Here is a 55,673-nt window from a genome sequence, read left to right as displayed (position 1 = left end):
CGCGAGCGTCCAGGAGGCGTAACAGTGCCCGAGCAGGAGACTCCCAGCACCGAGACCAAGGAAGAGACCGTCGAGACGCCCCCGGAGGTCGAGGCCCCCAAGGGCGACGAGAGCTCGACCGAGGAGAAGCCGGCCAAGGAGACCGTCCCCGCGGAGGTGCTTCGCCAGAAGCTCACCGACGCGAACGCCGAGGCGGCCAACTACCGCACCAAGCTTCGCGAGACGGAGGCCAAGCTCAGCTCGGCCAAGACCGTCGAGGAGTTCGAGGCGGCGACCGCGGACCTGCGCGGGCAGATCGAGACGCTGGAGCGGCAAATCCTGGTCGGCAACGTGGCGGCCAAGTACGAGTTGCCGCCCGCACTGGCCAAGCGCCTGACGGGCGCCACCGAGGCCGAGTTGGAGGCGGACGCGAAGGAGCTTCAGAAGCTCGTCGTACCGAATGCCCCAGAAACGCTCAGTGGCGGCCTCACCCCCGACAGCGGGGAGGACTTCGATCCCGTGAAGGCCGCTCGCGAGGCGCGCAAGCGCCGCTACTGACCCACCAACGCGCCTCTCTGCATCCTCAACTGACAGGAGATCCAACCAGTGCCGTACACCGAGCACGATGTCATCAAGCCGGAGAAGATCGCCGCGACTGCGGCGGTTGCTCTGGAAGAGTCCCTGGTCGTTCCCGCCGTTTTCCAGCGCGAGGGCGTCGACCAGTTCAAGGGCGCCCGCGGCGACGCCATCAACATCAAGGTCGAAGGGGTCCTGCCCTACCGCACCTACGGGTGGCGCAACGACCGCTCCACGGAGCTCCAGTTCGACACCTACGCCGAGAAGACCGTCCAGGTCACCTTCGGCGACGATGTCTACTCCGCCGTCCAGCTCACCGACGAGCAGAACGACTTCGACCTCAACGGCTGGGCCAAGCTGATGGCCAAGCAGACCGAGGCGGTCGGTAAGGGCCTGGAGTACGAGGCGGTCGACTACCTCTTGGGGGCGCCGTACTCGATCACCCTCGGCGGCGCGGTCTCCGGCCGCAGCCTGCGCAAGACGCTGATCCGGGCGCGCGAGGTGCTGAACAAGCTCCGCGTCCCGAAGGAGGGCCGCACCCTCCTGGTCGGCTCCGGCTGGGAGAACGAGCTCCTGTCCGACGAGGATCTGAACCTGGCCTCCAACGTCGGCGACTCCGAGGCCGTGACCGCGCTCAGGGAGGCGACCCTCGGCCGCCGGTACGGCTTCAACATCGTCACCTCCGACGAACTGCCGGCCGACTTCGCCGTGGCGATGGTCTCCAGCGCGTTCATCTTCGCGACCGGCGCCCCCTCAGTGCCGCAGTCCGTTCCCTTCGGTGCCGCCGCCAGCTACAACGGCGTAGCGCTCCGGTGGATTCGCGACTACGACGCGACCCGCCTGGTCGACCGTTCCGTGGTCAACACCTACAAGGGCTTCCGCATCGTCGAGGACTTCCTCGTCGGGCGCGACGCCCAGACCCCGAGCCAGGGCTTCGTCTCGGAGCACCAGCACTTCGTCCGCGCGATCAAGCTTGACCTCGACGCGACGGCCGACGTGCTGCCCGACCCGGACGGCCCGGACGAGAAGGCCCAGGAGTTGGCCGCGATCACCGGCATCGCCGGTACCGCTGACGGCGCCGGCGTCTGATCGTCTGACCGAGCGGGCAGGGTGTGTAAGTGTAGCACTCTGTCCGCTCGCTGCGATCGAAGGAGGACTGTCTTGGCGGACTTCGCCACACTCGACGAGCTGAAGGGCCGCCTGGACTGGACGCTCGACGCCGACGAGGAGCGCATCGCCACCTCGGCCCTGGAGGACGCGTCCGATCTGGCCCGCATGCATGCCGGCCGCGACTGGCCGGAAGGCAACTCCGCCCCGCGCATGGTTCGGACGCTGGTCCTGAAGGCGTGCAAGCGTCACATGAACAACCCCTCGGGCTACACGCAGTCCCGAGCGGGCGACGAAACCCTGGGCTGGAGTGACGACCAGGGCGAGAACGCCGGCACCGTCTACTTCACCAAGGATGAGCGAGACATGCTCGCCGAACTCGGCGGCCGGAAGCGCGGCCTGTGGAGCGCAGAAGTCTCCGCCTGGAACTCGCAGCGCCGCCCTGTCACGGCCGGCCTGGTGCCGGTCGCCCATCCAACGCCCGATTCCAAGCTGTTTCCCCTCTTCGCGGATGAGGAGGAGCCCTGGTGAGCTCGATGCAGCGCAGGCGGGGCGTGGTCGCGAAGATCTGGAAGTCGAAGAAGCAGACCGACAACCGCGGCAACGAAGTCATCGTCGCCGACGCGGACGGCCCGCACGAAGTGCGCTGCGCCCTCATTCCGCAACGGTCGGCTCGGGCTGAGGTGCCCGGTCAGCAGCAGATCAACATCACCCGCATGATCGTGGACGCCGACCTCGAAGGCGTGACTTTGTGGTCGCGCGTCGAAGTGCTCGGGTCGCAGTGGGACATCGTCACGCCCGCGGCTTACCACCACGGAGAGCGCAAGACGAGGCACTGGTCGATCGACATCCGCGAGAGGCCGAGCTGATGGCGAAGGTGTACCTGAAGACCAACAAGGTCGTCGCCCAGCATGCCGACGTCCAGGGCGAGCTCGAAAACCGCGCCTTCGAGGTGGGCGTTCGAGCGGAGCAGATCCTCGTCGAGCACCGCCAGGACGGCCATGCCGAGATCGACATCGAGCACGGCGACATCGACTACTACGTGGTCCTGTCCGACGAGCGCGGCCAGAAGGCGGCCCTGTCCATCGAGTACGGGCGCGAGGCCGGCGAGTACGAGGTGCGCGACCCGGAGACCGGCGAGTTGGTCACCGTCGAGTACGGCGCCATGGAGGGCCTGTACGTCCTCGCCACCGCCTCGCACCTGCCGAAAAAGCGGAAGGGCAAGGTGGATCTCGACTGATGGCCGGCCTCCCCCCTGAGATCAGGGCTCTCGCCGAGCTCTCGCCTGTCGAAGACCTCCTCCTGGCCGTGCTCCGCGAGGGGCTGCCCGGCATCTCGGTGAAGTCGCTCATCTCGAAGAGTCAGACCTTCCCCTTCGTGCTGGTCCGCCGCGACCCGTCCTTCGGGGGCTGGCCTGGCGACACGCGATTCACCGACGCCGCGCGGGTCGCGGTCCAGTGCTTCTGTGCAGACCCCAACGGCGACGAAGACGCGGCGATCCTCTCCGAGGCCGTTCGGGTCGTGCTTCGCGATGCCTGGCTGAACCAGAAGGTCTACCCCGGCCGCGGTCACATCGCGAGAGTCGACCTGTCCTCTCCTCCTCGACGAGCGACCGACTGGGCCACAGCTACCGGCCCGGTCCAGTACGCCGACCTCCCCACGGGGGTCTGGCGCTACGAGGCGGCCTACGACATCCAGATCCGCAAGCCGCGCTCCCGCCCCTTCCCCATCCAGACCCCCTGAGCAGGTGTGCAAGTGTCGCGACCTGTTCGAGTAAGGAGACCTCTTCGTGCTGAACGACGCCGCCACTCTCGTCATCGGCAGTGGCAACTACCTCACAGCCCCCCTGGGCACGGACATCCCGGCTGACCTTCTGACCCCCCTCTCTCTCCCTGGGAGGCCGTAGGGCACACCAGCCTGGAGGACATCTTCTCGATCGCCTCCGAGGGCGGCGAGGCGACGGTCATCGGCTCGCTCCAGAACAAGAGCCTGCGCACGAAGTACAGCGCGCGGACCGAGACCATGGCCCTGGTGCTCCAGCAGTTCGACAAGGCCGGGCTGCGGCTGTACTACGGCTCGAACGCCCCCGAACTGCCGAGCGGCCTCATCGGAGTTCCGGACGACCCGATCCCGACCACCTGCGCGTTCCTCGCGGTCTTCGTGGACGGCGAGAACCACTTCGGCTTCTACGCCCCGAAGGCGGAGATCTACCGGGGGGACGATCTGTCCTTCGGGGACACCGAGACGCTGGCTGGCATGCCTCTCGGCGTGAAGCCGATGGTGTACGGCGCGAACAAGTGGACGTACGCGATCACCCCGCTGGGTGGTCCCACTGCGACCGGCGCAACCGCCGGTACGCCCGGCGTCTTCACTCCGTCCGGCTCGGCGGCCCCGTATGACCTGGCCGACCTGGCTCTGGTCACGGCCTCCCCAACCACCGCGTGGACCGCCGGTCAGCACGTCGTGCTCGGCGATGGCTCCAGCGCCTCGTGGGACGGCGACTCCTGGGCCGAAGGCGCCGCAGCCTGACCCCAAACTCCCTCGGTGTGCAAGTGAAGCGGACCTCCTTGTGCGCCGAGGGCCCCCTCCCAGGGGCTCCTCTCCTGACGGTCCGCGCCCACAAACCTGGAGGTCCGCACCCCATGGCCAGTTACTCCCTCGACGACATCCGAGCCGCCGCCGACGCCAAGTACGGCTCGACCGACATCGCCCTGAACGAGAAGACCACGGTTCACCTGCTCAACCCCCTCCGCCTTCCCAAGGAGAAGCGCGAGGAACTGACCGGCCTTCAGGACGAGCTCGACAAGGAGGGCGCGGACCAGGAGGAGCTTCTGTCCCGCGCGATTCTCCTGGTCGCCGACCACACGAAGAAGGGTGAGGAACTGCTGAAGGCTGTGAACGGCGACCTCGCCGTCCTCGCCCAGATCTTCGAGACCTACGGCAAGGGCACCCAGGCGGGGGAAGCCTCGGCCTCTCACGGCTGATTGACGAGTACGGGGAGGGCCTGTACGCCGACCTCCGCTTCCACTACGGCATCGACCTGGTGGACGTGATTGAGGGGCGTGGCCCCTCCCCGTTCTTCGTCATGGCGCTGGTGCGGAGGCTCCCCGACACATCTCTCACCGTCGCCCTTGCGTCGGGCGGACGTGAGCACTTCGGCTGGGGCGTGGATCGCCACATGAGGGCCGACATCTTCGACGCGCTCAACCAGAACACGAGGGCGACCGGCCAGTGGGGCAAGGGCAAGGCGCCCAAGTTCAAGCCGTGGCCGCGACCGGCCGCCACCAAGCAAAAGAAGCAGGCCGGCAAGAAGCCGGGGCGCATCTCCGTGGCGGACATCTACAAGAAGTTCACCACCCGGAGGTGAGTCATGCCCCAGGGTCAGGTAATCGGTCGCATCAGCGTCCGCGTGCTCCCTGACACGGATCGATTCCGAAACACGCTGGAGAAGCAACTCGACCGAATCGAGAAGTCCGTCAAGCCGGTTGCCGTCCAGGCCCGACTCGACATGACCGGCTTTCAGCGCCAGATGATCCAGCAGATCCGCGAGATCAACCGGGTCAACAGGACGAACGACGCCCGCAAGATCCGCTTCCGATCGATGCTGTCCACGGACGGAATGAACCAGGAGGTCAAGAAGGCCCTTCGGGCGCTTCAGGCCCGAGCTGACGCGGGCGATCGTGTGCAGTTCAAGGCGGAACTCACCGCGGGCGACCTCAAGCTGAAGATCAGCGATCAGTCCCTGCGCGACATGACCGACCAGTTGAAGGACTGGCGCGACGACAACTCCCCACTGAAGATCGTCATCGAGCCCGACCTCTCGGCGACCGGCTCCGTGCTCACGTCGAGACGCCTCGCGATCCTGACTCGACCGCGCACGGTCTCCATCATCCCGCAGCTCAACAATGCGGCGGTCGCGAAGGTGGCCGCGTCGCTGGCCGCCCTGTCCGGCATTCGTGTGCTGAACAAGCTGTTCACGAGGTTCAGCAACATCCTGAAGAACCTCGACAAGAACGTGCCGATCATCGGCTCGATCGCGACTGCCATCGCCGGCATCTCGGCATGGGGCATCACGGCGACGAGCAACCTCTTCGCGCTGTCGGCCTCGCTCGCGCAGATCGGCGCCGTAGCGCTCACCCTGCCCGGCATCCTGGGCGGCTTCGCGGTCGGACTCGGCGTCACCATCGCGGCGTTCAAGGACTTCAACACGGTCCTCCCGCAGGTCAAGCAGCAGCTCTCGGAGCTACAGAACCAGATCAGCTCGGACTTCTGGGCGCAGGCCAAGGCCCCGATCGCGGAGCTGGCTGACGTACTCCTCCCCCGCTTCGCGCAGGGCTTCCGGGAGACGGCCACCGCATCGGGCGAGTTCTTCGGCTCGTTCGCCTCGCAGCTCACCGCGGCGCTGAACCCCGAAATCGTCGACACGATGTTCGGGTACCTCAATGCGTCGATCGCGCAGGCGACGGCGGGTACCGAAGTCTTCGCCTCGATCATCGCCCAGCTCGGCGAAGTCGGCACCAGCTACCTGCCGAACCTGGCCGGCTGGTTCGTCGACATCTCCAAGCAGTTCGACGAGTGGCTGAAGAAGAAGGGGCAGCTCGGTCTCCAGCAGGAGATCGACGCAGGGATCACGTCGCTGAAGGATCTCGGCGGAGTCCTGTACGAGACAGGCGGCATCCTCGCCGGTCTCTCCCGCGCGGCCACCGAGGCGGGCGGCTCCACGCTCGGAATGCTCCGCGACACGCTCGCCAGCATTCATCAGACGGTCGATTCCCCCGGCTTTCAGGCCGGCATGGTCGACGTCTTCGAGGCTTCGCACCTGGCGATGAGCAATTTGGCCGCGCAGGCGGGCCCCGCGGTGAAGAACCTCTTCATCGAGCTCGGTCAGCTACTGACGACGGTCCTGCCTCAAGCGGGCACGATCATCGGTACGGCGATGGGGGCCATCGCTGACGCGCTCTCGCAGCCCGCCGTGACCGAGGGCGTCAAGGCCGTCTTCACTGGCCTGCTGCAAGCGGTACAGACCCTCGCCCCCGCGATGGCTCCGCTCGGCATGGCGCTCGGCGCGCTGATGCAGGTGATCGCGGCCATGCTCCCGGCCTTCGCCGCGCTCATCACGGCCGCGATCATTCCGCTGGCCAACGCCTTCGCCGCGCTTGCTCCGACGGTCATCCCGATCGTCGAGCTGCTGGCCGGCGAGCTCACTCACGCGTTCATGCAACTCGTGCCCGTGATACAGGCGTTGGTTCCGGTCGTCGGCCAGATGCTCGGCGCAGCGTTCAGCTTCCTCGGCGCGATCCTGCCGACGATCGCGCAGATCTTCATGCAGATCCTCGCGGCCGTCATGCCGCTGGCCCAGGTGCTCTTGAGCGCACTGGCCCCGATCCTGCCCGTCTTGGCTGCGGCTCTGGGGACCATCCTCACCGCACTTCAGCCGATCGTCGCGGTTGCGCTCCAGATCATCACGGCGGTCATCACTCCGCTTCTGCCGATGCTCTCGGAGATCATCCAGGCGGTTCTACCTCCGCTGGCTGAGGCGATCGGGCGACTACTCGAAGCACTTCAGCCCGTATTCGACGCGCTGCTCGGGCTCGTCAACTTCTTGATGCCGATCCTGGTTCCGGTCATCCAGTTCATCGTCGAGCTGCTGGCCAACTCGCTGGTTGCCGCAGTCGAAGGCGTCGCCCTCGTCTTCGAGGGCCTGGTGGAGATCGTGACCGGCGTCTGGGACATCATCGTCGGCGTCCTGAAGATCGCCTGGGGATTGATCAAGGGCATCTTCACCGGCAACTTCGACACGCTGAAGGAAGGCTGGTCGCAGTTCTGGGAAGGCATCCAGTCGCTCGTGAAGGGCGTCTGGGACGCGATCCTTGGCGCCCTCAAGACGTTCCTGAACATCGGAATCCTCGGCGCCTTCGGCAAGATGTTCACCGCCCTGAAGGCCGCCTGGCAGGCCGGATGGACGGCAGTCAAAACGTTCGGCTCCTCGACCTGGAGCAGCATCAAGGGCCTGTGGTCCTCGTTCGGCAGCTCACTGTCGAGCCTCGGGTCGTCGATGATGTCGGGCGTCAAGAGCCTGATGAGCTCCGGCTGGAGCGCCGTCAAGGGCGTGTTCACCTCCGCGTGGGACGGCTTGAAGTCGGCCGTCTCCACGGGCGTCAGCAGCACCGTCAGCGTGGCCCGCACGCTCCCCGAGAAGGTCAAGTCGGCCCTCGGCAGCCTGGGCAAACTCCTGGTCAGCGCCGGAAAGTCGGTGATCAAGGGATTCATCTCCGGCATCAAGTCGATGTTCAGCTCCGTGAAGGGCGCCCTCGGAAGCCTGACGGACAAGCTCACCGACTGGAAGGGCCCCGAGTCCCTGGACCGGGTGCTTCTGGTGGGCGCTGGCCAGCTCGTCATCGACGGGTTCATCAACGGCCTGGAGTCCCGCTACGACGCGGTCCGCAAGTCCCTCTCGGGACTGACTGACGACGTGGCCGGCACCGACTTCGACATCCCCGGAGTCGGAGAGATCGGCGCGGTGCGCGGCATCACGTCCGCGATCAACTCGGCCATGGCCAGCACCACAGGCGGCGGCTCGACGAAGGTTCTCAACTACTACGCAGCGCCCGGCCCGTCGATCGGCTCCGAAGAGGATCTGTTCGCCGCTGCCAATCGGGCGCGGTTTGGATGGTGATCTGTAGTTGCCGAAACTCCTCCTGGCGAGCGAGGCTGACACTCTCGACCTGAACGAGATCATGGACAAGGGCTTGGGTTACCAAGCCAAGGCGGGGGTGACGGGCCTGGGCCTGCCCCCCGTCTCCGTCCAGTGGCTCGAAGGCGCCGGAGACGGCGCCATCTACCGGCGAAGGCGAGTCCTCGCCAGGGATATCGACATTCCGCTGGAGATCCTGGCGAGAGACCGTCGCCATCTGCAAGAGCTGCTGTCCCGGCTGGCCCTCGCGCTGGCCGGGCAGTGCACCCTCACCCTGCTCGACGACGACGGCACGCGCTGGACAACCGACGTTCACCGCGTTGGCGGCGGCGAGTACACCTACGGCACCAACACGTTCGGCGAGCGGGAGCTTGAAACCGTCATCACCTTCCGGGCTGGCGACCCGTACTGGACCTCTTCGGAGGCCCAGACGCGAAGCGTTGGCGGAACGGCCGCGGCTTCCTGGCTGTCGGGCATCGCGTCCATGCCAGTCTCCGCCTCACAGGCGATCGGCGAGATCCAGCTCAACAACTCCGGCGATGCGGAGGCGTACCCGATCTGGGAGGTCATCGGCCCCGGCAGGAACTTCGAGGCTGTCTCTCCGACTGGTGAACGCCTGGCCTGGAGCGGCACGCTCGGCGCGAATGAACGGCTGACCATCGACACGCGCAAGGGAACGGTGGTCGACCAGGGCGGCACCAACCGCTACGACAAGTTGGAAGACGCTCCGCGCTTCTGGACCGTGAAGCCAGGTGTCTCCACTGCAACCGCACAACTCATCGAGATCAACTCTTCCTCGAAGATCGCCTGTTCGTGGAGGCCCCGGAAGTGGATGGTGGTGTGAGTGCGACTCGAAGACATCACCGTCGAGGTGCGCGACAAGGAGCTCGCTCGGGTCGGCCTGATCCGGCCCGAGGAGCTGCGGCTCGAACTGACCGACAACTTCAACAACGTTGGCGACTGGAAGGTGCAGCTCGGGATCGAGAATCCGCTCTGCAATGCTCTCCGCACGCCCGGCGCTGGCCTCATCATCACCGGCCCGAACGACGTCTTGATGTCCGGGCCGATGGTGAAGTCCGAGTTCGCAGCTACTCCGGAGGACCCTGGAGGCAGCGTCACCTTCGAGGGTGTGTCTGACGCGGTCTGTCTGGCCGACGCACTCGCCTTCCCCGACCCAAGCAATCCCAATGGCGCCAGTCAGACAAAGGCGCATGACGTCAGACGGGGTTCGGCGGAGGGCGTCATGCACTCCTTCGTCATGGCGAACATCGGTCCGACGGCCCCGGTCGCCCGACGCAAGGCGCGTCTCATCGACGGCGTCAGCCTCGGGCGCGGACCTACCGTCATCAAGTCCGCCCGCTTCCCCGTGCTGGGCAACCTCCTCGCCGAAATTGCCCTGTTGGGCGGCCTCGGTTTCCGTGTCGTACAGCGTGGGACAAGTCTGGTCTTCGAGACCTACAAGATCACCGACCGCACAGCGCTGATCCGCCTTGACGTGGCCAACGGGACGCTTGCCGGGCACCGGGTGGCCATCACTCCCCCCGGCGTCACACGCGCCATCGTGGCCGGTCAGGGCGAGTTGGTGAAGCGCCAGTTTCTCCAGGTGCAGACGCCTGAGTCCATCGCCGCGGAAGCGGACTGGGGCCGCCGCATTGAGCGGTTCGTCGACCAACGGAACACGGACAAGTGGGACGAGCTCCAGCAGGCCGGCGACGAGGCCATGGAGGACGCAGGCTTCACCGCCATCAACGTCCAGGCGGTCCCGATGGAGGACACCACGATGCGCTTCGGGCGCGAGTGGGGCCTGGGTGACAAGGTCTCCGTCGTGGTTGATGGCCAAGAGCTGAAGTCCACCGTGACCGGCGCGGTCCTGCGGGCAGACAACGACGGATTCCGAGTCGGTGCCCTGCTTGGTGACGCGACCGGTTTCAACGCGGACGCGGCCCTCGCGAAGCGTGTGACAAACACCGAGGCGCGCGTCTCACAACTGGAGCGAGCGTCTGACGTAGGCGCTGCGGCCGACAACCAAATGATGTCGATCATGGGGGTGTGGTAAGTGGCCACTGCGCCAAGGAACTTCTACCGCGGCGACCTGCCACCCACTCTCACCACCGTCTACACAGTGCCCGCAGGCGCCAAGGCCATCGTGACCAACATCGTCGCGGCCAACAACGGCCCCTCCACCGCAAGCGTCGCGGTCAAGATCGGCGGGACCTTCCTCATCGCCAACGCGGGCATCGCCACCAAGGGTGTCCTCACCTTGGAGTGCAGCCAAGTACTCGACGAGGGCGATTCCATCCAAGTTCAGGGCAACGCGGTTCCCGCCGCGACCCACATCAGCGGCGTGGAGGTGACGTAAGTGGGACTCAGCGTTTGGCCAGCACCGGAGAACGCCGGGGTCGTCGGACCGACTGGAGCTCAGGGCCCCAAGGGAGAAGCCGGGGCTACAGGCACCGCAGGTCCGCCGGGTACAACTGGAGCTACCGGAGCCGCGGGCCTGGTGCAGTCGGTCAACGGCAAGTCGGCCGCGAGCATCACCCTGACGGCCGCCGACGTGAATGCCATGCCCACCAGTGGCGGCGCCTTCACCGGAGATTTCAGCCTCAACGGCTCGGCCGGCGCCTACCGACAGTGGAGTCTCGACGTCGCGGGAGTGAAGCGCTGGACGTTCCAGAAGGACGACGTCGCCGAGTCCGGCGATGGGTCCGGCTCGAACTTCCGACTCTCGTCACGCAACGACGACGGCTCCTTCAGGTCGACACTCATTTACGGGGACCGAGGCACCGGCCAAGTCGCAATCGGCACCACCATTCCACTCGGCAACGCCCGGTCCACCACGGCCGGCGCCGTTGCCGTGAAGGACGTGTCCACCGACCCGGTTGCCGCGAGCGGCGGAGCCTACTTCTACTCGAAGTCCGGCAAGGCATTCGTGAGGCAGGGCGACGGCGCAGTCCTTCAGCTCGATTCACCCACAGCGGGTGCGAAGAACATCTGGACACCGCAGGCCCTCGGCTTCCAAGCCTGGTCCGTCGACCCCGCCTCGGTGGCCGCCCCGACCCTGGGCCGCGCCGTGACGATCGGACGCACGTACTACGCCGGGATGTACATCACCGAGCCAACCACGGTCGGCAAGGTGGTGGTTCTCGCGGCTGGATGGGCCGGGTCGACGACAATCCCGGCCGCCCGGTTCTTCGCGGGCATCTACAACGAGGCCGGTGCCCGAGTCGCCCACTCCGGCACGACCGCGCTGTCCAACATCGAAGCTGCGGGCCAGACGTCCGGCACGCCCACATCCGTGAAGAACAGCCACGCGGGCGCCGTCGCCTTCCCGCTCAGCACCGCAGTCACATTGCAGCCCGGCCGGTACTGGGCTTCGTGGCAGATGTCGGCCGGCCAAGCGACTGACCTGTACTACTTCCACGTTCAAAACGAGTCGGGCACGAATCCCTCGATCTTCAACCTGCTGCCCACGGCGTTCGTTCGCAACGCCTACATCGAGGGCCTGTCCGGCGTACCTACCTCGATCACCAAGGCCAACATGCTGGTCAACCACGATCAGATGATCATGGCCCTCGCCGCGTAAGAAAGGATCTCCGCATCGTGATCACCGGAGCAACGATCGATACCTCATTCGGCGACGAGAGCAAGGCGGCGCCGTACATCAGCATCGAATTCGTCGGCGTCCCCGAGGGCCTGGGCGGCTCGCTCACCACAGAGCAGCGCCAGGCGATCATCGACGCCATGGCCGGCGCTGCTCTCCCTCTGATTCCCGACGCCCTCGGCTACGTGCAGACCACAACCCTGGACTTCACGTCATCGCCTGTTGCGCTGCGCCCCTCCGCCTGACCAACCCCTCGCCCGAAGGTCCCTGAGCATCGCTCGGGGGCCTTCGTCGTTCCGACAGGGAGAACCCCGAGTGTCCATCAGCTCCTACCCGTTCGACGGTCAGGCCGTGTCCGAAGGTCAGTACAGCTACCTCTTCCGCGAGCTCGCCTCTCACTCCGGCATCGCCGACACCGAGGGTGGCCCCGACTTCCGCGTCTACGGCGACGGCTCCGGCATGCAGGTCAAGGTAAATCCCGGCTTCGCGATCGTGCGTGGCCACGCCGTCCAGTCGACTGCGGTCGAAACGCTGCCCGTTGCAGCCGCGAGTACTGCGGTCCGTTACGACCGCATCGTTCTCCGGCTGGACCCAACGGCCAACGCCATCACCCTCGCAGTCGCGCAGGGCACCCCTGGGGGAGGCGTGCCCGCGCTGACTCAGACCGACTCGGATGTCTACGAGCTTCCGCTGGCGACCGTCAACATCCCGGTCGGTGCCGCGACCATCGGCTCGGGAGACGTCTCGCTCTCGCGGCGCTACCTCGGTAACACCGTGGGTGGGTGGGCGACCTCCACGCGCCCGGAGGGCCCCCGCACTGGGCGGCTCGGCTTCAACAACTCCACGCAGATGTGGGAGTACTGGGACGGTACGCAGTGGAAGAATCTCGCCGCGACCGTCAACTGGAACACGATCGAGGGCAGGCCGACGTCGTTCACCCCGGCCGCACACGCGCACCCGTGGGCCGAGGTGACAAGCAAGCCGACCGCCTTCCCGCCAAGCTCGCACAACCACGAGTGGGACGACATCTCTGGCAAGCCGTCAGCGTTCGCCCCGTCGACTCACTCACACGCCTGGTCCTCGATCACGTTGAAGCCGACATCGTTTCCGCCGAGCTCACATTCACACTCCGGCTACCTCACGTCGGGCAGCACGATCGCCTACGCGAACGGCTCCAAGCGTCCGTACAACAACTCGGCCTCGGGCTCCGACTGGTACGCGGTCTGGGTCGAGAACGGCGGAGACTTCTGCCGCAACACTTCGGCCGCGAAGTTCAAGAAGAACATCCGGGACTTCGAGATCGACCCCGAGTCCGTCCTGAAGATGCGCCCGGTCATCTACGACCGGAAGGACACGGTCGACGAGGAGACCGGCGCGACCAAGGAGGGCCGCAAGGACGAGGTCGGCCTCATCGCTGACGAAGTCAACGAGCTCGGTCTGAAGTGGATGGTCAACTTCATGGACGGCGAGGTCGACGGCCTCCGCTACGACCTGCTGGGCGTCGCCCTGCTCCCGGTCGTCCAGCGCCAGACCGCGCAGATCGCCTCCCTGGAGGCCCGGCTGTCTGCCCTCGAAGCAGGGCGGGGTGCCTCCTGATGTTCGCCGCAGCAGAGCAGGCCGCGAACGTCGCCCTCATCACCGCAGGAGGGGGCGTCGCCGTGGCCCTCATCGGAGCCCTCGTCGAACTCCTCCGGCGTCAGCGCAACACGATCGAGGAAGTCCGCGAGAACGTCCAGGAGGCGCGCGACCAGGTCTCCAACACCCACACCACGAACCTGCGAGACGACCTCGACGACCTGCGCGAGGACGTGCGCGAAGTGCTGCGCGTCCTCAGCCAGCACACCGAGGAGATCGGCGGCCTGCGCGACGACCTGCGCCAGGAACGCCGCGAGCGACTGGCCGTCTCCGACCGGCTCGACGACCACATCACCGCGGTCTGAGCCGCACAACCACAGGAGGAATCACCCCTTGTCCGTGAACGTCATCTCCCGCTCGTCCTGGGGCGCGAAGCCCTGGAACGGAACCCCGTCCTACGTCGCGCTCTCGCAGCGCACCGAGTTCTTCATCCACTACGACGGCGCCACCCCGATCAACTACACCGGTGTGCAAGTGCCGCAAGCGATCGAGCGCACGCACATCAACCAGGGGTGGGCTGGCGTCGGCTACAACTTCGTCGTCGACCAGGCCGGCAACGTCTACGAGGGCCGGGGCTGGACCAAGCAGGGCGCCCACTGCCCCGGCCACAATGTCTCCGGCATCGGCGTGCAGATCGCCATCGGAGGAAGCCAGGAGCCGAGCGACAAGGCTCTTGCCGCGGCCCGCGCGCTGTACGACGAGGCGTGCAGGAAGACCGGCCGCACGCTCGCGAAGAAGGGGCACCGCGACGGCATCGCGACCGCCTGCCCCGGCGCCAAGCTGTACACCTGGGTCCTGGACGGAATGCCGGCCGATGGCTACGACACTCCGACCACGCCGCCCAGTTCGGGCGGGGGCTCTGGCTCGTCGGGCTGGAACGGCAAGTCCTTCCCCGGTGCGAGCGCCTTCAAGCTCGGCCAGTCGCACGCGGCCGTAACCGTCCTCGGACAGCGCCTCGTCGCCCACGGCTACGGCCGCTTCTACAAGGAGGGGCCCGGCCCGAGGTTCACCGAGGTGGACAAGGACGCAACTCAAGCGTTCCAGAAGGCGCAAGGCTGGACCGGTACGGACGCTGACGGCTACCCCGGCACCGAGACCTGGAAGCGGCTGATGACGGCCCCGGCGAAGGGGCCCTCGACTCCGCCCAAGAGCCAGATCGTCGCCTTGAACGGCGCGGTGAAGCCGGGCGCCACGCACGCCCAGGTGAAGGAGCTTCAGCAGCTCCTCGTCAAGGCCGGCTACGGCCCAATCCCCGGCGCCTACACCACCCTCTACGGCGCAGGGACGCAGAAGGCCGTCGCGCGCTTTCACACCAAGAACCCCCACCTGAAGGGTGCGGGCCTCTCGTACGACCCGGCGATCGGGAAGAAGGGGTTCGTCGAACTCCAGAAGGAGGCCGACCGGAAGTGAGCAAGCACCGGAGGGTGAGCGAGAAGGGCCTGGGCGTCATCGCTCGGGCCCTTCCCACGAGATACAGATCCAAGGCCGGACTCGCTGCGGCCATCCTCGGCGTGGCCCTGTCGGTCGCCTCTGTCGTGGCGACCGACTACCCCCAAGCGGCCATCGCGATCCAGGCGTTGACCTCACTCGGCTTCGTCGAGAAGCCCGACTCGGAATGACAGAACGCCCCCGCTGGCTTCGTGGCTGGCGGGGGCGCTTCTGTCGTCTCACGTCTTCTTCTTGCTGGCTTCGATCTCCGCCAGCGACGTGACCTTCGGACGCCGACGAGCGGCAGTCTTCTTGGTCGCCGCCTTCTTGGCGGGTGTCCTCTTCCTGGGGGGCGGTTTGGCCGCTGGCTCGACGCGAACCGCGACCTCACCTTCCGGCCCCGCCTCGCCGGACTCGGCAAGCACGGCTTCGATGGGTGCGGCATGTTCCGCACACAGGTCTTTGGTCACCTTTCGGCCGTCCTCCACCTCAATGGTGTACGTCTGGGCCGGTACTGCGCGGTCGATGTCACATGCAGTGAGTTTCATGCGCCTCCGCCTGTCGGTGTGCATCTTGTCTCGGTCTTTACCACCATACTCCCGCGATCTTGACCGCCAACGGGTATCGTGCAAGTGTAAGCGGCCGTGTGAAGGTGAGACCAAGGGACGGGAGGCTCATGGCGGCGCGAAAGATCCAGGACGAGACTGAGGTCATTCGCTGGTTCGAAGAAGGCAAGACCTACCAGTGGATGATCGACGAGTACAAGCGCAAGTACGGCATCAACACAGTCCCCTCGATGTGGAGCAACTTCCGGCGGCGCCGGGGGTTGGATCGACGGATCGCTCGGGATGACGACCTCATTCCATGGGAGGTCAAGGAGAAGCACCGCTGGCTGTACCCGGTGGCGATGCTTCGAGCAGAGGCCCGACACCGGCAGGGGTTCCCGGTGACCGACTCCGACCGGGCGCGGCTGAATTCATGGAAGGAGATGCTTGAGGAGGAGAGCGCGGTCGTTCACTACGACCCGGACACTGAGGAAGGCTTCTTCTACGTGCCCCGGCAAGAAGGAGATGACGACCTCATCCATCAGCCGAAGACCAAGACCACGGCACGGAAAAACGCCGACCGAGACTGAACGAGCAGGTGAAACAGAACCCCCCGCATCGTTACTGCGGGGGGTTCTGATGTTGCCCAGTGTAAGAGTCGCGTGAGTGAACGTTCAAACTTTTTGTGATCGCTGTGCAACCATCCGCTCACTTCCGGAGTCGTATTTTCCGGATCACCAAGATCATGAACCTCATGTGGATGATTTGTGTAGGCAAGGGTTGACACAGCGTTGCCATCCGTGCAGGATGATCACACGCCAGCGACACTTGCACACTGTAGGAGGTCGGTACATGCCGCATCGCTTGGGGGACGGCCCATCTTCAGCACTCGGAGGATGGCACGGAGAGTACAACTCTCCGGACGGACTGATCACACTCAGCGTCGATGAAGAGAACTACGACTTCCACATCGACGCGAGGCCCGGCTACCGCCCCAGCCTCATGAAGTCAGTCCTACTGATGGCGAGACGGAACGGTTTTGACCTGCTGGACGAAGACGAGGGAGATCCCGAAATCCTGGACGACGATACGATCCGCATCTACCTGACCCCGAGGCCGGCGTGCGCACCGCTCCTGAAGGTGGCCGCGTGAGCCTGAACCTGATGGAAATCCCGCAGCAGAAGCCGCTGCACCCGAACCTGTCGGTCCCCCGCGATGGTTGGGGCCGGCCTCTCATCGTTCCCGAGGGCGGCGGCAAGCCGAAGGGCCACACCCGCACAACGACGTTCATCGACTGCATCGAGGACAAGTCGAGCCTCGTCGACTGGAAGACCCGCAACGTCCTGGTCGGCATGACCAAGCGACCCGGCCTGGCGGACAAGGCGCGGAAGTTGGACCCGGAGGACGCCGCCGACAAGAAGAAGCTGAATGCCCTGGTCGAGCAGGCGGAAGACGCGGCCGGCGCGAACGACAAGAGCCGCAAGGGGACATACCTTCACGACCTCTCGGAGTACGTGGACCGAGGGGATCCGCTGCCCAAGACCATCTCGGCCGCGGATCTCGACGACATGGCCGCGTACATGATGGCCACCAGCGTGCTGAAGGTCGTCGCGATCGAACAGTTCGTCGTGGTGCCGGAGCTGAGCGTTGGCGGCACCTTCGACCGCCTCTCCTTCTACGAGGGGCCGGGCCCGGACGGCAAGCCGATCTCAGGCAACTTCATCACGGACACGAAGACCGGCTCAGTCGAGTACGGCAAGCTGAAGATGGCGTCACAGCTTGCCGTGTACTCGCGCGGCAAGCTGTACGACCACAAGCGCTTCCCCGTGGACGCGGACGACAAGAAGGCCGTCGCCGCGTGGAAGAAGCAGGACTTCACGGCAGAGCAGGCCGCCCAGGCGTACTCGCCGCTGCCTCCCGTGAATCAGGAGTGGGGCATCATCGTCCACTTGCCTGCCGGGACTGGGGTGTGTAACTTGTACTGGGCAGACCTGAGCATCGGGTGGGCGCTCGCCAATCTTGCGCTCACCATCCGCAAGGCCCGCAGCACAAAGGGGGCACTCAAGCCCTTTGTGAGCCACACCGCAACGAGCGGGGTTGAAACTTCAACCGATGTGTGAAAGTGTAGCAATACGTCACGAGAGAGGAGCGCGGTAGCCAGTGGAAACAACGGTCACGATCAAGTACGGCAAGAGCTACGACGACACCTGGGCGGTCTTCAAGGGGACTTCGGCCGAGATCCGGGCCAACATCCTGGAGTTTTTCGGGATGGACCCGACCACGCAGCAGGGTCTCAGCCTGAGCGGCGTCGTCATCAACGCGACGAACATCGCGCATGGCAAGGGTCTGATCGCGACGGCGCTCGGAGCCACGGTCGTCGAGGAGACGGCGCCGAACACCGAGCCGACCAAGCCGACAGGCGACCCGTGGGCGGCGGCTTCCGCTTCGAGCGGGAGTGCAAGTGTGACAACATCGAAGCAGGCCGACCCGAACGCGTACATCCTCGGGGAGATCGCGAAGAAGGCCACGGTCAAGGAGCTGAAGGAGCTCTGGGCCGCCAACCAGACCTTCTTCAGCGATCCGGCGGTCATGGCCGCATGGAAGGCGAAGGGCAAGGCCCTTCAAGGCGCGTAGCGCCATCCCCAGCAACCCAGCACCGAGTCACAGCGACTGCCCGACAGGGCAACGAGCAAAGGAGATCACAACAGTGGGACTCAACCTCATCGACATCCCGGTCCAGGGCGGCGGTTGGTTCAAGCCGGCGGACAACATCAACGCGGCGGCCATCCTCCTGGAGGTCCACTCCTTCGAACGCCAGCGCCCGACCCCGAACGGCCCGAAGGACTCCGTCCTCGCGGACGTCACCATCTTCAAGGACGCGGCTGCGCTCGCGGCCGGCACGCCCGAGGTGACCAAGGGCCAGAGGATCGAGCAGACCATCCTCGCTCGCGACCTGGAGACCATCGTCGACGGCGCGACCATCGTGAAGCTGGAGCAGATCCCGGCGAAGAAGCCCGGCGCGCATCCGGCGTGGGTCTGGCGCCCGATCGCCGACACGGCCGTCCGTACCGCCGTTGTCGAGTACGCCAACAAGCGTGAGGCCCAGGCGGAGGCGGCCGTCGCCGACGCCCCTGACTTCGACTGACCTCAGTGTGTAAGTGTAGCTCGCGAGAGAGGGGAGGTCGATGACGGGGCGCCAGCCCCGCGCGGCGAAAGCCGCTGACGAAGGAAGGAGGTCGGGCAAATTGCTCACCCCTGGTAGGTCTTTGTCTCTGCATGCCGAGTCTGGGCGCGAGCTTCCGCGAGTCGAAGCGTTCGCCGACCTGTACTCCATGGGCGTAAGGCCCAGGCATGGCGAGGTCGTCATGATCGCCGGCCGCTCAGGTACACAGAAGTCGGGCTTCGCCCTGTTCTGGGTCGCCCAAATGAATCTGTCCTCCCTGTACTTCTCCGCGGACATGAGTGCCTTCACGGCGTCCAGCCGGCTCGCCTCCATGGCGACGAAGGACACCTCGACGATGGTCGAGGCAGGCATGGCCGAGGGCGGGAAGTACCGGCAGGCGTACATCGACGCGCTGGCCGACCTGAACATCACCTTCTCGTTCGGCTCGCCGATCACCTGGCGGGCTGTCGACGAGGAGCTGGAAGCGTACGTCGAGCTGTGGGACCGGTATCCCGACGTCATCGTCTTCGACAACCTGATGGATTTCGAGAACGCCGAGTCGGACTACACCGAGCAGATGGCGGTCATGCAGGGGTGCACCGAACTGGCCCGTCACACGGGCGCCACGGTCATCATCCTGCACCACGCGAGCGACAAGGCGTGGGAGGCCAAGACGAGCCCCTGGAACCCGCCTTCGCGCGACCAGGTCAAGGGCGGCTTGTCGGAGAAGCCGGAGCTGTCGCTGTCCGTCGCGCTCGATCCGACGTCGATGGCGTACCACGTCGCCTGCATCAAGCAGCGCATGGGACCTTGCGATCCGACCGCGCAGCGCTACGCCACGATGATCTGCGAGCCCGAGTACACCCGCTTCCGCCGGGCGGAAGCCCGGCAGATCGTCCAGCAGGCGCAGGCGTCGGAGGACTGGAGCCCGACGAAGGTCGCGTTGAGCTTGGGCTCGTAGTCCCGCTCTTTCACAAACAACCAACCGGACAACGATCCGGTCCTACTGGGAGGTGGTGTGCAAGTTGAGCGACAACAGCATCGCGGCACGAAACCGGCGGAACAAGCGGAAGGGCGCCGACTGGGAGTCGGAGCTCCGCGACGGACTTCGGTCCGAGGGATTCGACGTCGAATCCCTTCGCCTGGCCGGCGCCGAGGACGAAGGCGACCTCGTCATCCGTGAAGACAAGGGCAGCTTCCTGGTGATCGAGGCGAAGAACGCCAAGTTCGAGCCGGGCGTCTTCCTCGGGGAGGCGATCGTCGAACGCGAGAACTTCGCCAAGCACCGCGACCTGGACCTGGAGACGGTCGAGTCGATCGTGGTCGTCAAGCGCCGAGGCAAGAACTGGCGCCAGGCGTTCGTACTCACGACCGTCGAGGACTACCTCGGGCTGGACCCGAAGTGAGAGACCTGAAGGACAACCTCGGGCCCAAGCTCATCGGTGAGTTCAACGCGGCGATCGACTTCGCGATCGAGGCGGCCATTGACTACGAGACCGGTCGGGACGTGACGCTCTGGAGCATCCCCCAGATCTACGCCACGGAGGAGATCCTGGGCGTGCCGCTGGAGATCGAACAGTGAGGTGGCATCGCGTCGAGGAGCACTCGGGCGGGGGCGACGACAGTAAGCCCTCGCTGATGGCGACGATGCACCACTTCGACGTGGACTTCAACGACCAGCGCAACACCGGCATGGCCAAGTGCGCGCTCCACGACGACAACACCCCGTCGATGTCGTTCCGGCTCGACGAGGGCCTGTGGAACTGCCACTCCTGCGGCAAGGGCGGCGACAGCTACACGCTGATCATCGAGTACCACCGCGAGCAGTTGGACAAGGAGATCGACTTCAGGGGCGCGAAGGACTACGCCCGTGAACGGGCGATCGAGGAGGGCGCGGCCGGCCCCCGCGAGGAGAGCTACACGAGCCGCTACGGAGGCGGCCACAGGCCCCCGAGCAAGCGGCCCGGACAACGACCGGGCGGCGGATACGTCCCGGCCTGGAAGAGAAGGTAAGGAGGAGAACAGTTTGTCCGAGCATGAGCCGCTGACGCCGCTCTCAACGTCCCAGAAAGAGATGCTGGAAGAGGCGGTGAGCACCTACCAGGCGCACATCACGCCCGAGGTGGCCCAGTACCTCATCGACCGCGGGATCGGGCGCGAGGAGGCCGTCTCCAATCGGCTCGGGATCGTCGCAGACCCGGCGCCGGGCCACGAGAAGTACCGAGGGATGCTCGCCATCCCCTACCTGAGCAAGGGCGGGTATCCGCTCACGGTCCGCTTCCGCTGCCTCGTCGAGCACAACCACCGTGACTACTTCCACGGCAAGTACAACACCGTCAAGGACGACATCCCTCGGATGTATGGGATCGATTCCGTCCACGAGGCCGGTGACGAGATCCACGTCACCGAAGGCGAGCTCGACCGCATCGTCCTGCGGAAGATCGGCCTTCACGCTGTCGCCATCCCCGGCGCCAACATGTGGTTCGGCAGGCACCGCAGGATGCTTGCCGGCTTCAACCGCGTATGGACGTGGGCCGATCCGGACGACGCGGGCGCCGAGCTCACCGGCAAGATCACCCGGCACCTCCGTACCGCCAAGGCGGTGCGACTGAAGGCCGACGTAACCGACGAGTACCTGGCGCACGGCGCCGAGTACCTGCTCGCCAAGATCAAGAAGGAGGACTGACGCAGTGACGGAGAACGAGACCACCGAGGCAACCGGGGCCGTCGAGACCGAGGCCAAGCCCAAGCGCCGTGCTCCCCGCAAGGCTGCCACCGACAAGCCGGACCCGATGGCCGCCCTGCTCGCGGAGATGCGAGAGGCGTTCAGCCACCTGGGCCCCCTGCCGAGCCAAGGCACTCCCGAGCACCGACGCAAGCACCACGACGGCCGCGCGGCGGCCTGGGGACAGCAGTACGCCCACGAGGGCACGTCTGACTCCTTCCTCCTGTCGCTCGCCTTCGAGGCGTCGGCCACGTACGAGGCGGAAGCCCGGTACGCCCTGCTTCAGCTCGCCGGGGCGGCCCTCGCCCTGGCCGGCAAGCTGGACGACAAGTGAGAGCCGAGGACGAGGGTTTCATCCCGCCTGAGGGCTGGGAGGGGGTCGAGGCCGGAGACGCCGAGCCGATCGTCGACCACTTCGGCGGGATCAAGCGGGCCGCCTCGATCGTGGGCGATCTCCGCAAGGAGTTGCAGGCCGAGGGCTTCACCAGGGAGGAGACGTTCGAGCTGGTCAAGACCTACTGGGAGTCAGAGATGGGGGCGTTCGAGTGACCCTCTCCTTCTGGCTCGCGGAGGACGACGAGTCCTTCGAGGGCGAGCGTGACGTGATCTACCCCGGCAAGCAGCCGGTCAACGGCGAGCCTCACGTCTTGGTCGTCGAGGAGGACCCGGAGGACGGCTTCGGCATCGAGCACACGCATGACTGCCTCGACCAGTGGGGCGAAGTGGTGTGCGATGTCGGCTGGAATCAGGACTGGGTAGGACTCGACGAGTTCTTCCATCGCGCCGACACCGCGAGCGGCGAGAAGATGACGGACGGCCTGATCCCCGGCCGGTACTGGGTCGAGGCATGGTCGTCGGAGTACTACAGCTACGCCTACGGCACGACTGAGTATGAGCACGCCATCGCGCTCCTCTACCCGGAGGAGGCGGAGTGACCCCGATCGAGCTGCCCGGAGAGCCGGGCCCGACCCTGGCCGACATCCACGCGGCGATGACGCCCGGCGAGCAGGCCGCCTTCGCGCCTCACCTGCTCGGCGAGACGTCGGCCGACTGGCTGTCCGCCATCCTTCGCCGCTTCGGTCACGACGTGTCCGCAACCACCATCCGCACGTACCGCCGGGCACTCCGGCAGGAAGGGGGCAACCTCAGTGAGCGAGCTGCTTGACGAGCTCCTGGCCAAGCCGGTGGGCCCCACTGTCCCGGCCCGACAGGTGGACCCCGAGAAGGACTTCACCCGCCAGATCGAGATCAAGGGCGACGAGGCCGACGTCACCGTCCGCGGCGAGTCCTTCGAGGACAACGAGAGCGCGGCCACCAGCGTGCTCCAGGGCCAGGGCCTCAACCCGTCCGAGTGGACGGTCACCGGCCTCCGCTCCTCGGAGTGGACGATGGCGAACGGCAGCACGGGCGTGAGCACCCGCTTCACTTTCGCCCGCATGTGTGCAAGTGTAGCACGTAAGCGGCCGGCTCTCGACGAGCTGCTGACCGCGATCGAGGCGCACGACCCGCGCGCTACGAACTACCCGAGCGACGGTCGCCACACCTTCATCGTCGCCCTCGGCGACATGCAGTTCGGGAAGATCGACGGCGACGGTGTTGAGGGCACGTTGGCCCGGACGATCGACTGTCTGAACAAGGCGGCCGACCTGTTCCGGATCTACCAGGACCGCTTCGACATCGGCCACATTCACATCGCGTGGCTCGGCGATCACATCGAGGGCTTCGTCTCGCAGGGCGGGGCGAACACCTGGCGCACGGGACTGACGCTGAACGAACAGATCCGGCTGACGCGTCGGGTGATGCTGCACGCGCTCCTCACCTTCGCACCGCTGGTCCGTCGTCTCACGATGGCCGCCGTCCCCGGCAACCACGGCGAGGCCGTGCGGTTCATGGGCAAGGGCCTGACTCGGTACGACGACAGCCATGACACCGAGTCTCTGATCGCCGTCAAGGACGCAGCCGACCTGCACCCCGAACGGTTCGGTCACGTCGCCTTCTACGTGCCCGACACGGACGAGCTGACGGTCGTCGTCGAGTGCTCGGGCACGGTCGTGGCCCACGCTCACGGCCACCACTGGAGGCCCGGCAAGCACTTCGAGTGGTGGAAGGGGCAGGCGTTCAGTCGTGAGTCCGCGATGCACCAGGCGGACCTCCTCCTCGCCGGCCACCTGCATCACGAGCACGTCGACAGCGACGGGCCGCGCACGTTCATCCAGCCGCCGGCCATGGAGTCGGAAAGCACTTGGTGGCGCCACGCCAAGGGCACGACCGGCGCCCCCGGACTCATCGTCGCAGTGACCAAGGACGGGCGGGTGCCCGTGAAGGAGGTGGTGAGTCAGTGAGTCTCAACCTGATCGACGCCGAGTTCAGCGACTCCACCGAGGAGAAGCCTGACTGGGGCTTCGCCCGCCAGGACGAGGTCGACGGGATCGCCCAGCGCGCGGCCCGCAAGGCGGCCGAGTCCTACTCGGGTCTGGAGTACGAGGACGCTCACCAGGACGCCCTCATCCTGCTGGCCACCAGGCCGAGCCAGGCCAAGACCGCGCTGGAAGTGGGCCCCGGCGCCCTCAACCGATGGATCGGCCAGCGCCTTCGGGACCAGCACCTCACCGAGGCCCGGCGCCACTCGAAGGTCAAGTCCTGGGAGGCCAACCAGGAACAGCTCGAAGCCGCGGGGCGCTGAGTGGCTGGCGGCTACAACCGAGCGGTCGTCGAGAAGATCCTGCCCGCCGTCTGGGACCAGGATGCGGCGTACGGCATGAAGAACGAGCTCGCCCCCGATGCGGACATGCCGAAGGGGCATGTCGACAAGAAGAAGGGCGCGACCTTCCCCGCTCACCTCGCCGATGTGCGGCACGGATGGAGAACCGCAGACCTGACACTGATCGAGCGCCAGTCTCTCCTCCTTCGGTACGGCCTTGACTGGGGGTACGACGAGATCGGCGCTTCGCGCGGTGTCCGTAAGCAGTCAGCTCAGGAGGCGACTGAGCGGGCAGTCGGCAAGCTGACGGCCTGCCTGAACGGTGAGCAGTACATCGACGGTTACGACAGCCAGGTGGAGCCAGACTGAGTGTGACCTCCGGCAGCCTCAACGACTGCGCGATGGTCAAGTAATTGGCGCCCCCTGCTGAGACTGGGTGGGGGGCGCCTGTCGTCCATCTTCGAAGTCGAAGAGGCTGATGATCGCGACCCCAATTCCGCATACGACAGCAAAGGCGCCTCCCCCGGCGGAAGTACTCTCCAGCGCCGTCGCGCCAAGAGCCGACACGACAACACCTACGACGAGGCCGACGATGACGGCGAACATGACACAGAAGGCGACCACGATCAGCTTCTTCTTGGTGGGACTCACCGGACTTGACTCCCCGGAAGTTCGGGGGTGGCCGGTGAGGAGACGACAGACTCGACCGGCCACCTGGCTTGTAGGTGGCGTCGAAAGGCTGGCGTTGGGGGCGCCGAGCCCTTCTGGTCGAGTCCTGTCGTGCAGAAATCACACGTGACCTGAACAGGAACCCGGTGTATTACGGGTGAGGCCGTGTTTCCTTCGTGCGGGCCTCTTGCTTGGGAGCCTGTGGCAGCGAGGTGGGTCACTCGTCCTCGCGGCTGGTAGAAGCTTCGACTTGGAGGTCGATGCTTCGATTGGATTGTAACACGGAGCAATCACACGCGTACGCGGTTGACGCCGCACCAAAGAGCCCCCATCCGCGCGGATGGGGGCTCAAATCCTTACAGGGACACGGCAGTTGAGAGCGACAAGCTCAGTCGGTCAGCCCAACTCGCTTGGCCATCGCCATCAAGTCCGGCCGCGTCCTCTGATGCATGACGAAGAGAACCCTGAGCACTTCTCGGCTCATGGGGTGCACCTCCGTCATCTCCGGCGCCACCTTGAAGGCCGTTTTCAGAGACTCTTCGGAGCCGGCCACATCTCCAACGGCCAGTCGTGCCCTCGCAACGTCGATGTGAAGTCGGCCGATGCGGTTGGGCTTCAATCCCGCTGGCGGCTTGCTCAGGAGGGGCGTCGCCATGTTCACCGCCCGATCTGGCTGATCCAACTCGATGTGGGCAGCGAGCTCGTACAGCGCGGTGTTTCCTGCCCCGAAGGTCAGGTTGTGCAAGAGCACATCGCCGGCCTCGGGGAGCTTGGCAGCAAGATCGCGAGCCCGAACCAGGTGGGCCTCCGTGGCGGCAGCGTCCTTGTGCCGAGAGGCGAGAACCACCCCCCGCAGGTGGAGTGAACCAAGGACGACCGCGCGGGCGGAGGCGCTGCTGTCGAGACGTTCGTACTGGACGATGGCGCGGTCCACGATGGTGAGTCCGTCATCGTAGTGCCCGGCCGACTGGTAGGTTCCGGCCTCGTTCCACGCCGCCGCGGCCTCCGCGTCCGGGTTCCACGTCTGGTGCGCCGCCCATTGCTGCCGCGAGACGATCATGTCCGCAAGGTCGGGCTCCCCGAGCCGGTGAGCAACGGCGTAGGCACATCCGTAGAGGTCGGCGACCTGGCCCCAGGCGACAGCGTCGCCACCGGCGGCGAAGGCTGTCGCCGTTGCCTGGCCAAGCAACTTCGGCAGGACGTCGAGCAGTCCGAGGTACTGAGCCTCCGCCCGAAGGTGTGCCGCGTTCTTCAGGTCGCGGGCCAGCACCTTGGGGTCTGGCACGTCTTCCTTCGGGAGCGTGTGCCGACGCACCGCCGTACGCAGCGCATCAAGGCGCTCGGCCTCCGTGCGGGGGCGGTCGCGGAAAGGCTGACCGTAGATGCGGGCCGTGGTAACACCCAGGGCTTTCGCGCAGGCTGCTGCGACAGGCGGCGTGACCGGCCTGAGGCCGGTCTCGATCTTGCTGAGGTAGGAAACGCTCAGCAACGAGGCTCGACCGAGCTGAGCCTGCGACATCTCCCGCGCCTTGCGAAGTACGGCGATGTTCTCGCCAGCGCTTGTGCTCTCCATGCACCTCACCTTCCCACGTCAAGGGGTCCGTTCCCTCAACTGCGCTCTCCGGCACTTCCGTTGTGCAAGTTCTGTGTGAACTGATCTTGGTCCTGCGCAGTTCACTTGTTACAGACGGCGATCGGGCGAGTAACCGGAGTGAACCCAGCGATCGTCTTGAACTACAACTCCAAGCAAGGAGTTCAGCGTGAGCATCGAGTCACAGGCGAAAACACAGGCCGAGACGTACGAGCCCAAGGCCACCAGCGGCGCTGGAAGTGCAGGCATCGGCGAGCCCTCCGACCCCCAGGCTTACGTGATCGACGTGGGGACAATCCGCGACACTGTGTCCGTCGCCCGAGAGATGCCCGTCTCGCGGGATGCCCGCCCTCGTATCGCTTCCATCACGGCAACGCTGGTCGGGATGCTCGAACTCCTGCTTGGCGAAGATCTCAACTTCGATCTCGACCCGGCCGTTCGGGGCATGTACCAGGCCGCGTACCGACTGCTTCGCATCAACCGCCGGCCGATGAGCGGCGACCCCACTGTCATGGCGTGGGAGTACATGCGGGATGTGGCAGACCTGACGTCCCGACTCGTAGAGACCTACGCCGGCCAGCAGGGTGAGGCTGAGATCGATGGCCAGTGAGTCCGAGGCTCCGCCGCTCCCCGTTCGCGACCCACGAAGCTCGCTGTCGAAGCTGGCCGAGTCGCGAAGGCTGTATCTCGTGCCGTCCGGCCTTCCGCCGGTCGAGCCGGAGCCCCCGGCGGAGGAGGAGGGCACGTGAACCAGAAGGCACAGCAGGTGGCCTACATGGTGAGTGTGCTCGCTCTCGGCAGTGCGTTGGTTCTTGCGATCTGGCAGGGAGGCTGACCCGAATGATGCCGAATGGCCTGACGGTCTACCCGGCGGATGGTCGCCCCGTCCCCTCCCGCCCCGACGATGGCAGGGAGTGGATTCTGGGCGCATGTTGGCTGTGGTGCCGCCGCGTTGGCCTTCCCGTGATCTGGATCGGCCCGGTTGTGTCCGGTGGAGCCCACGCTCCGCTGTTCGCCTGCTCCTGGTGCCTTGACGAACTCGACCGCATGGTCTGGCAGTACGTCACGGCCAAAGACGCCAACCTCGACTCCCGTCTCCCTGGGTAGAAGGCCCGTCCGCGCGCCCCGCGCTGTGGTCAAGCCCCAGAGGAGGCGGGTTCAGCGCCCGGCCCGGCTGATGCCATCCCCCGAAGAAGGACAGGTCCAGCCGGGCCGGGTTGCCCACCACGAGTAGAGCCTGTGGCTCAAACAGAGTCTCCCGGTCCGGAAGCCTGTCGGTGGGCTTCCGAACCGGGTGAGTAGAACCCGGTCGTCCACTCCGAAGCATTCAAGGGCAGCACCAAGGCCCTCTGTCCGGACGCCGGCCACGCCAAGCAGTTCTCATGAGACGAAGGAGTGCTCGATGACTACCAGTCAGGTCGTGGACGTAATGGACCGCACGTTCGCCGAACAGCCCGCGAAGGCGGTTCGCCCCTTCGGGCTGACCAAGGCCGTGCCGGTTCGCCCGGTTGCCGGAGTGTGGCCCTCGCTGCGTCTCTGCTCGGAGCGGCAGATCAGCGTGACCGTGGACGGTGGCGAGCCGTTCATCCACGCCCCCTCGATGGGGTCCCAGTTCGAAACGGTGGCCCAGACCACGGAGGACAGCCAGCTCGACGAGGAGAAGGCCAACGACACCGACTGACCGACCGGTTGACTGAGCGAAGGATCTGACTGATGACTGTCCTTGTTCTGACGGGCCCCAAAGACGCGACTGCGGATCTCGTGATCGCGGAACTCACCGGACGAGGTGTGTCCGTTCACCGACTCGATCCCGGAGAGTTCCCCGAGAGCCTGATCCTTGCAGCACGTATCGGCCCTCGCCGAGCCAACTGGGACGGCGGATTACGGGGCTTGCACCGGGACTTGGACTTCGGTCGCGTTCGTTCCGTCTACTACCGACGTCCGTCGGAACACCGCTTCCACCCCGACCTGTCGGGCTGCGATGCGCGGTGGGCAGCCGCCGAGGCCCGTGCCGGCCTCGGCGGCTTGCTGGCGACACTGGAATGCACCTGGTTGAACCACCCGAAGCGAAACTCCGTCGCGGGTGTCAAGCCTGTCGCCCTGGCAACGGCCGCTCGGTGCGGCCTGAGCATTCCCGAGACACTGATCACCAACCACCCAGACGAGGCGCGCGCCTTCGTCGGGAACCTGCCTGGCCGGGTGGCGGCGTACAAAGCTCTCGGCACTCAGGGCGCCAGCGGCATCGACGGTGAACCGTACGCCCTGTGGACGACCAGGGTGGGCGTCGCGGAGATCACGGACGCTGTCCGTCTCACGGCGCACCAGTTCCAGGAGTGGATACCGAAGGCGTACGAGGTTCGCCTGACCGTCGTAGCCGGTCGCATGTTCGCGGCCAAGATCCATGCCTCGTCGGAGGCCGCACTCATCGACATCCGTACGGACTACGACAGCCATACGTACGAGCTCTGCGAGGTGCCCTGTGGTATCGCTTCCGGCGTCCGCAGACTGCTGGACGCCTTCGGGCTCCATTACGCCGCCATGGACTTCCTCGTTGATCGGGGCGGGGAGTGGCACTTGATCGACCTGAATCCGAATGGCCAGTGGGCATTCGTCCCGGAACTGCGCACCCCCATCACCCAAGCACTTGCTGACCTACTGGAAGGCACCCCATGAGCACCGCCACCCCGTCCGCCTACGAGCTGCGTCGCCTGATGACGGACCAGCTCACCGCCGCAGGGTCGTTGCATTCCGAGCGCTGGATCGCCGCCTTCTCCAGCGTCCCGCGGCACCTGTTCGTGCCCAAGTTCACCGTGCGGTCCGAGGGCAGCCTGCACGCGTACGACCAGGCTGATCCGATGTGGCTCGCCGCGGCCTACCGGGACACCTCGCTGCTTACGCAGTTCGACGCGACTGGCGTCGCCACCAGCTCCTCTACGCGCCCCTCCCTCATGGCCAGGATGCTCGAAGCCCTGGACGTGGTGGATGGCGACAAGGTCTTGGAGATCGGTGTCGGTACTGGATACAACGCCGCGCTACTGGCCCACCGTCTGGGTGACGACCGCGTTGTATCGCTCGATGTCGACCCCGACCTCGTGAGCCTGGCGCGGGACAGGCTCGGCAGGTCCGACCACATGCCCACGGTGATTGTCGGAGATGGCTTGGACGGCTGTGACGAGCACGCCCCGTACGACCGCCTGCTGGCCACCTGCGGTGTCGGCCGCATCCCCGACGCATGGCGAGAGCAGGTTCGTCCAGGCGGGGTCATCGTCGCCAACGTCGGCTACGGCATCACACGCCTGACCATCGACCGCGATCACCGCGCAGAGGGCAGATTCCTCCCCGAACTGGCCGCCTTCATGGCGGCCCGGCCGGACACGAGCACTCTCAGCGCCACGCCCCAGCAGCTCACCGACCTGACCACGACATACACGGGCTCCTCGCGGGAGATCTCCCTTCCCATCGGCCTCGGAGCCGAGATCGCCCAGTTCCTACCGTCCCTCGCGCATCCCACGGTCAAGACGATCGTCCTGAAAAACGACAGCGGACGGGAGATGCGCTGTCTGTGGGAGCCACGGACGGAGTCCTGGGCACGCATCACGCCGCTCGACGTTCGGACAGCACAGCTCGACCACCAAGGCCCGCGGGACCTCTGGGCCGAGCTGGAGCCCCTTCTCACCCACTGGGTGAGCGCCGGCCGCCCCAGCGTCGACCGCTACGGCCTGAGCGTCGACACGGACGGGGCGCACACCCTCTGGCTCGACGAGCCCGCGAACGAAGTGGGATCACTCCCAGCATCCGAATGAAAAGCCGCTCAGCTCGCCGCTGAGGGCTTGCCGACCCACTCGATGGAGCTTGTGACGTGCGGGGCCTCCCTGGGCGGCGGAAGGGGCGTGCGTGGCCTTCCGGCAGGCTTCACGTTCTGTCTCTTGGTGCCGAGGTCGCGCAGGATCGCTTCCCGCTCGACCTCGGTCAACCCTTCCAGCGCTTCCATCAAACGCTCAACTGTTTCTGCGGTCATGGTGCTACTTCCCCTGGCCGGCAGGCTGCGCGACCGTCAGCGGCAGCAGCTTCTTGCCCGTCGGGCCCGTTTGTGGCCATGTATCCATCTGAGGGCACACCCCGCAGTCGAAGCACGGCGTCCAGCGGCAGTCCTCGACCTCCGTCTCGTCCAGCGCGTCCTGCCAGTCCTCCCAGAGCCAGTCCTTGTCGAGACCGGAGTCCAGGTGGTCCCAGGGCAGGACCTCCTCGTAGGTGCGTTCGCGTGTGGTGTACCAGTCGACGTCCAGGCCGAACGCCGGGAGCGTCTTCGCGGCGCTCGCCATCCAGCGGTCGTAGCTGAAGTGCTCGCGCCAGCCGTCGAATCGGCCGCCGTCCTCGTAGACCGCGCGGATGACCGCGCCCACCCGTCGGTCGCCGCGTGAGAGCAGGCCCTCGACGATGCCGGGCTTGCCGTCGTGGTAGCGGAAGCCGATCGAGCGGCCGTACTTCTTGTCCGCGCGGATCTTGTCGCGGAGCTTCAGCAGCCGCGCGTCGGTCTCCTCGACGCTGAGCTGCGGCGCCCACTGGAACGGGGTGTGCGGCTTGGGTACGAAGCCGCCGATGGAGACGGTACAGCGGATGTCGTTCTGGCCGGAGACCTTGCGGCCCTCGGCGATGACCTTGACCGCCATGTCGCCGATCTGGAGCACGTCGTCGTCGGTCTCGGTCGGCAGCCCGCACATGAAGTAGAGCTTCACCTGGCGCCAGCCGTTGCCGTACGCGGTGGAGACCGTACGGATCAGGTCCTCCTCCGAGACCATCTTGTTGATGACCTTGCGCAGCCGCTCGGAGCCGCCCTCGGGGGCGAAGGTGAGGCCGGAGCGCCGGCCGTTGCGGGTGAGTTCGTTGGCCAGGTCGACGTTGAAGGCGTCGACACGGGTGGACGGGAGGGAGAGGCCGATCTTCTCCTCCTCGTACCGGTCGGCGAGGCCCTTGGCGACGTCGGCGATCTCGCTGTGGTCGGCGGACGACAGCGACAGCAGGCCGACCTCCTCGAAGCCCGTCGCCTTCAGCCCCTTCTCGACCATCTCGCCGATGCCGGTGATGCTGCGCTCCCGGACGGGCCGGGTGATCATGCCGGCCTGGCAGAAGCGGCAGCCGCGCGTGCAGCCGCGGAAGATCTCGACGGACATCCGCTCGTGCACGGTCTCGGCCAGCGGTACGAGCGGCTGCTTCGGGTACGGCCACTCGTCCAGGTCCATGACGGTGTGCTTGGAGACCCGCCACGGGACGCCGGACCGGTTGGGCACCGTACGGGCGATACGGCCGTCCGGCAGGTACTCGACGTCGTAGAAGCCGGGGACGTACACCCCGCCGGTCTTCGCGAGCCGCAGCAGCAGCTCCTCGCGGCCGCCGGTGCGCCCCTCGGCCTTCCAGGCCCGGACGATCTCGGTGATCGTCAGCACGGCCTGCTCGCCGTCGCCGATGACGGCGCAGTCGATGAACTCGGCGATCGGCTCGGGGTTGAACGCCGCGTGGCCGCCCGCGAGCACGATCGGGTGGTCGACGGTGCGCTCCGCCGCGTTGAGCGGGATCTGGGCCAGGTCGAGCGCCGTGAGCATGTTGGTGTAGCCCAGCTCGGTGGAGAAGGAGAGCCCGAAGACGTCGAACGCCGATACGGGGCGGTGCGCGTCCACCGTGAACTGCGGGACCTGGTGCTCGCGCATCAGCGCCTCGAGGTCGGGCCAGACGCTGTACGTGCGCTCCGCGAGGACGCCCTCGCGCTCGTTCAGGACCTCGTAGAGGATCATGACGCCCTGGTTGGGCAGCCCGACCTCGTACGCGTCGGGGTACATCAGCGCCCATCGGACGTCGCACTCGTCCCAGTCCTTGACGGTGGAGTTGAGTTCACCGCCGACGTATTGGATCGGCTTCTGCACATGCGGGAGCAGAGCTTCGAGCTGCGGGAAGACCGACTCAACAGCAGACATCACGGCGACTTTCGTGGGCTGACGGGGTGACGGGGTGGCCATCCAGGCTACCCCGGCCGTCACCCGCCCCTCACCGCGCGAACGACGCCCCTTCCGGCGCCTCTCCCGACACCCCTTCCGAAGCGCCCGCCCGCGCTCAGCCGCTCAGCGCCGTACGCAGCTCCCGCCGCGCCGACTCCCGCCAGATCTGCGGGAGTTCGCGCTCCCGGTCCGCCGCCCGCGCCTCCTCCTCGCCGTACAGCAGGCCCCAGGTGAAGGCGGACTCGCCGGCCGCGTGGGCCTGGATCGCGAGGTCGCGCAGGGCGTCGCGGGCCACCACGCTGTCCTGGTGGTCGCCGAGCACGGTCTGCACGGCCTTCATCCGGGCCGAGAAGCGCTTCGCGGGCTTCCCGAGGGCGGGCCGGGCCGCCTCGGCGGCGTAGCGGACCCGCTTGGCGGCCTTGCGGGCGTCGTGCAGCGCCAGGTCGCGCTCCTCCCCCGGCGCGAGCGCGAGCGCGTGCTCGACGCGGCCCGCGAGGCGGTCGTAGTCCTTGACGATCGCCCGGGGCAGCGCCTTGGCCGGTTCCCGGCCGGCGCCGCGCAGCAGCGGCGGATCGGCGAGCAGCGCCTCCATCGAGTCCAGCAGACGCAGATAGCGGGCGCTGTCGAGGACGGCGAGGGTGCCGGCCCGCGCGTCGGTGCGGCCCGCCGCGTCCCAGATCCGCAGCCGGGCGTGTACGGGGCCGAGCAGCAGCGTCGTGTCGTGCGCGTCGACGCTCGCGGTCAGCCGCTCGGCGAGGACTTCCTGGTCCCGGTCGACGCCCAGCTCCCCGGCGAGCCACTTCAGCTCCGCGCCGATGGGCCGGGTGACCTCCCGGTCGAGCACCTTCTTGTACGTACGGAACGCGGACCGCATCCGGCGGGTGGCGACCCGCAGTTGGTGCACCGAGTCGGGCAGGTCGCGGCGTACGGCGGGGTCGTACGAGACGATCGCGTCGGCCTGTTCGCGCAGATAGGCCAGCACATGGTCCCCGGCGGTGGCCGGGGCGCGCTCCGTCGCCTTCCCTGCCGTTTCGGCGGGCGCCGTGTCGGCCAGCGCCCTGGCGAGCTTGGACGCCGACGACGCCGGGCGGATTCCGGCTTTGCGCAGGACCTCCTCCACGGCGTCGAGCAGCGCCGGGTCGCCGTCGTCGGCCAGCTCGACCTCGACCTCGGTCCATCCGGCCGTACCGCTCCCGGCGGGCAGCCGGTCGGCGCGGACGGTGTCCACGGCCACCTCGGCGAGCGGCCGGCCCGCCTCGTCGAGCAGCAGACGCAGATCGCGCGCGGTCCGCAGCCGTACGACGGGGGTCAGTTCCGCGCCGCGCACCCGCGAGCGCACGAGTGCGGCGGTCTCGTCGGGGAGGGTGTCGGAGAGCGGGCTCCGGATCTCGTCGCGGATTCCGGGGGCGACGGGGAACTTGAGGTGCCAGCCCTCGTCGGCGCCGCCCGTGCGGCGGCGGAGCGTGAGCGAGTCGGCGGTCAGGCGCAGGTCCGGTGTGTCGTAGTAGAAGGCGTCCAGCTCGGTGACGCCCGCTTCGGTGACGCCGAAGACGGCGCGGACCTTGGTCAGGTCCGGCAGGAGGGAGCGCCCGCGTGACTTCGGGCCGGTGCCGCCGTCCACCGGCCGCGTCGGGAGTTCGTACTTGCGTTCGATCTCGCGCTTTGTGTCCACCATCTTCACCAACGTAGTCGCAGGGACCGCCGAGTGGCAGCCCCCGCGACGCCGAACGGGCAGATCAGCCGACCGTTCGGGCGCGGTTCCAGCCATGGTTCGCCCGGCGGCCCGACCGGTTGCCCGACCGCCGGATCACGCCGACATCGGCTTCTGCACCCTGATCGACTGGAGCAGGCCGACCGCGATCCAGACCGCGAACATCGACGTACCTCCGTACGAGACGAACGGCAGCGGCAGCCCCGCCACCGGCATGATCCCGAGCGTCATCCCGACGTTCTCGAAGGACTGGAAGGCGAACCACGCGATGATCCCGGCCGCCACGATCGTCCCGTACAGCTCGGTCGTCTCACGGGCGATCCGGCAGGCCCGCCACAGCACCACACCGAGCAGCAGCAGGATCAGCCCGGCGCCGAGGAAGCCCAGTTCCTCGCCCGCGACCGTGAAGACGAAGTCGGTCTGCTGCTCGGGGACGAACTGGCCGGTGGTCTGCGAGCCCTTGAACAGCCCCGTGCCGGTGAGCCCGCCCGAACCGATCGCGATCCGCGCCTGGTTGGTGTTGTAGCCGACGCCCGCCGGGTCGAGTTCCGGGTTGGCGAAGGCGGCGAAGCGGTTGATCTGGTACTCGTCGAGGATCCCGAGCGCCGCGACCGCCACCGCGCCCACGACACCGGCGCCGACGAGCCCGAAGATCCACCGGTTCGACGCCCCGGAGGCCAGCAGGACGCCGAGCACGATCACCGCCATGACCATGACCGAGCCGAGGTCCGGCATCATCATGACGATCACGATCGGGACGACCGCCAGGCCCAGGGACTTGGCGACCGTCCGGTGGTCCGGATGGACCTGATCACCCGCGTCGACTCTGGCCGCGAGCATCATCGCCATCCCCAGGATGATCGTGATCTTCACGAACTCCGAGGGCTGGAGGGTGAAACCGCCGCCGATCACGATCCAGGCGTGCGCGCCGTTGATGGTGGCGCCGAGCGGGGTCAGGACCAGCAGCACGAGCACGACGGAGAGGCCGTAGAGCACCGGCACGGCGCCGCGCAGGGTGCGGTGGCCGAGCCAGATCGTGCCGATCATCAGGGCAAGACCGATACCGGTGTTCAGTATGTGGCGCAGGAAGAAGTGGTACGGATCGCCTCCGTTGAGATCCGTACGGTTGCGGGTCGCCGACCAGACCAGCAGCGACCCGACCGCCGAGAGGGCGATCGCGGAGAACATCAGCGGCCAGTCGAGCCGGCGCGCCAGCGAGTCACGGGCCGCGATCGTGGCCCAGATGCCGCGCTCGGGGCCGTATCCGGAGACGGAGAAGCCGCTTGTGCCGGCCATCGTTCAGTCCCTCCGCGCGGGTGGGCCCGCGAGCGTTCCGTTGTCGTTCGGCGCCTGCCCGGGATCCGCCGGCGCCTGCCCGGGATCGTCGGGTGCCGGTCCGGTGTCGGGCACCTGCCCCGTACCGCCCGTATCGCCGGGCGGCTGCCCGGTGTCGTTCGGCGTCTGCGGCACCTGCCCGGTGTTGTCACCGTTCGGCGCGACCTCGTTGCCGTCCAGGGGCGTCTTGTCCGGTACGTACGGCTTGACGGCCGGCGCGTCGATCGAGCCGTCGGGCTGGATCTTCGGCAGCGACGTGCGCGGCTCGGGCATCAGGGCCTTCTTGAGATTCTGCCCGCCCTTGGCGTCCAGGCCGTACATCGCCTCGTAGATCTTGCGTACGGCGGGGCCCGAGGCCCCGGAGCCCGTACCGCCCTGGGAGATCGTCATGACGATCGTGTAGTCCTCGGTGTACGAGGCGAACCACGACGTCGTCTGCTTGCCGTAGACCTCGGCCGTACCCGTCTTGGCGTGCATCGGGATCTTGTCCTGCGGCCAGCCGCCGAACCGCCAGGCGGCCGAACCGGTGGTCGCCACTCCCGCGAGGGCCTTGTCCAACTGGTCGCGCAGTTTGTTGTCGATCGGCAGCTTTCCGTTCGACTGCGGCTTGATCTCCTCGACGCTCTTGCCGTCGGGGCTGACGATCGCCTTGCCGACGCTCGGGGCGTACATCGTGCCGCCGTTGGCGATCGCCGCGTAGATCGTGGCCATCTGGATCGGGGTGACGAGCGTGTCGCCCTGGCCGATCGAGTAGTTGACCGCGTCACCGGCGCGCATCTTGTTTCCTTCGAGGCAGCCCTCGTACGCCAGTTGCTCGACGTAGGTGCCGCCCTTCTTGCCCTGCTCGCACCAGCCGGCCTTGTTGGCCTCCCAGAAGTCCTGCTTCCACTTCCGGTCCGGGATACGGCCGGTGACCTCGTTGGGGAGGTCGATGCCGGTCTCCTTGGCGAGACCGAACTCCTTGGCGGTCTTGTAGAAGTAGTCGTTGGCGTTCTTCTTGGGCTTGTTGCCGCCGTCCTTCTGCCACTCCTTGTGGGCGAGGCCGTAGAAGACGGTGTCGCAGGAGACCTCCAGGGCGCGGCCGAGGTCGATGCTGCCGTAGCCCTGGGACTCGAAGTTCTTGAAGACCTGGTTGCCGATCGAGTACGAACTGGGGCACGGGTAGCTGCCGTTGAAGTCGTATCCGGCCTTGACCGCCGCCGTCGACGAGATGACCTTGAAGATCGAGCCGGGCGCGGCCTGCGACTGGATCCCCCGGTTCAGCAGCGGGAAGTTGGACTTCTTGCTGGTGAGCTTCGAGTAGTCCTTCGCGGAGATCCCGCCGACCCAGGCGTTGGGGTCGTACGTCGGCTGGGAGGCCATCGAGACGACGCGCCCGGTCTTGGACTCCAGGACGACGACAGCGCCCGCGTCGGCCTTGTAGTTCTCGTTGGTGTTGCGGTCCATCTCCTTGCGCGCGGCCTTCATGGCCTCGTTCAGCTCGTACTCGGCGACGGCCTGCACGCGCGCGTCGATGGAGGTGATGATGTTGGAGCCCGGCTCGGCCTGGTCGCTCTTGGCCTGGCCGATCACCCGGCCGAGGTTGTCGACCTCGTAGCGGGTGACGCCCGCGTCGCCGCGCAGGTATTTGTCGTACGTGCGCTCCAGACCGGAGCGGCCGACCTGGTCGGAGCGCAGGAACGGCGAGTCGGTGTCCTGCGCCTTGGTGATCTCCTCGTCGGTGACCGGCGAGAGATAGCCCAGCACCTGGGCGGTGTTGGCCTTGCCCGGCGCGGCGTAACGGCGCACGGCGGTCGGTTCGGCGGTGATGCCGGGGAAGTCCTCGGCGCGTTCGCGGATCTGGAGCGCCTGCTGGGTGGTGGCCTCGTCGGTGACGGGGATCGGCTGGTAGGGCGAGCCGTTCCAGCAGGGCTGCGGCGTCTTGCTGTCGCAGAGTCTGACCTTGTCGCCGACTTCCTTCGGCGTCATACCGAGGACGTCGGCGAGGCGGATGAGGACGGCTTTGCCGCTGTCCTGCATCTTCATCAGTTCGGTACGGCTGGCGGAGACGACGAGCCGGGTCTCGTTGTCGGCGAGCGGCACTCCGCGCGAGTCGAGGATCGAGCCGCGGACGGCCGGCTGGACGACCTGCTGTACGTGGTTGTTCTTGGCCTCGTCGGTGTACTCCTCGCCGTTGCGGACCTGGAGGTACCACAGGCGTCCGCCGAGCGTGAGCAGGAGCGAGAAGACCAGGACCTGGATGACGACGAGCCGGATCTGGACCCTCGGTGTCCGCCCGGTCTCCGGGATGTTGCTCACAGTCGTTTGACCCCCTTGATCCGTCCGGCCCGTGCCGCGCGGGAGCGGGCCGTCTTCAGCCGCAGTCCGCCGCGCTGTTTCCCGATCTTCAGTCCGGTCCCCGCCGCGAGCCAGCCGGAGGCGACATCGCTGCCGCCGCTCGACTTGTCGGCGAGCGGATCGTTCTCCGCGCGTCTGGCCAGGGCCATGATCAGCGGGACGGTGAACGGGGCGAGCAGCAGGTCGTAGATGGCGGAGGTGACGACCAGGTTGGTGAGGCCGACATGACGGGCGGCGGTGTCACCGACGAGGGCGCCGACCCCCGCGTACAGCAGGGTCGTGGTGACGGCCGCGCCGACGACCACGACCATCGGGCCCAGCGCGGTGCGCAGTTGGCCGTTGTCGGGCTTGGCGAGTCCGGCGAGATAGCCGATCACACAGAGCACCAGCGCGTAGCGTCCCACGGCGTGGTCGGCGGGCGGGGCGAGGTCGGCGAGGAGCCCGGCGCCGAAGCCGATGAGCGCGCCGCTGGTGTGTCCGTAGACCAGGGCGAGCGCGACGACGACGAGGAGCAGCAGATCGGGTACGGCTCCGGGGAGCTGGAGCCGGGCGAGGACGGACACCTGGACGACCAGCGCGACCACGACCAGGGTGACGGAGAGCAGCGTCCGGTTGAAGCGCATGGGGATCAGCTCTACTCCTGCTCGTTGACCTGGCCGCCGTCGCCCGGGGCGAGTTGGCCGCCCGGCGACGGGGTGACCGTGACGGTGACGGTCGGTGTGGGCTTGGGCTTGGCGGGCTTCTTGGGCAGGACCATGTCGCGCGGGTCCTCGCGCGGTGCCTGGACGACGACACCGACGATGTCGAGCTTGCTGAAGCCGACGTACGGGCGGACGTAGATGTCGCGCGTGAGGTCACCGCCGGCGGGGTCGACGCGTACGACCTGGCCGACCGGCACTCCGGGGACGAACGGCCGGTCCTTGCTGGAGCCGAAGGTGACCAGCCGGTCGCCGTTCTTCACCTTGGCCTTGCCGTTGAGGAGCTGGACGTTGAGCGGCTGGTCGCCCTGGCCGGTGGCGAAGCCCAGTTCGTCGGAGTTCTCCATCCGGGTGCCGACCGTGAAGTCCGGGTCGTTGGCGAGCAGTACGGTCGCGGTGTTCGGTCCCACGGTGGTGACGCGGCCGACGAGCCCGTCCCCGTTCAGTACGGTCATGTCGCGCTTGAGGCCGTCGGCGGCGCCCGCGTCGATGGTCACGGTCCAGGAGAAGCCCTGGGCCGCTCCTATGGCGATGACCTCGGCGGCCTTTATGCCGTACTGGCCGGCGCCCGCGGTCTTCAGGAGCTTGTCCAGCTCCGCGACGCGGCTGCGGTTGCGGGCATCGCTGCCGAGCCGCTGCTTGAGCGCCGCGTTCTCCCGTTCCAGGACGGTGACGCGGTCGTGCCGCTCACCGGAGTCCCGTACGGCGCCGATGGCGTCGCCGACCGGGTCGACGGCTTTCGCGACCCCGTTCTGCACGGGCCCGAAGACCGTGGCCGCGGCCTGCCGGGCACCGTCGACCGGTGACGCCTCTCCCCCGCGGATATCCACCGTGATCAGTGCGAACGCGATGGCGATCAGCAGCACCAGGAGCAGCCGGCTCTCTCGTGTGTCCCTCACGTGCGGCGGCCGTGCCTTCCTCGTTGGAATGCCTCGTCGGAATATTTCCCGCGAATCGAGAGAATCCCCCGGAAGGGATTCGTCTCAATTGACGCGTCGGATGCGGGAGTTATTCGCCCTTTTCATGATCTGTTTCAGTGATCACGCTTCACGGGCGGCGGATCGGGCCGAGCGCCGGCGATCCGTCGTCCGCGCGATCCGTCATCTGCGCGGTGAGGCGTCCAGCACCTGCTGGAGCGCTTCGAACTCCTCGACGCACTTGCCGGAGCCGAGAGCCACCGAATCCAGCGGGTCCTCGGCGATGTGGATGGGCATACCGGTCTCACGGCGCAGTCGCTCGTCGAGGCCGCGCAGCAGGGCGCCACCGCCGGTGAGGACGATGCCGCGGTCCATGACGTCGCCGGACAGCTCCGGCGGGCACTTGTCGAGCGTGGTCTTCACCGCGTCAACGATGGCGTTGACCGGCTCCTCGATGGCCTTGCGGACCTCGGCGGCCGAGATGACGACGGTCTTCGGCAGCCCCGACACCAGGTCGCGGCCGCGGATCTCGGTGTGCTCGTCCTTGTCGAGGTCGTAGGCCGAACCGATGGTGATCTTGATCTGTTCGGCGGTGCGCTCACCGAGGAGGAGCGAGTACTCCTTCTTGATGTGCTGGATGATCGCGTTGTCCAGTTCGTCACCGGCGACCCGGATCGACTGGGCGGTGACGATCCCACCGAGCGAGATCACCGCGACCTCGGTGGTGCCGCCGCCGATGTCCACGACCATGTTGCCGGTCGCCTCGTGGACGGGCAGACCCGAGCCGATGGCGGCGGCCATGGGCTCCTCGATGATGTGCACCTGACGGGCGCCCGCCTGGGTGGACGCCTCGATGACGGCGCGTCGCTCGACTCCCGTGATGCCCGAGGGCACACAGACGACGACCCGCGGGCGGGCCAGATAGCGACGCTTGTGGATCTTGAGAATGAAGTAGCGCAACATGCGCTCGGTGATCTCGAAGTCGGCGATCACGCCGTCCTTCAAGGGCCGGACGGCAACGATGTTGCCCGGTGTCCGGCCGATCATCTTCTTCGCTTCGGCGCCGACCGCGAGGATGCCGCCCGTGTTGGTGTTGATGGCGACGACGGATGGCTCGTTGAGCACGATCCCCCGACCCCTGACGTACACCAGCGTGTTGGCGGTCCCGAGGTCGACAGCCATGTCACGGCCGATGAACGACATCTTGTTCCCCATGAGGATGCGTCTGGCCTTCCCAAATCGAGCATTGACGGCTTTTCAGGATGGCGAGGTGGATGCTGTGGCGTGGAGGCTTCCATCGTAGTGCCGCGCGTAGTGACTCGGCGCGGTAGATCCACCTCTAATAAAGGTGACGATGTGTCGCAGCCATGCGTTCCCGATCTGGCTCCGCATATGCCGGGGAAGACCGAATTCCGCCGGTCGCCGCAGGCGCGTTCAGCGCTCTCCGGCTGACGTGTGGTCAGGAAAGACCAGGGTAAGGGGTGTCTTTCAGTGCTCGGGAAAGAAAAGTTTCAGTTCCCGAATGGCGGACTCCTCGGAGTCCGAAGCGTGGATCAGGTTCTCCCGGACGATCGTGCCGAAGTCCCCCCGAATGGACCCCGGAGCCGCGGCGATCGGGTCAGTGGGGCCCGCCAGGGTCCGTACGCCCTCGATGACACGCTCGCCCTCCACCACCAGCGCGACGACCGGGCCCGACGCCATGAACTCGATCAGCGGCTCATAGAAGGGGCGGCCCTTGTGCTCGCCGTAGTGCTGCTCCAGCGTGCTCTCGTCGAGCGTGCGCAGCTCCAGCGCGGTGATGCTCCAGCCGGCCTTGCGCTCGATGCGGCCGATGATCTCTCCCACCAAAGCGCGGCGGACTGCGTCCGGCTTGAGGAGGACGAGAGTGCGCTGGGTCATGGTGTGCGGCTCCTTGCGGGCATTCGCTGCGGGCAAACGGGTGAAGTGGTGTGAGGCTACAGGGACACGCGGGCCGTTCCGTACCCGGTCCGGGTACGGGCAGCCCCCCGTCCGTGCCTACGTCTGCGGCTCCGCCGACGTTTGCGCCTGCGCCTGCTCGGCCCAGTGCGCCTTCGCCACGTCGATCTTGCGCCCGAAGTGGACCGAGGCCCACCACAGCCCGCCGAACAGCACCCCCAGGAAGAACATCACCGGCACCACGAACCCGCCCGCGATCAGCGCGATCTGGAACGCCCAGCCGAGCTGGACCCCGCCGGGCCTGGTGATCACCGCGCACAGCAGCAGGGACAGCAGCATCGCGATGCCGCAGACCGTCCACACGGCTGTCATCGACAGGTCGTCCGACTTCATCGCGACGAGCCCGGCGAAGCCGATCACGAAGAACTCGCTGATCAGCGTGGACGCGCAGAGCGTACGCATACGGTCAGTCCCTTCCCAGAAGCAGCCGGGCCTCGCCGACCGTGATCACCGAACCGGTCACCAGTACTCCGGCGCCCGCGTACTCGTCGTCCTCCTCGGCGAGCGTGATCGCCGCCTCCAGCGCGTCGTCCAGCCGCGGTTCGACCTGGACGCGGTCGTCGCCGAACAGCTCGACGGCGACCGTCGCCAGTTCGTCCGCGCTCATCGCCCGGTCGCTGGAGTTCTGCGTGACGACGATCTCCGCGAAGACCGGCTCGAAGGCTTCGAGCAGCCCGCGCACGTCCTTCCCGGCGCTCGCGCCGACCACCCCGATCAGTCTGCTGAAGCCGAACGACTCACCGATCGCCGCGGCGGCGGCCCGCGCGCCCGCCGGATTGTGCGCCGCGTCCAGGACGACCGTGGGCGAGCGCCGTACGACCTCCAGACGGCCCGGCGACACCACGGAGGCGAACGCCCCGCGCACCGTGTCCAGATCCATCGGGCGGGCGTGCTCGGCGCCGACCCCGAAGAACGCCTCGACCGCCGCCAGCGCCACCACCGCGTTGTGCGCCTGATGGGCGCCGTGCAAAGGGAGGAAGATCTGCTCGTACTCGCCGCCGAGGCCGCGCAGCGTCAGCATCTGCCCGCCGACCGCGACCTCGCGCGAGACGATGCCGAACTCCATGCCCTCGCGCGCCACCGTCGCGTCCACGTCGACGGCCTTCTTCAGCATCACCTGCGCCGCGTCCACCGGCTGCTGCGCCAACACGACCGTCGCACCCGGCTTGATGATCCCGGCCTTCTCCACGGCGATCTCGCCCGGTGTGGAGCCGAGCCGGTCGGTGTGGTCCAGGTCGATCGGGGTGACGACGGCCACAGAGGCGTCGATCACGTTCGTCGCGTCCCAACTGCCGCCCATGCCGACCTCGACCACCGCGACGTCCACCGGGGCGTCCGCGAAGGCCGCGTACGCCATGGCGGTGAGGATTTCGAAGAACGAGAGGCGGTACTCCTGCGCGCCGTCCACCATGTCGACGTACGGCTTGATGTCGTCGTACGTCTCGATGAACCGGTCCGGGGAGATCGGTTCGCCGTCGAGGCTGATCCGCTCGGTGACCGACGAGACGTGCGGGCTGGTGTAGCGCCCGGTGCGCAGATCGAACGCGCCGAGCAGCGCCTCGATCATGCGGGCCGTGGACGTCTTGCCGTTGGTGCCGGTGAGATGGATCGACGGATACGCCCGCTGGGGGTCCCCGAGCACATCCATCAGGGCCTCGATGCGTGTGACCGACGGCTCCAGCTTCGTCTCGCCCCAGCGGCCGGCCAGCTCCCGCTCGACGGCGCGCAGCGCCTTGTCGACCTCCGGGTCGGCGGGCCGGGACGGGACGCCGTCACCCTGCGGGGGGCCCGCCTGGGCGCGCAGCGTACGGCTCCCGGCCTCGATCACGGCCAGGTCGGGGTCGCGGGTTGTCTCGGCGTGGACGATGTCGTCGAAACCGTCGTCGTGCTCGCCGGGCTGGTCTGGCTGGTCGGGCTGGTGCTCGCTCACAGGGCCAGTCTACGGAGCGGGTACGACACGTTCGCCGCCCCGCCCCGTAGGGCTCTGTCCTTGGGCCGTCAGCTCTCCGGGAGAGCCGCGAGCTGCGCCGTGATGCGCTCGATGTCCGCCTCCGCCTTGGACAGCCGGCCGCGGATCTTGTCGACCACGTTGTCCGGGGCCTTCGCCAGGAACGCCTCGTTACCGAGCTTGGCGGTGGCCTGCTGCTTCTCTTTCTCGGCCGCGTCCCGGTCCTTCGTCAGCCGCTTGCGCTCCGCCACGACGTCGATGGTGCCGGACAGGTCGAGCGCGACCGTGGCGCCCGCGACCGGCAGGGTCGCGGTCGCCTGGAAGGCGTCGCCCTCGGCCTGGAGACGCAGCAGTTGCCGGATGGCCGCCTCGTGCGCGGCGAGCGGCGTCGCGGACAGGTCGAGCCGGCCGGGGACCTTCTGCGCCGGCTGGAGCCCCTGGTCGGCGCGGAAGCGGCGGACCTCGGTGACGACCTGCTGAAGGTGCTCGATCTCCCGCTCGGCCCCCTCGTCGCGGAAGCCGGAGTCGGCCGGCCAGTCGGCGATGACGACCGACTCCTTGCCGGTCAGTGTGGTCCACAGCGTCTCCGTGACGAAGGGGACGATCGGGTGCAGCAGGCGCAGGGTGACGTCCAGGACCTCACCGAGGACGCGCCCGGACACCTTGGCCTGCTCGCCGCCCGCGAAGAACGTCGTCTTGGACAGCTCGACGTACCAGTCGAAGACCTCGTCCCACGCGAAGTGGAAGAGGGCGTCGCTGAGTTTGGCGAACTGGTAGTCCTCGTAGAGCGCGTCGACCCGCGCGACGGTCTCGTTCAGCCGCGAGAGGATCCACCGGTCCGTGGCGGACATCCGCGAGGCGTCGGGCAGCGGTCCTTCGACCGTCGCGCCGTTCATCATGGCGAAACGCGTCGCGTTCCAGATCTTGTTGGCGAAGTTGCGGGAGCCCTGGACCCAGTCTTCGCCGATGGGGACGTCGACACCGGGGTTGGCGCCGCGCGCGAGCGTGAAGCGGACCGCGTCGGAGCCGTACTTGTCCATCCAGTCCAGCGGGTTGACGACATTGCCGAACGTCTTCGACATCTTCTTGCCGTGATCGTCGCGGACCATGCCGTGCAGGGCGATGGTGTGGAACGGGGGCGTGCCGTCCATCGCGTACAGGCCCAGCAGCATCATCCGCGCGACCCAGAAGAACAGGATGTCGTAGCCGGTGACCAGGACGGAGTTCGGATAGAACTTCTCCAGGCTCGGGGTCTGTTCGGGCCAGCCCAGGGTGGAGAACGGCCACAGGCCGGACGAGAACCAGGTGTCCAGGACGTCCGTGTCCTGGTGCCAGCCCTCGCCGGTCGGCGGCTCCTCGTTCGGGCCGACGGCGACGGTCTCGCCGTTCGGACCGTGCCAGACCGGGATCCGGTGGCCCCACCACAACTGACGTGAGATGTTCCAGTCGTTGAGGTTGTCCATCCACGCGAAGTAGCGCGGCTCCATCTCCTTGGGATGGATCGTGACGCGGCCGTCCCGGACAGCGTCGCCGGCCGCCTTGGCGAGCGTGGCGACCTTGACCCACCACTGGAGCGACAGCCGGGGCTCGATGGTCGTCTTGCAGCGCGAGCAGTGGCCCACGGAGTGGACGTACGGCCGCTTCTCGGCGACGATCCGGCCCTCCGCGCGCAGCGCGGCGACGATGGTGGACCGGGCCTCGAAGCGGTCAAGTCCCTGGAAGGGGCCGGGGACCGTGATCACGGCCCGTTCGTCCATGACCGTGACGGTCGGCAGATCGTGGCGGCGGCCGATCTCGAAGTCGTTCGGGTCGTGCGCGGGAGTGACCTTGACGGCGCCCGTGCCGAACTCGGGGTCGACGTGCGTGTCCGCGACGACCGGGATCGTACGGTCGGTGAGCGGCAGCTTGATCCGCTTGCCGACCAGGTGCGCGTAGCGCTCGTCGTCCGGGTGGACGGCGACGGCGGTGTCACCCAGCATCGTCTCGGCGCGGGTGGTGGCGACGACCAGCGTCTCGTCGCCGTCCCCGTACGTGATGGAGACCAACTCGCCGTCGTCGTCCTGGTATTCGACCTCGATGTCGGAGATGGCGGTGAGACAGCGCGGGCACCAGTTGATGATGCGCTCGGCCTGGTAGATGAGACCGTCGTCGAAGAGGCGCTTGAAGATGGTCTGGACGGCGTCGGACAGCCCCTCGTCCATCGTGAACCGTTCACGGGACCAGGCGACTCCGTCGCCGAGTCGGCGCATCTGCCCGGAGATCTGGCCGCCGGACGCTTCCTTCCACTGCCAGACGCGCTCGACGAACGCCGCGCGCCCCAGGTCGTGCCGGGACTTGCCCTCCTTGGCCAGTTCGCGCTCGACCACGTTCTGCGTGGCGATGCCGGCGTGGTCCATGCCGGGCTGCCACAGCGTCTCGTAGCCCTGCATGCGCTTACGACGGGTCAGGGCGTCGATGATCGTGTGCTCGAAGGCGTGCCCGAGATGCAGGGACCCGGTGACGTTCGGCGGCGGGATGACGATCGTGTACGGGGGCTTCCCGCTCTTCTCGTCAGCCTCGAAGTAGCCGCGTTCTACCCAGCGCTCGTACAGCTTCCCCTCCACCTCGGCCGGCGCGTACTGGGTCGGCAGTTCAGGGTTGGCTGCGGGCTGCGCTTGAGAGTTCTCGGTCACGTCCACAGTTTAGAGGCGTCACAGCTCTGCACTGAAACGGGATAGTTCGGTAACGGTGCGCCCCCCGATGGTCCATGCCGCCGGTCCTTCAGTCAGGATGTCGGATACGCGTAAGCATCTGGAGGGGACAGAGCACATGAGTTACAACCAGCCGGGCCCGTACGGTGGGCAGCCGCCACAGGGCCAGCCCGGACCGTACGGACAGCAGCCGCCGCAGGGCCAGCCCGGCTACGGGTACCCGCAGCAACCGCCGCAGGGTGAGCCCGGATACGGCTACCCGCAGCAGCCGCCCCAGGGTGAGCAGCCCGGGTACGGCTACCCGCAGCAGCCGCCGCAGGGAGTCCCCCAGCAGGGCTACGGGCAGCCCCAGCAGCCGGGACCGTACGGCCAGCAGCCTCAGCAGCCCCCGTACGGCGGAGCCCCTGGCTTCCCGCCGCCGCAGGGCGCACCGAAAAAGAAGACGGGCCTGATCATCGGTTCGGTCATCGTGGCACTCGCGGTGATCGGTGGTGGGGCGTACTTCCTGGTGGGCGGAGGCAGCAGTGATGTCGCCGACGACGGCGCGCACAAGCTGATCACGCCCGCGACGGTGATCGGCGGCGAGTACAAGAAGAGCGAAAGCTCCAGCAGTGCCGACAGCGGCGGCATGACCGATGAGGACCTCAAGGACGCCGGCAAGTGGGGCGTCAAGAATCCCAAGGACGTGACCGCCCAGTACGAGGCGGGATCCGTCGAGGAGAACCCGTTCGGCGCGAAGATGATGCCCTTCGCCGGTGTCTGGGGCGAGGTCGAGGACCCGGAGAAGGCCGTCGACGGCATGTTCAAGTATCTGAAGGAGCAGGCTCAGAAGGAAGAAGGCGGTGACACTCCCACGTTCGAGGGAGACGCCAAGTCCTTCAAGCCCGACGGTCTCGACGGCGCGGTCATGAAGTGCCAGATGGCCAAGATGGACATGGGTGAGGCCGCGGGCCCCGCCGAGGTGAACTTCCCGGTCTGCATCTGGGGTGACTACAGCACGCTGGCCTTCGCCATGCCGGTCAACATGGCGGACGCGATGGCCGGCAAGGGTTCACTCGAGGACGCTGCGGCCATAACGGCCAAGCTGCGCAACGACGTTCGCGTCAAGGCCTGACGCGCTCGCTCGAAAGGAAGAGGGGCGCCCGGCCGGTCGAACCGGCCGGGCGCCCCTCTTCGTACGTACGACTGATGGCTACGCCGACTTCTCGTGGCGGCCGTCGTTCTTCACGATCCGCGGCTCGCGCGGGACCAGCGTCGGGTTGACGTTGTTGCGCACGACGTCCGCCGTGATGACCACCCGGGCGACGTCCTTGCGGGACGGAACCTCGTACATCACCGACTGGAGGACTTCCTCCAGGATCGCGCGCAGTCCGCGTGCGCCCGTGCCGCGCAGGATCGCCTGGTCGGCGATGGCTTCGAGCGCCGGGAGGTCGAAGTCCAGCTCCACACCGTCGAGTTCGAACAGCCGCTGATACTGCTTCACCAGCGCGTTACGCGGCTCGACCAGGATCTTCAGGAGCGCTTCGCGGTCCAGGTTGTGCACCGAGGTCAGGACCGGCAGCCGGCCGATGAACTCGGGGATCATCCCGAACTTCACCAGGTCCTCCGGCATGACCTCCTGGAACTGGTCGCTCTCCTCGATCTCGCGCTTGGAGCGGATCGTCGCGCCGAAGCCGATGCCCTTGGCACCGGCCCGTGACTCGATGATCTTCTCCAGACCCGCGAACGCGCCGCCCACGATGAACAGCACGTTCGTCGTGTCGATCTGGATGAACTCCTGGTGCGGGTGCTTGCGTCCGCCCTGCGGCGGTACGGAGGCGGTGGTGCCCTCCAGGATCTTCAGCAGGGCCTGCTGGACGCCCTCGCCGGAGACATCGCGGGTGATCGACGGGTTCTCGCTCTTGCGGGCGACCTTGTCGATCTCGTCGATGTAGATGATCCCGGTCTCGGCCTTCTTGACGTCGTAGTCGGCCGCCTGGATCAGCTTGAGCAGAATGTTCTCGACGTCCTCGCCGACATAGCCGGCCTCCGTCAGCGCCGTCGCGTCCGCGATCGCGAACGGTACGTTCAGCATCCGGGCCAGCGTCTGCGCGAGGAGCGTCTTGCCGGAGCCCGTGGGGCCCAGCAGCAGGATGTTGGACTTGGCGAGCTCGATCGCGTCCTCACGGCTTCCGCCGCCGCCGCTCTCGCCGGCCTGCACGCGCTTGTAGTGGTTGTACACCGCTACCGACAGGGCCTTCTTCGCGGGCGCCTGCCCGACGACGTAACCCTCGAGGAACTCGTAGATCTCCCGCGGCTTGGGCAGTTCCTCCCACCGCACCTCGGAGGTCTCGGCAAGCTCCTCCTCGATGATCTCATTGCAGAGGTCGATGCACTCGTCGCAGATATAGACCCCGGGACCTGCGATGAGCTTCTTCACCTGCTTCTGGCTCTTCCCGCAGAACGAGCACTTGAGCAGGTCGCCGCCATCACCGATGCGTGCCACGAGGTGCTTCCCCTTCGCCTGGGAGCAGCCTGGTTCAGCGGCTCCTGTGCCTCATACCCGACGGTACCTTGCCTGGCCCCCCGTACGGGCCCCCCTTGGCGCGGTTCAGGTGTACGTGCGACCACCCACCCCGCGCCAAGGGACGGGTCAGGCCGCCGCTGCCGCCGCCGTGGTCTTACGGGTCGAGACGATCTGGTCGACCAGACCGTACGCCAGAGCGTCCTCGGCGGTCAGGATCTTGTCGCGCTCGATGTCGTCGCGGACCTTCTCGATCGGCGTCGTGGAGTGCTTGGCCAGCATGTCCTCGAGCTGCGCGCGCATGCGCAGGATTTCGTTGGCCGCGATCTCCAGGTCGGAGAGCTGCTCGCGGCCGGTCTGGCTGGACGGCTGGTGGATCAGGACGCGCGCGTTCGGCAGGGCCAGGCGCTTGCCCGCCGTGCCGGCCGCGAGCAGGACCGCCGCCGCGGAGGCGGCCTGTCCCATGCAGACCGTCTGGATGTCCGGCTTCACGAACTGCATCGTGTCGTAGATGGCGGTGAGAGCCGTCATCGAGCCGCCGGGGCTGTTGATGTAGATGGAGATGTCACGGTCGGGGTCCATGGACTCCAGGCACAGCAACTGCGCCATGACGTCGTTGGCCGACGCGTCGTCGATCTGGACTCCGAGGAAGATCACGCGCTCCTCGAACAGCTTCGCGTACGGGTCGTACTCGCGCACGCCCTGCGAGGTGCGCTCGACGAAGCGCGGGATGACATAGCGGTTGTCCACCTGAGGGCCGGTGTAGAGGCCGCTCGCAGAGGCGCCGGGGTAATTGTTCATAGGGGTGTTCACCATCCTGGTGGCGTTCGATGGGCTGACGTGGCCGGTCGGGGGCGTGACTGCCGCCCTAGGCGCCGGTGCCGCCGCCGCCCGGAACACCCGAAGCAGCGGAGATGATCTCGTCGATGATGCCGTAGGCCACGGCCTCCTCGGCGGTGAACCAGCGGTCGCGGTCACCGTCGCGGATGATGGTCTCCTCGGTCTGACCGGTGTGCCGCGCGGTGATCTCGGCCATGCGCTTCTTCGTACGGAGCAACTGCTCGGCCTGGATCTTGATGTCGGAGGCGGTGCCACCGAGGCCCGCGGAGCCCTGGTGCATGAGGATGTCGGTGTTGGGCAGCGCGAAGCGCTTGCCGGCGGTGCCGCCGGTCAGCAGGAACTGGCCCATGGAGGCCGCCATGCCCATGCCGATGGTGATCACGTCGTTCGGGATGTACTGCATGGTGTCGTAGACCGCCATGCCCGCCGTGACGGAACCACCGGGGCTGTTGATGTAGAGGTAGATGTCCTTCTCGGGCTCGGCCGCGAGGAGAAGGAGCTGCGCGGTGATCTTGTTGGCGATGTCGTCGTCGACCTGCTGGCCGAGGAAGATGATCCGCTCACCGAGCAGTCGGCTGTAGACCTGGTCGCCGAGGCCACCACCGAGGGACGGCTCACCGGCGGCGTAAGGCATCAGATTCGTCACGTATCCACCTGCTCGTCTCTGACGGCTCCGGCCGTCTCAGCGTCTTTCGTTCCGGGGGACGGGTAAGACCCCAGCCCTCGTATTCATGGACCCTAACGCGCTGGTCGGCGGGCGCCATCCCGCTTCCTGGACTGTTCGCTGGCAGCGCAAGGTAGTTGGGTCGTGGCAGGGGGCGGGGACGGGCTCCCGCGGGCCTGGAGGGGGAACGGAGCGGGCCCCGGGCGCGAGTCGCGTCCGGGGCCCGGAGATCCGGTCGAGCGGGGGCGCTCAGCCCTCGTTCTTCACCTCGGCCTCGCCGTCGGTCTTGTCGGCGGCCTTGTCGGCGGCGTCGTCGGTGGACGCCTCGACCGCGTCGACCGTCTCGGCGGTCTCGTCCGTCTCGTCGTCCTCGAGGTCCACGACCTCACCGTTGGTGTCCGTCACCTTGGCGGCCTCGACCACCACGGCGAGCGCCTTGCCGCGGGCGACCTCGCCGACGAGCATCGGCACCTGGCCGCCTTCGACAACAGCCTGCGCGAACTGGTCGGGCGACATGCCGGAGGACTGCGCGCGACGCATGAGGTGCTCGGTGAGCTCCTCCTGGTTGACGTTCAGCTTCTCCTTGTTGACCAGCTCGTCCAGGATGAACTGGGTCTTGATGCCCTTGACCGCCTGGTCCTTGGTCTCCTCGTCGAACTCTTCCTCCGTCTTGCCCTGGATCTCCAGGTACTTCGGAAGGTCGAGGCCCATCTGACCGAGCTGGTGGTGCTCCAGGTTGTGCTTACGGGTCTTGATCTCGTCCTCGAGAAGCTTCTCGGGGATCGGCACCTCGGCCAGCTTCAGCAGCTCGTCCAGGACGCGCTCCTGGGCCTGGGTGGCCTGGTCGTACTGCTTCATGCTGCCGAGGCGCTTGCGGCTGTCCGCCTTCAGCTCGTCCAGGGTGTCGAACTCGCTCGCCATCTGCGCGAACTCGTCGTCCAGGTCGGGCAGCTCGCGGGAGGCGACCTGGGTGACCTTGACGGTGACCTCGGAGTCCTTGCCCTCGGCGGTGCCGCCCTTCAACTGCGAGGTGAAGGTGGCCTCGCCACCGGCCTCCAGGCCGGTCACGGCCTCGTCGATGCCTTCGAGCAGTTCGCCGGAGCCGATGGTGTACGACACGTCGCTGGCGACGCCGTCCTCCAGGACCTCGCCGTCGACCTTGGCCTCGAGGTCGATCGTCACGACGTCCCCCTCGGCGGCGGCGCGCTCCACGGGGTTGGTGGTGGCGAAGCGCTCACGCAGCTCGTCCACGGACTTGTCGACGTCGTCGTCGGACACGTCGACCGCGTCGACGGTGACCTCGATACCGGAGTAGTCCGGGATCTCGATGACGGGGCGGATGTCGACCTCGGCGGTGAAGGACAGCAGCTCGCCGTCCTTCAGCTCCTTGATGTCGACCTCGGGCTGTCCGAGGACATTGAGCTCACCCTCGTTGACGGCCTCCGTGTAGAACTTCGGAAGGGCGTCGTTGACGGCCTCCTCCAGCACAGCTCCACGGCCGAACCGCTGGTCGATGACGCGGGCCGGGATCTTGCCCTTGCGGAAGCCCTTCACCGTGACCTGCTCGTTGATCTTCTTGTACGCCGCGTCGAGGCTGTCCTTGAGCTCCTCGAAGGGCACCTCGACAGTGAGCCGAACCCGGGTCGGGTTCAGGGTCTCCACGGCGCTCTTCACGGTTCGGTCTCCTTGGTGGCTGATTCTGGGGTTCTGCCGCCCGCCGTGACTCCGGCGGACCAGCGGATTCGGCCCGGTTCTTCACAGTCTCTTCAGACACACGGGCACGCAGCTTGCATAGTAGCCGCAAGCAGGATGAGGCCCACAACGCGATCATGAACAGGCACGTGTACTGATGGTCGGGGTGGCCGGATTCGAACCGACGACCTTCCGCTCCCAAAGCGGACGCGCTACCAAGCTGCGCCACACCCCGTCGGTGCGACACGTAGGGTACATGCCCGCGAGCGGTCCGTCGGACGTATTAAGTGGCGCACCGGCGAGAGGGAAGCGGTGTGCGCCGAAGGCCACCGACCCGCTACGATGTTTCTCGTGCCGGAGTCCTTGTGACCTGCGGCGCGTGCGGGCGTAGCTCAATGGTAGAGCCCTAGTCTTCCAAACTAGCTACGCGGGTTCGATTCCCGTCGCCCGCTCCGTACGACTCAGGGCCGGTTGGGAGTGTGATGCTCCGAACCGGCCCTGAGTCGTTTCCGAACCGGCCCTGAGTCGTTGCCGGCCGCCTTCGATGGCGGGCTGGGCTTTCGGCCGTCAGAAGAAGACGAACATGACCACGGCGCCCGCCGAGGGCAGACCACAGATCAGGCCGAGGGCCAGGAACGGGTAGGCAAGTGCCCTGACCGCTTTGGGGCGTTGGGCGCGGCAGGCCGCAAAGGCGGTGAAGCTGAGGATCGCCAGGACCGGCAGGACGACGAAGAAGGCACCGATCGCCGGCATGGGTCAAGTCCCCTCGGCGCGCTAGAAGTTGATGTCGTTGATCATCTCGGCCAGTGAGTTCATGAAGTTGTTCACCGACGGTGCCATGTCCGTCGAGGCCAGGAAGAAGCCGAACAGGATCGCGACCACCGCGGGGCCGCCCTTCAGGGAGCCGCCGCGGATCAGTACCACGAGGACGATCGCCAACAGCAGCACCACAGACAGTGAAATGGCCACAACTGATCACACCCTCGGTCGGTCCGCCTTGCCGGCCGCGGGAGTTCACGGCCTCGTTCATCCCGCTCGCTCCATCGTGCCACCAACCTCCCCTCAGGTGTTGGCCCGTGACGAATCATCGAGGTACGGATCTCGCCAATCGACCGGCGGACGCGCCCGCGTGTGACCGATCGCACGCGGGGCGGGCGGGAAATGACGAGGCCGTTTCGATAATTCGACGCGATCATTTCTTGGTGCGCACAGCTTCTTCACAGCAAATTGCAAGGTGGCTGCCAGGTATCCCACCCGTCGAATTAACTCGCAGTCACATCGTGGGCAAAAGCCTGATGATATGCCCCATTTAAGGGGGATTAACAGGGTCATATCTACCGGTGGGCGACTCTTTCCGTGTCGAATACCCCAGTTGCTCGAGAGGTTTTACCGATCGCATTGGGCGGGGCTAGGGTTAATCAGATGTCCCACGCTCCGCACGGATATGAAAGGGCCCCGCTCCCCCGTACGCGGGAGGTGGATCCCGTCCCCCCGACGGCACACACGGCATCCGCCGCTGTGGCCGAAACCCCTGCACGGACCCCGCACGATTCCGCCGAGCCGGCGCCCCCCACGGCCAGGACGGCCACGAAGCGTGACGCGTTCTTCGACAACGCGAAGTATCTGGCCATCGTGCTGGTGGCCATAGGCCATGCCTGGGAGCCGGTGATGGAGGGCAGCCGGGCGACCAAGGCGCTCTACATGGTCGTCTACTCGTTCCACATGCCGGCCTTCATCGTCATCTCCGGCTACTTCTCCCGGAGTTACACCGGCAGCCCGCGTCAGCTCAGACGGCTGCTGACCGGTGTCGCCGTCCCGTACATCGTCTTCGAGGTGGCGTACTCGCTGTTCAAGCGGGCCGCGAACGATCCCGGCCACCCGATCAGTCTGCTCGACCCCTGGTATCTCACCTGGTTCCTGGCCGCGTTGTTCGTCTGGCGGCTGACCACTCCCATCTGGCTGTCGCTGCGCCATCCCCTGCCGGTCGCCCTCGGTATCGCCGCGCTCGCCTCCTTCACGCCGAACATCGGCGAGGACCTCAACCTCCAGCGCGTCCTGCAATTCCTGCCGCTGTTCGTGCTGGGGCTGATCCTCAAGCCCGAGCACTTCCAACTGGTGCGCCGGCGTGAGGTCAGAATGCTGGCCGTGCCGGTCTTCGTGGGCGCGATCGCTTTCGCGTACTGGGCGGCGGTCCGGATGCAGAACGCATGGTTCTACCACAACAGCGCGGCGCAGGATCAGGGGGCGCCGTGGTGGATGGGCATCGTCATGACCTTCGCGCTGTTCGGCTGCTCGGTGGTGCTGACGGCCGCGTTCCTGGCCTGGGTGCCGCGCCGCAAGATGTGGTTCACGGCGCTCGGCGCGGGCACGATCTGCGGCTATCTGCTGCACGGTTTCCTGGTCAAGGGCGCGGTGTACAGCGGGATATTCGACACGAACGCCTGGCTGGCCGAGCCGGCCGGCCGGGTCTTCCTGACGCTGCTCGCGGGCGCGGTGATGACGCTGCTGTGCACGCCCCCGGTGCGCCGGCTCCTGCGCTTCGCGACGGAGCCGGAGATGGCGTGGGCGTTCCGGCGGGACGTCGGGCGGTCATCCAAGCAGGCCAAGTAGCCGCCGTACCTTCGCGTATTTCTCGGTGAGCCTGGTCCGGGTCGCCTCGTCCAGTACGGCGAGGCGGCCCGGATCCGCGTTGTGCGCCAGGTCCGACTCCTTGACGAGGAGCGCGCCCGGTGTGGCCAGGATGCGGCGGGTGTACGTGGCGGTGTCCTCGCCCTCGACCTTCGTCACGGCCAGGACCATCTCCTTGACCGCTGTCGGCAGCGCGGCGGCGTCCAGCCACGCGCGGGAGAGCGCGTCGTCCTCGACGGAGTCGTGCAGCCAGGCGGCGGCGATCTGCTCGTCCGAGCCGCCACGCGTCCTGACCCCGTCGGCGACCGCCTGAAGGTGTTCCACGTACGGCCGGCCGGCCTTGTCCCGCTGGGTGGCGTGGGCCTCGCGGGCGATCAACTCCACCTCGGCCAGGCTGAGATACGTCATGTCTCCAACTCCGTGGTTCGGTCTCGTGGGTCGGTCAAAAGTTGCAGGGTAAACCGTTTGGTAAACTAATTACTGACGCTTCCTTGACGCTCCGTTGACTTGATGGAGGAACGGTCCCATCGGACACGCAGACACGCTCATAGCCATGGGCGGCGCCTTCCTCGCCGCCGCCTTCCTCGCCCGTCTCGGCAGCCGCATCGAGCTGCCGACCATCCCGCTGTTCATCCTGGCCGGAATCCTGCTCGGCCCGCACACGCCCGGCATCGTGCTCGTCTCCGACCCGCACGAGCTGGAGATGCTGTCGGCCCTCGGCCTCGTACTGCTGCTTTTCTACCTGGGTCTCGAATTCCATCTGGACGATCTCAAGGCGGGCGGCCGGAAGATGGCCCTCGCCGGCGGCGCCTATCTCGCGCTGAACGTGGGCGCCGGGCTCGGCTTCGGCTTCGCGCTGGGCTGGGGCACCTCCGAGGCGCTGGTCCTCGCCGGTGTGCTCGGTATCTCCTCGTCCGCCATCGTCACGAAGATCCTGGTCGACCTGGGCCGTATCGGGAATCCCGAGACCAAGCCGATCCTCGGGATCATCGTCGTCGAGGACATCTTCCTGGCGCTCTATCTGGCCGCGCTCCAGCCGATCCTGTCCGGCGCCGACAGTCTCTCGGCCGCGCTGGCGGACGGCGGGAAGGCGTTCGGGTTCCTGTTGCTGCTGGCGCTCGCCGCGCGCTTCGGCAAGAAGGTCATCGGCCGCCTCATCAACACGAAGGACGACGAACTGCTCGTCATCTCCTTCCTGGGCGCCGCGGTCTTCATGGCCGGGGTCTCCGAGTGGTTCGGTGTCGCGGACGCGATCGGTGCGTTCATGGTCGGTCTGATGCTGGGCAGTACGACCTCCGGCGACCGGATCCGCACGCTGGTGCACCCGCT

General features: G+C 67.1%; 67 protein-coding genes and 2 tRNA genes (2 of these 69 cut by a window edge). 46 read left to right on the top strand and 23 right to left on the bottom strand.

Annotated features, from left to right (window positions below; translation table 11 throughout):
• The 20 genes from OG329_RS29725 to OG329_RS29630 all read left to right on the top strand — a co-directional run.
• Positions 1-22, top strand: the 3' portion of a protein-coding gene (locus tag OG329_RS29725; RefSeq protein ID WP_405799483.1) for a hypothetical protein. 1,064 nt of this gene lie to the left of the window's left edge; only the last 22 of its 1,086 coding nucleotides appear in the window; its start codon lies beyond the left edge, outside the window; the stop codon is at positions 20-22.
• Positions 23-24: 2 nt separating this feature from the next.
• Positions 25-537 (top strand): hypothetical protein, encoded by a 513-nt coding sequence (locus OG329_RS29720; protein ID WP_405799482.1) that lies wholly within the window; start codon positions 25-27, stop codon positions 535-537.
• A 48-nt stretch (positions 538-585) separates the two neighbouring features.
• Positions 586-1,644 (top strand): hypothetical protein, encoded by a 1,059-nt coding sequence (locus OG329_RS29715; protein WP_405799481.1) that lies wholly within the window; start codon positions 586-588, stop codon positions 1,642-1,644.
• A gap of 72 nt (positions 1,645-1,716) precedes the next feature.
• Complete coding sequence (locus tag OG329_RS29710) at positions 1,717-2,193, top strand: hypothetical protein (RefSeq protein ID WP_405799480.1); 477 nt, start codon at positions 1,717-1,719, stop codon at positions 2,191-2,193.
• A 5-nt stretch (positions 2,194-2,198) separates the two neighbouring features.
• On the top strand, positions 2,199-2,531 hold the full coding sequence (locus tag OG329_RS29705) for a phage head-tail adapter protein (protein WP_405802089.1): 333 nt from the start codon (positions 2,199-2,201) through the stop codon (positions 2,529-2,531).
• Positions 2,531-2,902, top strand: coding sequence for a DUF5403 family protein (locus OG329_RS29700; protein ID WP_405799479.1), 372 nt, complete (start codon positions 2,531-2,533; stop codon positions 2,900-2,902). The genes OG329_RS29705 and OG329_RS29700 overlap by 1 nt, the downstream gene beginning before the upstream one ends.
• Positions 2,902-3,405 (top strand): hypothetical protein, encoded by a 504-nt coding sequence (locus tag OG329_RS29695; protein WP_405799478.1) that lies wholly within the window; start codon positions 2,902-2,904, stop codon positions 3,403-3,405. The genes OG329_RS29700 and OG329_RS29695 overlap by 1 nt, the downstream gene beginning before the upstream one ends.
• A gap of 279 nt (positions 3,406-3,684) precedes the next feature.
• Positions 3,685-4,191 (top strand): hypothetical protein, encoded by a 507-nt coding sequence (locus OG329_RS29690; protein ID WP_405799477.1) that lies wholly within the window; start codon positions 3,685-3,687, stop codon positions 4,189-4,191.
• A 113-nt stretch (positions 4,192-4,304) separates the two neighbouring features.
• A complete protein-coding gene (locus OG329_RS29685; RefSeq protein ID WP_405799476.1) occupies positions 4,305-4,646 on the top strand; it encodes a phage tail assembly protein in 342 nt (113 codons plus the stop codon).
• 194 nt (positions 4,647-4,840) lie between these two features.
• A complete protein-coding gene (locus OG329_RS29680) occupies positions 4,841-5,029 on the top strand; it encodes a hypothetical protein (RefSeq protein WP_382643708.1) in 189 nt (62 codons plus the stop codon).
• Between the two features lie 42 nt (positions 5,030-5,071).
• Positions 5,072-8,338, top strand: coding sequence for a hypothetical protein (locus OG329_RS29675; RefSeq protein ID WP_405799475.1), 3,267 nt, complete (start codon positions 5,072-5,074; stop codon positions 8,336-8,338).
• A gap of 7 nt (positions 8,339-8,345) precedes the next feature.
• Positions 8,346-9,200 carry a phage tail family protein gene (locus OG329_RS29670; protein WP_405799474.1) on the top strand — a complete coding sequence of 285 codons (855 nt, stop codon included), beginning with the start codon at positions 8,346-8,348 and terminating at the stop codon, positions 9,198-9,200.
• Entirely contained in the window at positions 9,201-10,412 is a 1,212-nt protein-coding gene (locus tag OG329_RS29665) for a siphovirus ReqiPepy6 Gp37-like family protein (RefSeq protein WP_405799473.1), read from the top strand.
• Complete coding sequence (locus OG329_RS29660; protein ID WP_405799472.1) at positions 10,413-10,715, top strand: hypothetical protein; 303 nt, start codon at positions 10,413-10,415, stop codon at positions 10,713-10,715.
• Between the two features lie 141 nt (positions 10,716-10,856).
• A complete protein-coding gene (locus OG329_RS29655) occupies positions 10,857-11,939 on the top strand; it encodes a hypothetical protein (RefSeq protein ID WP_405799471.1) in 1,083 nt (360 codons plus the stop codon).
• Positions 11,940-11,956: 17 nt separating this feature from the next.
• Entirely contained in the window at positions 11,957-12,202 is a 246-nt protein-coding gene (locus tag OG329_RS29650; RefSeq protein WP_405799470.1) for a hypothetical protein, read from the top strand.
• Positions 12,203-12,272: 70 nt separating this feature from the next.
• Entirely contained in the window at positions 12,273-13,553 is a 1,281-nt protein-coding gene (locus OG329_RS29645) for a tail fiber domain-containing protein (RefSeq protein WP_405799469.1), read from the top strand.
• Positions 13,553-13,897 carry a DUF2746 domain-containing protein gene (locus tag OG329_RS29640; protein WP_405799468.1) on the top strand — a complete coding sequence of 115 codons (345 nt, stop codon included), beginning with the start codon at positions 13,553-13,555 and terminating at the stop codon, positions 13,895-13,897. The genes OG329_RS29645 and OG329_RS29640 overlap by 1 nt, the downstream gene beginning before the upstream one ends.
• Positions 13,898-13,931: 34 nt before the next feature.
• On the top strand, positions 13,932-15,002 hold the full coding sequence (locus OG329_RS29635; protein WP_405802087.1) for a peptidoglycan-binding protein: 1,071 nt from the start codon (positions 13,932-13,934) through the stop codon (positions 15,000-15,002).
• Positions 14,999-15,211 (top strand): hypothetical protein, encoded by a 213-nt coding sequence (locus tag OG329_RS29630; protein ID WP_405799467.1) that lies wholly within the window; start codon positions 14,999-15,001, stop codon positions 15,209-15,211. The genes OG329_RS29635 and OG329_RS29630 overlap by 4 nt, the downstream gene beginning before the upstream one ends.
• 48 nt (positions 15,212-15,259) lie before the next feature.
• Here OG329_RS29630 and OG329_RS29625 read toward each other — a convergent pair whose 3' ends face one another.
• Positions 15,260-15,568, bottom strand: coding sequence for a hypothetical protein (locus OG329_RS29625; RefSeq protein WP_405799466.1), 309 nt, complete (start codon positions 15,566-15,568; stop codon positions 15,260-15,262).
• A 128-nt stretch (positions 15,569-15,696) separates the two neighbouring features.
• Between OG329_RS29625 and OG329_RS29620 the strand changes: the two genes are divergently transcribed.
• The 17 genes from OG329_RS29620 (at position 15,697) to OG329_RS29540 (ending at position 24,523) form a co-directional block, all read left to right on the top strand.
• The gene (locus OG329_RS29620; protein WP_405799465.1) at positions 15,697-16,155 is read left to right on the top strand and encodes a hypothetical protein; all 459 of its coding nucleotides are present in this window, start codon (positions 15,697-15,699) and stop codon (positions 16,153-16,155) included.
• Between the two features lie 262 nt (positions 16,156-16,417).
• Positions 16,418-16,717, top strand: coding sequence for a hypothetical protein (locus OG329_RS29615; RefSeq protein ID WP_405799464.1), 300 nt, complete (start codon positions 16,418-16,420; stop codon positions 16,715-16,717).
• Positions 16,714-17,685, top strand: a complete 972-nt coding sequence (locus OG329_RS29610) for a hypothetical protein (protein WP_405799463.1) — start codon at positions 16,714-16,716, stop codon at positions 17,683-17,685. The genes OG329_RS29615 and OG329_RS29610 overlap by 4 nt, the downstream gene beginning before the upstream one ends.
• 40 nt (positions 17,686-17,725) lie before the next feature.
• Positions 17,726-18,199 (top strand): hypothetical protein, encoded by a 474-nt coding sequence (locus tag OG329_RS29605; RefSeq protein ID WP_405799462.1) that lies wholly within the window; start codon positions 17,726-17,728, stop codon positions 18,197-18,199.
• Positions 18,200-18,272: 73 nt separating this feature from the next.
• Positions 18,273-18,710: a hypothetical protein gene (locus OG329_RS29600; RefSeq protein ID WP_405799461.1), complete on the top strand. Its 438-nt coding sequence runs from the start codon at positions 18,273-18,275 to the stop codon at positions 18,708-18,710.
• 40 nt (positions 18,711-18,750) lie between these two features.
• Positions 18,751-19,689 (top strand): AAA family ATPase, encoded by a 939-nt coding sequence (locus OG329_RS29595; RefSeq protein WP_405799460.1) that lies wholly within the window; start codon positions 18,751-18,753, stop codon positions 19,687-19,689.
• Positions 19,690-19,753: 64 nt separating this feature from the next.
• Entirely contained in the window at positions 19,754-20,134 is a 381-nt protein-coding gene (locus tag OG329_RS29590) for a hypothetical protein (protein WP_405799459.1), read from the top strand.
• A complete protein-coding gene (locus tag OG329_RS29585) occupies positions 20,131-20,310 on the top strand; it encodes a hypothetical protein (RefSeq protein ID WP_405799458.1) in 180 nt (59 codons plus the stop codon). The genes OG329_RS29590 and OG329_RS29585 overlap by 4 nt, the downstream gene beginning before the upstream one ends.
• Complete coding sequence (locus tag OG329_RS29580; protein ID WP_405799457.1) at positions 20,307-20,741, top strand: CHC2 zinc finger domain-containing protein; 435 nt, start codon at positions 20,307-20,309, stop codon at positions 20,739-20,741. Before OG329_RS29585 ends, OG329_RS29580 begins: the two co-directional genes overlap by 4 nt.
• Before the next feature lie 13 nt (positions 20,742-20,754).
• Positions 20,755-21,414, top strand: coding sequence for a toprim domain-containing protein (locus tag OG329_RS29575; RefSeq protein ID WP_405799456.1), 660 nt, complete (start codon positions 20,755-20,757; stop codon positions 21,412-21,414).
• 4 nt (positions 21,415-21,418) lie between these two features.
• A complete protein-coding gene (locus OG329_RS29570; RefSeq protein ID WP_405799455.1) occupies positions 21,419-21,787 on the top strand; it encodes a hypothetical protein in 369 nt (122 codons plus the stop codon).
• On the top strand, positions 21,784-22,002 hold the full coding sequence (locus OG329_RS29565; protein WP_405799454.1) for a hypothetical protein: 219 nt from the start codon (positions 21,784-21,786) through the stop codon (positions 22,000-22,002). Before OG329_RS29570 ends, OG329_RS29565 begins: the two co-directional genes overlap by 4 nt.
• Positions 21,999-22,388 carry a hypothetical protein gene (locus tag OG329_RS29560; protein ID WP_405799453.1) on the top strand — a complete coding sequence of 130 codons (390 nt, stop codon included), beginning with the start codon at positions 21,999-22,001 and terminating at the stop codon, positions 22,386-22,388. The genes OG329_RS29565 and OG329_RS29560 overlap by 4 nt, the downstream gene beginning before the upstream one ends.
• A complete protein-coding gene (locus OG329_RS29555; protein WP_405799452.1) occupies positions 22,385-22,618 on the top strand; it encodes a hypothetical protein in 234 nt (77 codons plus the stop codon). Before OG329_RS29560 ends, OG329_RS29555 begins: the two co-directional genes overlap by 4 nt.
• Positions 22,602-23,795, top strand: coding sequence for a hypothetical protein (locus OG329_RS29550; protein WP_405799451.1), 1,194 nt, complete (start codon positions 22,602-22,604; stop codon positions 23,793-23,795). The genes OG329_RS29555 and OG329_RS29550 overlap by 17 nt, the downstream gene beginning before the upstream one ends.
• The gene (locus tag OG329_RS29545; RefSeq protein ID WP_405799450.1) at positions 23,792-24,136 is read left to right on the top strand and encodes a hypothetical protein; all 345 of its coding nucleotides are present in this window, start codon (positions 23,792-23,794) and stop codon (positions 24,134-24,136) included. The genes OG329_RS29550 and OG329_RS29545 overlap by 4 nt, the downstream gene beginning before the upstream one ends.
• Entirely contained in the window at positions 24,137-24,523 is a 387-nt protein-coding gene (locus OG329_RS29540; RefSeq protein WP_405799449.1) for a hypothetical protein, read from the top strand.
• 36 nt (positions 24,524-24,559) lie between these two features.
• On the opposite strand, the gene OG329_RS29535 is transcribed toward OG329_RS29540, so the two are convergent.
• Both OG329_RS29535 and OG329_RS29530 read right to left on the bottom strand, forming a co-directional pair.
• On the bottom strand, positions 24,560-24,805 hold the full coding sequence (locus OG329_RS29535; protein ID WP_392677857.1) for a hypothetical protein: 246 nt from the start codon (positions 24,803-24,805) through the stop codon (positions 24,560-24,562).
• A gap of 406 nt (positions 24,806-25,211) precedes the next feature.
• On the bottom strand, positions 25,212-26,396 hold the full coding sequence (locus OG329_RS29530) for a helix-turn-helix domain-containing protein (protein WP_405799448.1): 1,185 nt from the start codon (positions 26,394-26,396) through the stop codon (positions 25,212-25,214).
• 187 nt (positions 26,397-26,583) lie between these two features.
• Between OG329_RS29530 and OG329_RS29525 the strand changes: the two genes are divergently transcribed.
• The 5 genes from OG329_RS29525 to OG329_RS29505 all read left to right on the top strand — a co-directional run bounded on the left by OG329_RS29525 (position 26,584) and on the right by OG329_RS29505 (position 30,217).
• Complete coding sequence (locus OG329_RS29525) at positions 26,584-27,024, top strand: hypothetical protein (protein WP_405799447.1); 441 nt, start codon at positions 26,584-26,586, stop codon at positions 27,022-27,024.
• On the top strand, positions 27,014-27,163 hold the full coding sequence (locus OG329_RS29520) for a hypothetical protein (RefSeq protein ID WP_405799446.1): 150 nt from the start codon (positions 27,014-27,016) through the stop codon (positions 27,161-27,163). Before OG329_RS29525 ends, OG329_RS29520 begins: the two co-directional genes overlap by 11 nt.
• A gap of 653 nt (positions 27,164-27,816) precedes the next feature.
• The gene (gene tgmA, locus OG329_RS29515; protein WP_405799445.1) at positions 27,817-28,095 is read left to right on the top strand and encodes a putative ATP-grasp-modified RiPP; all 279 of its coding nucleotides are present in this window, start codon (positions 27,817-27,819) and stop codon (positions 28,093-28,095) included.
• Positions 28,096-28,127: 32 nt separating this feature from the next.
• Positions 28,128-29,087 (top strand): ATP-grasp ribosomal peptide maturase, encoded by a 960-nt coding sequence (gene tgmB, locus OG329_RS29510; RefSeq protein ID WP_405799444.1) that lies wholly within the window; start codon positions 28,128-28,130, stop codon positions 29,085-29,087.
• The gene (locus OG329_RS29505) at positions 29,084-30,217 is read left to right on the top strand and encodes a methyltransferase domain-containing protein (protein WP_405799443.1); all 1,134 of its coding nucleotides are present in this window, start codon (positions 29,084-29,086) and stop codon (positions 30,215-30,217) included. Before tgmB ends, OG329_RS29505 begins: the two co-directional genes overlap by 4 nt.
• 8 nt (positions 30,218-30,225) lie before the next feature.
• On the opposite strand, the gene OG329_RS29500 is transcribed toward OG329_RS29505, so the two are convergent.
• From OG329_RS29500 to OG329_RS29445, 12 genes are all read right to left on the bottom strand, one after another.
• Positions 30,226-30,432 carry a hypothetical protein gene (locus OG329_RS29500; protein ID WP_405799442.1) on the bottom strand — a complete coding sequence of 69 codons (207 nt, stop codon included), beginning with the start codon at positions 30,430-30,432 and terminating at the stop codon, positions 30,226-30,228.
• A gap of 4 nt (positions 30,433-30,436) precedes the next feature.
• Positions 30,437-32,383, bottom strand: coding sequence for a TIGR03960 family B12-binding radical SAM protein (locus tag OG329_RS29495; RefSeq protein ID WP_405799441.1), 1,947 nt, complete (start codon positions 32,381-32,383; stop codon positions 30,437-30,439).
• A gap of 136 nt (positions 32,384-32,519) precedes the next feature.
• The gene (locus tag OG329_RS29490; protein ID WP_405799440.1) at positions 32,520-34,079 is read right to left on the bottom strand and encodes a CHAD domain-containing protein; all 1,560 of its coding nucleotides are present in this window, start codon (positions 34,077-34,079) and stop codon (positions 32,520-32,522) included.
• 132 nt (positions 34,080-34,211) lie between these two features.
• Entirely contained in the window at positions 34,212-35,411 is a 1,200-nt protein-coding gene (rodA, locus tag OG329_RS29485; protein ID WP_405799439.1) for a rod shape-determining protein RodA, read from the bottom strand.
• 3 nt (positions 35,412-35,414) lie between these two features.
• Positions 35,415-37,748 (bottom strand): penicillin-binding protein 2, encoded by a 2,334-nt coding sequence (gene mrdA / locus OG329_RS29480; protein WP_405799438.1) that lies wholly within the window; start codon positions 37,746-37,748, stop codon positions 35,415-35,417.
• Complete coding sequence (gene mreD, locus OG329_RS29475) at positions 37,745-38,410, bottom strand: rod shape-determining protein MreD (RefSeq protein ID WP_405799437.1); 666 nt, start codon at positions 38,408-38,410, stop codon at positions 37,745-37,747. The genes mrdA and mreD overlap by 4 nt, the downstream gene beginning before the upstream one ends.
• An 11-nt stretch (positions 38,411-38,421) precedes the next feature.
• The gene (gene mreC / locus OG329_RS29470; protein WP_405799436.1) at positions 38,422-39,384 is read right to left on the bottom strand and encodes a rod shape-determining protein MreC; all 963 of its coding nucleotides are present in this window, start codon (positions 39,382-39,384) and stop codon (positions 38,422-38,424) included.
• Positions 39,385-39,585: 201 nt separating this feature from the next.
• A complete protein-coding gene (locus OG329_RS29465; protein WP_031231655.1) occupies positions 39,586-40,605 on the bottom strand; it encodes a rod shape-determining protein in 1,020 nt (339 codons plus the stop codon).
• Positions 40,606-40,890: 285 nt separating this feature from the next.
• Positions 40,891-41,301, bottom strand: a complete 411-nt coding sequence (gene ndk, locus OG329_RS29460; protein WP_405799435.1) for a nucleoside-diphosphate kinase — start codon at positions 41,299-41,301, stop codon at positions 40,891-40,893.
• A 117-nt stretch (positions 41,302-41,418) separates the two neighbouring features.
• Entirely contained in the window at positions 41,419-41,781 is a 363-nt protein-coding gene (locus OG329_RS29455; protein ID WP_405799434.1) for a DUF4233 domain-containing protein, read from the bottom strand.
• Positions 41,782-41,785: 4 nt separating this feature from the next.
• Positions 41,786-43,309, bottom strand: a complete 1,524-nt coding sequence (locus OG329_RS29450) for a bifunctional folylpolyglutamate synthase/dihydrofolate synthase (protein ID WP_405799433.1) — start codon at positions 43,307-43,309, stop codon at positions 41,786-41,788.
• Positions 43,310-43,377: 68 nt separating this feature from the next.
• Positions 43,378-45,999 (bottom strand): valine--tRNA ligase, encoded by a 2,622-nt coding sequence (locus OG329_RS29445; protein WP_405799432.1) that lies wholly within the window; start codon positions 45,997-45,999, stop codon positions 43,378-43,380.
• A gap of 136 nt (positions 46,000-46,135) precedes the next feature.
• Between OG329_RS29445 and OG329_RS29440 the strand changes: the two genes are divergently transcribed.
• On the top strand, positions 46,136-47,131 hold the full coding sequence (locus OG329_RS29440; RefSeq protein WP_405799431.1) for a hypothetical protein: 996 nt from the start codon (positions 46,136-46,138) through the stop codon (positions 47,129-47,131).
• 78 nt (positions 47,132-47,209) lie between these two features.
• On the opposite strand, the gene clpX is transcribed toward OG329_RS29440, so the two are convergent.
• The 5 genes from clpX to OG329_RS29415 all read right to left on the bottom strand — a co-directional run bounded on the left by clpX (position 47,210) and on the right by OG329_RS29415 (position 51,951).
• Positions 47,210-48,502, bottom strand: coding sequence for an ATP-dependent Clp protease ATP-binding subunit ClpX (gene clpX, locus OG329_RS29435; protein ID WP_405799430.1), 1,293 nt, complete (start codon positions 48,500-48,502; stop codon positions 47,210-47,212).
• Between the two features lie 147 nt (positions 48,503-48,649).
• A complete protein-coding gene (locus tag OG329_RS29430) occupies positions 48,650-49,336 on the bottom strand; it encodes an ATP-dependent Clp protease proteolytic subunit (protein WP_405799429.1) in 687 nt (228 codons plus the stop codon).
• Positions 49,337-49,388: 52 nt separating this feature from the next.
• The gene (locus OG329_RS29425) at positions 49,389-49,994 is read right to left on the bottom strand and encodes an ATP-dependent Clp protease proteolytic subunit (RefSeq protein WP_405802086.1); all 606 of its coding nucleotides are present in this window, start codon (positions 49,992-49,994) and stop codon (positions 49,389-49,391) included.
• Between the two features lie 279 nt (positions 49,995-50,273).
• Complete coding sequence (tig, locus tag OG329_RS29420) at positions 50,274-51,698, bottom strand: trigger factor (RefSeq protein WP_405799428.1); 1,425 nt, start codon at positions 51,696-51,698, stop codon at positions 50,274-50,276.
• Positions 51,699-51,874: 176 nt separating this feature from the next.
• Positions 51,875-51,951, bottom strand: a tRNA-Pro gene (locus OG329_RS29415).
• A gap of 146 nt (positions 51,952-52,097) precedes the next feature.
• On the opposite strand from OG329_RS29415, the gene OG329_RS29410 reads away from it, so the two are divergent.
• Positions 52,098-52,168: transfer RNA gene (locus OG329_RS29410), tRNA-Gly, on the top strand.
• Between the two features lie 115 nt (positions 52,169-52,283).
• Here the strand turns inward: OG329_RS29410 and OG329_RS29405 are convergent.
• On the bottom strand, positions 52,284-52,469 hold the full coding sequence (locus OG329_RS29405) for a hypothetical protein (protein WP_405799427.1): 186 nt from the start codon (positions 52,467-52,469) through the stop codon (positions 52,284-52,286).
• Positions 52,470-52,490: 21 nt separating this feature from the next.
• Positions 52,491-52,685, bottom strand: a complete 195-nt coding sequence (locus OG329_RS29400; protein ID WP_405799426.1) for a hypothetical protein — start codon at positions 52,683-52,685, stop codon at positions 52,491-52,493.
• Between the two features lie 453 nt (positions 52,686-53,138).
• Here OG329_RS29400 and OG329_RS29395 point away from each other — a divergent pair, with 453 nt between their 5' ends.
• Positions 53,139-54,326 (top strand): acyltransferase family protein, encoded by a 1,188-nt coding sequence (locus OG329_RS29395; protein WP_405799425.1) that lies wholly within the window; start codon positions 53,139-53,141, stop codon positions 54,324-54,326.
• Here the strand turns inward: OG329_RS29395 and OG329_RS29390 are convergent.
• A complete protein-coding gene (locus OG329_RS29390) occupies positions 54,306-54,752 on the bottom strand; it encodes an HD domain-containing protein (protein ID WP_405799424.1) in 447 nt (148 codons plus the stop codon). The two genes, OG329_RS29395 and OG329_RS29390, sit on opposite strands and share 21 nt — an antisense overlap.
• 145 nt (positions 54,753-54,897) lie before the next feature.
• On the opposite strand from OG329_RS29390, the gene OG329_RS29385 reads away from it, so the two are divergent.
• On the top strand, positions 54,898-55,673 hold the 5' portion of the coding sequence (locus tag OG329_RS29385; RefSeq protein ID WP_405799423.1) for a cation:proton antiporter. Its footprint extends 448 nt past the window's final position; 776 of the gene's 1,224 nt are visible here — the first part of the coding sequence; it begins with the start codon at positions 54,898-54,900; the stop codon falls past the right edge of the window.

Source organism: Streptomyces sp. NBC_01506 (genome assembly GCF_045040295.1).
In the GTDB taxonomy this organism is placed as follows: domain Bacteria; phylum Actinomycetota; class Actinomycetes; order Streptomycetales; family Streptomycetaceae; genus Streptomyces.
Note: the sequence above shows the minus strand (reverse complement) of the source record. Positions and strands in the feature narration are given on the sequence as shown.

Bases quoted from the DNA above. Each gene is read 5' to 3' on its own strand.
- OG329_RS29455 (WP_405799434.1), bottom strand. From the start codon at position 41,781: ATGCGTACGCTCTGCGCGTCCACGCTGATCAGCGAGTTCTTCGTGATC.
- tgmA (WP_405799445.1), top strand. From the start codon at position 27,817: ATGACTACCAGTCAGGTCGTGGACGTAATGGACCGCACGTTCGCCGAA.
- OG329_RS29680 (WP_382643708.1), top strand. From the start codon at position 4,841: ATGAGGGCCGACATCTTCGACGCGCTCAACCAGAACACGAGGGCGACC.
- tgmB (WP_405799444.1), top strand. From the start codon at position 28,128: ATGACTGTCCTTGTTCTGACGGGCCCCAAAGACGCGACTGCGGATCTC.
- OG329_RS29505 (WP_405799443.1), top strand. From the start codon at position 29,084: ATGAGCACCGCCACCCCGTCCGCCTACGAGCTGCGTCGCCTGATGACG.
- OG329_RS29640 (WP_405799468.1), top strand. From the start codon at position 13,553: ATGTTCGCCGCAGCAGAGCAGGCCGCGAACGTCGCCCTCATCACCGCA.
- rodA (WP_405799439.1), bottom strand. From the start codon at position 35,411: ATGGCCGGCACAAGCGGCTTCTCCGTCTCCGGATACGGCCCCGAGCGC.
- OG329_RS29495 (WP_405799441.1), bottom strand. From the start codon at position 32,383: ATGTCTGCTGTTGAGTCGGTCTTCCCGCAGCTCGAAGCTCTGCTCCCG.
- OG329_RS29425 (WP_405802086.1), bottom strand. From the start codon at position 49,994: ATGCCTTACGCCGCCGGTGAGCCGTCCCTCGGTGGTGGCCTCGGCGAC.
- OG329_RS29620 (WP_405799465.1), top strand. From the start codon at position 15,697: ATGGCGGCGCGAAAGATCCAGGACGAGACTGAGGTCATTCGCTGGTTC.
- OG329_RS29440 (WP_405799431.1), top strand. From the start codon at position 46,136: ATGAGTTACAACCAGCCGGGCCCGTACGGTGGGCAGCCGCCACAGGGC.
- OG329_RS29625 (WP_405799466.1), bottom strand. From the start codon at position 15,568: ATGAAACTCACTGCATGTGACATCGACCGCGCAGTACCGGCCCAGACG.
- OG329_RS29695 (WP_405799478.1), top strand. From the start codon at position 2,902: ATGGCCGGCCTCCCCCCTGAGATCAGGGCTCTCGCCGAGCTCTCGCCT.
- OG329_RS29520 (WP_405799446.1), top strand. From the start codon at position 27,014: ATGGCCAGTGAGTCCGAGGCTCCGCCGCTCCCCGTTCGCGACCCACGA.
- OG329_RS29490 (WP_405799440.1), bottom strand. From the start codon at position 34,079: ATGGTGGACACAAAGCGCGAGATCGAACGCAAGTACGAACTCCCGACG.
- OG329_RS29500 (WP_405799442.1), bottom strand. From the start codon at position 30,432: ATGACCGCAGAAACAGTTGAGCGTTTGATGGAAGCGCTGGAAGGGTTG.
- OG329_RS29685 (WP_405799476.1), top strand. From the start codon at position 4,305: ATGGCCAGTTACTCCCTCGACGACATCCGAGCCGCCGCCGACGCCAAG.
- OG329_RS29690 (WP_405799477.1), top strand. From the start codon at position 3,685: ATGGCCCTGGTGCTCCAGCAGTTCGACAAGGCCGGGCTGCGGCTGTAC.
- OG329_RS29430 (WP_405799429.1), bottom strand. From the start codon at position 49,336: ATGGTGAACACCCCTATGAACAATTACCCCGGCGCCTCTGCGAGCGGC.
- OG329_RS29595 (WP_405799460.1), top strand. From the start codon at position 18,751: ATGACGGGGCGCCAGCCCCGCGCGGCGAAAGCCGCTGACGAAGGAAGG.
- OG329_RS29530 (WP_405799448.1), bottom strand. From the start codon at position 26,396: ATGGAGAGCACAAGCGCTGGCGAGAACATCGCCGTACTTCGCAAGGCG.
- mreD (WP_405799437.1), bottom strand. From the start codon at position 38,410: ATGCGCTTCAACCGGACGCTGCTCTCCGTCACCCTGGTCGTGGTCGCG.
- ndk (WP_405799435.1), bottom strand. From the start codon at position 41,301: ATGACCCAGCGCACTCTCGTCCTCCTCAAGCCGGACGCAGTCCGCCGC.
- OG329_RS29700 (WP_405799479.1), top strand. From the start codon at position 2,531: ATGGCGAAGGTGTACCTGAAGACCAACAAGGTCGTCGCCCAGCATGCC.
- OG329_RS29405 (WP_405799427.1), bottom strand. From the start codon at position 52,469: ATGCCGGCGATCGGTGCCTTCTTCGTCGTCCTGCCGGTCCTGGCGATC.
- OG329_RS29615 (WP_405799464.1), top strand. From the start codon at position 16,418: ATGCCGCATCGCTTGGGGGACGGCCCATCTTCAGCACTCGGAGGATGG.
- OG329_RS29705 (WP_405802089.1), top strand. From the start codon at position 2,199: ATGCAGCGCAGGCGGGGCGTGGTCGCGAAGATCTGGAAGTCGAAGAAG.
- OG329_RS29395 (WP_405799425.1), top strand. From the start codon at position 53,139: ATGTCCCACGCTCCGCACGGATATGAAAGGGCCCCGCTCCCCCGTACG.
- OG329_RS29465 (WP_031231655.1), bottom strand. From the start codon at position 40,605: ATGTCGTTCATCGGCCGTGACATGGCTGTCGACCTCGGGACCGCCAAC.
- OG329_RS29390 (WP_405799424.1), bottom strand. From the start codon at position 54,752: ATGACGTATCTCAGCCTGGCCGAGGTGGAGTTGATCGCCCGCGAGGCC.